At 66.2% G+C, this 57671-nt stretch carries 51 protein-coding genes (1 of these 51 running past the window's edge); 30 read left to right on the top strand and 21 right to left on the bottom strand.

The window, feature by feature from the left end; all coding sequences use genetic code 11:
* A protein-coding gene (locus KF791_11935; GenBank protein MBX3733292.1) for a protein kinase crosses the window boundary here: on the bottom strand, positions 1-1450 show its 5' portion. The gene continues 779 nt to the left of window position 1, outside the view; the window shows 1450 of its 2229 coding nt (coding positions 1-1450); the start codon lies at positions 1448-1450; its stop codon lies off the left edge, out of view.
* Positions 1451-1461: 11 nt separating this feature from the next.
* Positions 1462-2259, bottom strand: coding sequence for a sigma-70 family RNA polymerase sigma factor (locus KF791_11930; protein MBX3733291.1), 798 nt, complete (start codon positions 2257-2259; stop codon positions 1462-1464).
* 205 nt (positions 2260-2464) lie between these two features.
* Here KF791_11930 and ltrA point away from each other — a divergent pair, with 205 nt between their 5' ends.
* Positions 2465-3670: a group II intron reverse transcriptase/maturase gene (gene ltrA / locus KF791_11925; protein MBX3733290.1), complete on the top strand. Its 1206-nt coding sequence runs from the start codon at positions 2465-2467 to the stop codon at positions 3668-3670.
* Between the two features lie 112 nt (positions 3671-3782).
* Here ltrA and KF791_11920 read toward each other — a convergent pair whose 3' ends face one another.
* Both KF791_11920 and KF791_11915 read right to left on the bottom strand, forming a co-directional pair.
* Positions 3783-4205, bottom strand: coding sequence for a PIN domain-containing protein (locus KF791_11920; GenBank protein ID MBX3733289.1), 423 nt, complete (start codon positions 4203-4205; stop codon positions 3783-3785).
* Positions 4202-4432: a CopG family transcriptional regulator gene (locus KF791_11915; GenBank protein MBX3733288.1), complete on the bottom strand. Its 231-nt coding sequence runs from the start codon at positions 4430-4432 to the stop codon at positions 4202-4204. The genes KF791_11920 and KF791_11915 overlap by 4 nt, the downstream gene beginning before the upstream one ends.
* 199 nt (positions 4433-4631) lie before the next feature.
* On the opposite strand from KF791_11915, the gene KF791_11910 reads away from it, so the two are divergent.
* Together KF791_11910 and KF791_11905 are read left to right on the top strand one after the other, a co-directional pair.
* Positions 4632-5603, top strand: coding sequence for a transposase (locus KF791_11910; GenBank protein MBX3733287.1), 972 nt, complete (start codon positions 4632-4634; stop codon positions 5601-5603).
* A 317-nt stretch (positions 5604-5920) separates the two neighbouring features.
* Complete coding sequence (locus tag KF791_11905; protein MBX3733286.1) at positions 5921-6328, top strand: hypothetical protein; 408 nt, start codon at positions 5921-5923, stop codon at positions 6326-6328.
* 194 nt (positions 6329-6522) lie between these two features.
* Here KF791_11905 and KF791_11900 read toward each other — a convergent pair whose 3' ends face one another.
* The 5 genes from KF791_11900 to KF791_11880 form a co-directional block, all read right to left on the bottom strand.
* Positions 6523-7632: a Gfo/Idh/MocA family oxidoreductase gene (locus KF791_11900; GenBank protein ID MBX3733285.1), complete on the bottom strand. Its 1110-nt coding sequence runs from the start codon at positions 7630-7632 to the stop codon at positions 6523-6525.
* A 137-nt stretch (positions 7633-7769) separates the two neighbouring features.
* The gene (locus tag KF791_11895; protein ID MBX3733284.1) at positions 7770-9386 is read right to left on the bottom strand and encodes a hypothetical protein; all 1617 of its coding nucleotides are present in this window, start codon (positions 9384-9386) and stop codon (positions 7770-7772) included.
* Positions 9387-9425: 39 nt separating this feature from the next.
* Positions 9426-9881, bottom strand: a complete 456-nt coding sequence (locus KF791_11890; protein MBX3733283.1) for a hypothetical protein — start codon at positions 9879-9881, stop codon at positions 9426-9428.
* Between the two features lie 9 nt (positions 9882-9890).
* Positions 9891-10352: a thioredoxin gene (gene trxA, locus KF791_11885; protein ID MBX3733282.1), complete on the bottom strand. Its 462-nt coding sequence runs from the start codon at positions 10350-10352 to the stop codon at positions 9891-9893.
* A 19-nt stretch (positions 10353-10371) separates the two neighbouring features.
* Positions 10372-11007, bottom strand: coding sequence for a hypothetical protein (locus KF791_11880; protein ID MBX3733281.1), 636 nt, complete (start codon positions 11005-11007; stop codon positions 10372-10374).
* Between the two features lie 83 nt (positions 11008-11090).
* Here KF791_11880 and KF791_11875 point away from each other — a divergent pair, with 83 nt between their 5' ends.
* On the top strand, positions 11091-11450 hold the full coding sequence (locus tag KF791_11875) for a winged helix-turn-helix transcriptional regulator (GenBank protein MBX3733280.1): 360 nt from the start codon (positions 11091-11093) through the stop codon (positions 11448-11450).
* Between the two features lie 42 nt (positions 11451-11492).
* Here KF791_11875 and KF791_11870 read toward each other — a convergent pair whose 3' ends face one another.
* From KF791_11870 to fabD, 6 genes are all read right to left on the bottom strand, one after another.
* Complete coding sequence (locus KF791_11870; protein MBX3733279.1) at positions 11493-14465, bottom strand: hypothetical protein; 2973 nt, start codon at positions 14463-14465, stop codon at positions 11493-11495.
* Between the two features lie 240 nt (positions 14466-14705).
* A complete protein-coding gene (locus KF791_11865; GenBank protein ID MBX3733278.1) occupies positions 14706-18146 on the bottom strand; it encodes a hypothetical protein in 3441 nt (1146 codons plus the stop codon).
* 111 nt (positions 18147-18257) lie between these two features.
* Complete coding sequence (locus KF791_11860; GenBank protein ID MBX3733277.1) at positions 18258-18842, bottom strand: sigma-70 family RNA polymerase sigma factor; 585 nt, start codon at positions 18840-18842, stop codon at positions 18258-18260.
* 95 nt (positions 18843-18937) lie between these two features.
* Positions 18938-21922: a protein kinase gene (locus KF791_11855; protein ID MBX3733276.1), complete on the bottom strand. Its 2985-nt coding sequence runs from the start codon at positions 21920-21922 to the stop codon at positions 18938-18940.
* A 379-nt stretch (positions 21923-22301) separates the two neighbouring features.
* Entirely contained in the window at positions 22302-23045 is a 744-nt protein-coding gene (fabG, locus tag KF791_11850; protein ID MBX3733275.1) for a 3-oxoacyl-[acyl-carrier-protein] reductase, read from the bottom strand.
* A 158-nt stretch (positions 23046-23203) separates the two neighbouring features.
* Positions 23204-24130 carry an ACP S-malonyltransferase gene (fabD, locus tag KF791_11845; GenBank protein MBX3733274.1) on the bottom strand — a complete coding sequence of 309 codons (927 nt, stop codon included), beginning with the start codon at positions 24128-24130 and terminating at the stop codon, positions 23204-23206.
* 412 nt (positions 24131-24542) lie between these two features.
* On the opposite strand from fabD, the gene KF791_11840 reads away from it, so the two are divergent.
* The 17 genes from KF791_11840 to KF791_11760 all read left to right on the top strand — a co-directional run bounded on the left by KF791_11840 (position 24543) and on the right by KF791_11760 (position 42997).
* Positions 24543-25178, top strand: coding sequence for a cytochrome c3 family protein (locus KF791_11840; GenBank protein ID MBX3733273.1), 636 nt, complete (start codon positions 24543-24545; stop codon positions 25176-25178).
* Entirely contained in the window at positions 25178-28483 is a 3306-nt protein-coding gene (locus KF791_11835; GenBank protein MBX3733272.1) for a TAT-variant-translocated molybdopterin oxidoreductase, read from the top strand. The genes KF791_11840 and KF791_11835 overlap by 1 nt, the downstream gene beginning before the upstream one ends.
* Positions 28483-29967, top strand: a complete 1485-nt coding sequence (gene nrfD / locus KF791_11830; GenBank protein MBX3733271.1) for a polysulfide reductase NrfD — start codon at positions 28483-28485, stop codon at positions 29965-29967. The genes KF791_11835 and nrfD overlap by 1 nt, the downstream gene beginning before the upstream one ends.
* A 33-nt stretch (positions 29968-30000) precedes the next feature.
* Positions 30001-30546, top strand: coding sequence for a DUF3341 domain-containing protein (locus tag KF791_11825; GenBank protein MBX3733270.1), 546 nt, complete (start codon positions 30001-30003; stop codon positions 30544-30546).
* Positions 30547-30549: 3 nt separating this feature from the next.
* Positions 30550-31230: a cytochrome c gene (locus tag KF791_11820; GenBank protein ID MBX3733269.1), complete on the top strand. Its 681-nt coding sequence runs from the start codon at positions 30550-30552 to the stop codon at positions 31228-31230.
* A gap of 7 nt (positions 31231-31237) precedes the next feature.
* Positions 31238-32509 carry a hypothetical protein gene (locus tag KF791_11815; protein ID MBX3733268.1) on the top strand — a complete coding sequence of 424 codons (1272 nt, stop codon included), beginning with the start codon at positions 31238-31240 and terminating at the stop codon, positions 32507-32509.
* Positions 32506-32889 (top strand): hypothetical protein, encoded by a 384-nt coding sequence (locus tag KF791_11810; GenBank protein MBX3733267.1) that lies wholly within the window; start codon positions 32506-32508, stop codon positions 32887-32889. Before KF791_11815 ends, KF791_11810 begins: the two co-directional genes overlap by 4 nt.
* A 10-nt stretch (positions 32890-32899) precedes the next feature.
* Positions 32900-33121 carry a cbb3-type cytochrome oxidase assembly protein CcoS gene (gene ccoS / locus KF791_11805; GenBank protein ID MBX3733266.1) on the top strand — a complete coding sequence of 74 codons (222 nt, stop codon included), beginning with the start codon at positions 32900-32902 and terminating at the stop codon, positions 33119-33121.
* Positions 33118-34611, top strand: coding sequence for a cbb3-type cytochrome c oxidase subunit I (locus KF791_11800; GenBank protein MBX3733265.1), 1494 nt, complete (start codon positions 33118-33120; stop codon positions 34609-34611). The genes ccoS and KF791_11800 overlap by 4 nt, the downstream gene beginning before the upstream one ends.
* A gap of 4 nt (positions 34612-34615) precedes the next feature.
* Positions 34616-35245 carry a cbb3-type cytochrome c oxidase subunit II gene (locus tag KF791_11795; protein MBX3733264.1) on the top strand — a complete coding sequence of 210 codons (630 nt, stop codon included), beginning with the start codon at positions 34616-34618 and terminating at the stop codon, positions 35243-35245.
* Between the two features lie 21 nt (positions 35246-35266).
* Positions 35267-36061: a cytochrome c gene (locus KF791_11790; GenBank protein MBX3733263.1), complete on the top strand. Its 795-nt coding sequence runs from the start codon at positions 35267-35269 to the stop codon at positions 36059-36061.
* Positions 36062-36397: 336 nt separating this feature from the next.
* A complete protein-coding gene (locus KF791_11785) occupies positions 36398-37948 on the top strand; it encodes a TolC family protein (protein MBX3733262.1) in 1551 nt (516 codons plus the stop codon).
* A 12-nt stretch (positions 37949-37960) separates the two neighbouring features.
* A complete protein-coding gene (locus KF791_11780; GenBank protein MBX3733261.1) occupies positions 37961-38233 on the top strand; it encodes a hypothetical protein in 273 nt (90 codons plus the stop codon).
* A 6-nt stretch (positions 38234-38239) separates the two neighbouring features.
* Positions 38240-39298: an HlyD family secretion protein gene (locus tag KF791_11775; GenBank protein MBX3733260.1), complete on the top strand. Its 1059-nt coding sequence runs from the start codon at positions 38240-38242 to the stop codon at positions 39296-39298.
* Complete coding sequence (locus KF791_11770) at positions 39295-41559, top strand: FUSC family protein (protein ID MBX3733259.1); 2265 nt, start codon at positions 39295-39297, stop codon at positions 41557-41559. The genes KF791_11775 and KF791_11770 overlap by 4 nt, the downstream gene beginning before the upstream one ends.
* Positions 41560-41603: 44 nt before the next feature.
* Positions 41604-42050: a GntR family transcriptional regulator gene (locus tag KF791_11765; protein ID MBX3733258.1), complete on the top strand. Its 447-nt coding sequence runs from the start codon at positions 41604-41606 to the stop codon at positions 42048-42050.
* Positions 42051-42064: 14 nt separating this feature from the next.
* Complete coding sequence (locus tag KF791_11760) at positions 42065-42997, top strand: ABC transporter ATP-binding protein (protein MBX3733257.1); 933 nt, start codon at positions 42065-42067, stop codon at positions 42995-42997.
* Here KF791_11760 and mutY read toward each other — a convergent pair.
* Complete coding sequence (gene mutY, locus KF791_11755) at positions 42972-44153, bottom strand: A/G-specific adenine glycosylase (GenBank protein MBX3733256.1); 1182 nt, start codon at positions 44151-44153, stop codon at positions 42972-42974. The genes KF791_11760 and mutY overlap by 26 nt on opposite strands.
* Before the next feature lie 98 nt (positions 44154-44251).
* Here mutY and KF791_11750 point away from each other — a divergent pair, with 98 nt between their 5' ends.
* Positions 44252-45217, top strand: a complete 966-nt coding sequence (locus KF791_11750) for a ribonuclease HIII (GenBank protein MBX3733255.1) — start codon at positions 44252-44254, stop codon at positions 45215-45217.
* A 99-nt stretch (positions 45218-45316) separates the two neighbouring features.
* Positions 45317-45727 carry a fluoride efflux transporter CrcB gene (gene crcB, locus KF791_11745; protein MBX3733254.1) on the top strand — a complete coding sequence of 137 codons (411 nt, stop codon included), beginning with the start codon at positions 45317-45319 and terminating at the stop codon, positions 45725-45727.
* 17 nt (positions 45728-45744) lie between these two features.
* On the opposite strand, the gene ffh is transcribed toward crcB, so the two are convergent.
* Positions 45745-47118, bottom strand: coding sequence for a signal recognition particle protein (gene ffh, locus KF791_11740; protein ID MBX3733253.1), 1374 nt, complete (start codon positions 47116-47118; stop codon positions 45745-45747).
* A 145-nt stretch (positions 47119-47263) separates the two neighbouring features.
* On the opposite strand from ffh, the gene KF791_11735 reads away from it, so the two are divergent.
* Both KF791_11735 and KF791_11730 read left to right on the top strand, forming a co-directional pair.
* A complete protein-coding gene (locus KF791_11735; protein ID MBX3733252.1) occupies positions 47264-47899 on the top strand; it encodes a peroxiredoxin in 636 nt (211 codons plus the stop codon).
* 272 nt (positions 47900-48171) lie between these two features.
* On the top strand, positions 48172-49071 hold the full coding sequence (locus tag KF791_11730; GenBank protein MBX3733251.1) for a transglutaminase family protein: 900 nt from the start codon (positions 48172-48174) through the stop codon (positions 49069-49071).
* 1 nt (position 49072) lies between these two features.
* Here KF791_11730 and KF791_11725 read toward each other — a convergent pair whose 3' ends face one another.
* From KF791_11725 to KF791_11715, 3 genes are all read right to left on the bottom strand, one after another.
* Positions 49073-51220, bottom strand: a complete 2148-nt coding sequence (locus KF791_11725; GenBank protein ID MBX3733250.1) for an alpha-galactosidase — start codon at positions 51218-51220, stop codon at positions 49073-49075.
* 266 nt (positions 51221-51486) lie between these two features.
* A complete protein-coding gene (locus KF791_11720; protein MBX3733249.1) occupies positions 51487-51966 on the bottom strand; it encodes a hypothetical protein in 480 nt (159 codons plus the stop codon).
* 95 nt (positions 51967-52061) lie between these two features.
* Positions 52062-53468, bottom strand: a complete 1407-nt coding sequence (locus KF791_11715) for a HEAT repeat domain-containing protein (GenBank protein MBX3733248.1) — start codon at positions 53466-53468, stop codon at positions 52062-52064.
* Positions 53469-53627: 159 nt separating this feature from the next.
* Here KF791_11715 and KF791_11710 point away from each other — a divergent pair, with 159 nt between their 5' ends.
* The 5 genes from KF791_11710 (at position 53628) to KF791_11690 (ending at position 56950) form a co-directional block, all read left to right on the top strand.
* Positions 53628-53819 (top strand): hypothetical protein, encoded by a 192-nt coding sequence (locus KF791_11710; GenBank protein MBX3733247.1) that lies wholly within the window; start codon positions 53628-53630, stop codon positions 53817-53819.
* A gap of 277 nt (positions 53820-54096) precedes the next feature.
* Entirely contained in the window at positions 54097-54606 is a 510-nt protein-coding gene (locus KF791_11705) for a sigma-70 family RNA polymerase sigma factor (protein ID MBX3733246.1), read from the top strand.
* Positions 54603-55085 (top strand): hypothetical protein, encoded by a 483-nt coding sequence (locus KF791_11700; protein ID MBX3733245.1) that lies wholly within the window; start codon positions 54603-54605, stop codon positions 55083-55085. The genes KF791_11705 and KF791_11700 overlap by 4 nt, the downstream gene beginning before the upstream one ends.
* A gap of 38 nt (positions 55086-55123) precedes the next feature.
* On the top strand, positions 55124-56587 hold the full coding sequence (locus tag KF791_11695; protein ID MBX3733244.1) for a type II secretion system protein GspG: 1464 nt from the start codon (positions 55124-55126) through the stop codon (positions 56585-56587).
* 84 nt (positions 56588-56671) lie between these two features.
* On the top strand, positions 56672-56950 hold the full coding sequence (locus tag KF791_11690) for a hypothetical protein (GenBank protein MBX3733243.1): 279 nt from the start codon (positions 56672-56674) through the stop codon (positions 56948-56950).
* Between the two features lie 505 nt (positions 56951-57455).
* Here the strand turns inward: KF791_11690 and KF791_11685 are convergent.
* Positions 57456-57671 (bottom strand): hypothetical protein (locus KF791_11685; GenBank protein ID MBX3733242.1); only part of this gene is annotated, 216 nt, incomplete at its 5' end.

Genomic DNA, 57671 nt, shown 5'->3' with positions numbered 1-57671 from the left:
CCGGCCGGGCGAGCATCTCACCCATGCCCTGCTCCAGCGTCTCCAGCAGCAGGGCGTGCTGCAGGGCCGTGGCGGTGGGCTGCTCCTTCACCATCAGGCCGAAGGAAAAGCGAACTGGCAGGATCCCGCCGGCCGGGGCCGGCGGCCGGTTGGCCAGGGCGGCGATCTCCTCGGAGCGGATCACCATGCTGGCGCTCTCCGGATCCGCCCACAGCCGCTCAAAGTCATCCTGGAGAAACGAAAGGAGCCGGTGCTGCTTCACCTCGTCCTCCAGCCGCATCACGCGCAGCTCCGCCGTCAGGGCGGCCAGTCGCGCCCGCTCGCGGTTGACCGCGGAAAGGAGGACCAGCGTCACGGCAAACCCGGCCGCGAGGGAGCCGACCAAGGCGGCCCGGTAAGGATGCCGCCGGCCCCAACGCCAAGCGCGGACCGCCACACCGACCGACCTGGCGCGCACGGGCTCGCCGTCGAGGAAGCGTCCGAGGTCATCCGCCAGCGCCTGCGCGTCCGGGTAGCGTCGGTGCGGAGGCTTCTCGAGGCACTTGAGGCAGATGGTGGCCAGGTCGGCCGGGACGCTCGGGTTGAGCCGCCGGGGCGGGAGCGGTTCGCTGTGCCGCACCAGTTCGAGGGTCTCGGGGATGGTTTCCGCCAGGAACGGCGGCCGGCCGGTGAGCAGGAAGTAGAGGATCGCGCCCAGCCCGTACACGTCGCTGGCGCGGCCGGTGCGGAACTTTAGTCCAGCCTGCTCCGGGGGCAGGAAGCTCGGCGAGCCCAGCACGCGGCCATCCCCGTCCGTGGAAAGGGTTCCATCGATTTGCCGCGCGAGGCCGAAGTCCGCGAGACGTGGCCGGCCGTCCCGGTCCAGCAGCACGTTGGAGGGCTTGAGGTCGCGGTGCAGCACGCCCTGCGCGTGGGCGTGCTGTACGGCCTCCGCGAGAGTCCGGACCATGGTGGCGGCTCGCCGGGCGGCGAACGGCCGGCCGGCGACCTGGGTGGTGAGGTTGCCGCCCCGTGCGTAGTCCATGGAGAAATAGAGCCGGCCCTCGTGCTCACCGACTTCATGGATGGCGATGATGTTCGGGTGCTGAAGCCGTGCCGCAGCCTGTGCCTCCCGGAAAAACTGCGCCCGCTGATTGGCGTCGGCGAACTCCCCGGCGAGGATCACCTTCACTGCCACGAGGCGGTCGAGGCCGGTCTGCCGCGCACGGTACACCACGCCCATGCCGCCGCGGGCGATCTCCCCGAGCAGTTCATAGCCGCCCAGCCACCGCGGACCGGCCTCCGGGGGCGGGCCGGCCTGCGCCGGCTCCGCCGCCCCGGCCGGAGCCGCCTCCACCGGTTCGTCCGCTGCGGCCAGACCGAGATCGAAGAGGCAGTGTGTGCAGTACCCGTGGGGCGGGATGTAAGACAGCTCGGCCTGGCAGTGGTTGCAAATGGCGAGCGTGGGCATGATGTCACTCCCTACTGGGAGGTTTCCGGACCGGGGTTGCACTCCGTTCCGGGAGGCTTGCCCGCCGCCACCATCAAATGGCGGAGCTCCGCGTCCACCTCCGCCGGATTGGCCAACGTGGCGGCGACCTCGGCGCGGAGCCGTACTCCAAACGCCCGCCGCAGCCGGTGGACGGCCGTTTTCACGCCGCCTTCTCCCAGGCCCAGCCATCCGGCCAGTTCCGCGTAGGGCGGCAGTGGCCTGGGACTGCCGAGACAGGGCTGGAGCGCCTTGAAGACCTCCCCTTGGCCACGCTGTGTGTACTCTTCCCGGACTGCCGCCAGAGCGCGGACGATAACGGCCTGGGCCCAGTCGTGGTCATAGGCGGCTTCGCGCTGGCTGTCCGGCATGACCCCCGCCGGCTCGGCCGCCTCCGGCAGTTCCTCCAGCGACAGACGCGGCACCCGCCCCCCCCGCTTGAGGGCGAGGGCCCTCTTCCGTTCGTCCTGAAGATGATGCTTGAGCGCGCCAAGCAGGAAGGAACGGAACCGGCCGCGCGCTGGCTCTGCCGCCTGCAGGTCGCCGCCGGCGATGAGCGCGGCGAAGAAGCCCTGCACCAGATCCTGTGCATCATGGGGAGGATGCCCGGTGCGGCGGAGGTAGGCGTACAGGGGTGCCCAGTAATCGCGGCAGAGCGCGGCGAGGGCTTCCTGGGCGGTGGGGGCCGGATGCTCAGCGGCCTGATGCACCTGCGCCCATTGCGTGGTGCGGAACTCCCGTCCGCCGCCAAGCCACTCCGGCACGGAATCACCCCGGTTCATGGACAACATGATGCCAGATCCTCGTCACGGATGGAAGCCCACCGCCCGGTTCCCTGTTCGTCGTCGTCCCCGACCACCGGCAACAGCAGTGGGGAGGCAATGGGTGACCCCATTCCCTCGTGTGCTTGGCAGATGAGATAGCTAGCGGGGTGAAAGGTCCCCGACAGACGATGATGACTCGAACTGAAGCAGTAGGCGAGGTCGGCACCGCGAGGTGTCGGGGCGAAAGGGCCGAAGGCAAAGAGACGACCGCAGGAACACGATCCGCGAGCACTGGGGGACGATCCGGACCAAGCTGCTGGAGGGGGCCTTCAGGCCCAGTCCAGTACGCCGTGTGGAGATCCCCAAGCCGCAGGGAGGAGTCCGGCTGTTGGGGATACCGACGGTCGTGGATCGCTGGATACAGCAAATGCTCCTGCAGAAGCTGAGCGCGATCTTCGATCCGGGGTTTCACCCCTCCAGCTACGGCTTCCGCCCGGGGCGCAGTGCGCACGATGCGGTCCGAGCAGCCCAAGGGTACGTCCAGAGCGGATTGAACTGGGTGGTGGACATGGACATCACGCAGTTCTTCGACCGGGTGAACCACGACATCCTGATGAACCGGATCGGACAAACGGTCCGGGACAAGCGGGTGCTGGGGCTCATCGGGCGGTATCTGAGGGCGGGAGTGATGATCAATGGAGTGGTGCAGGACAGTGAGGAGGGGACGCCGCAAGGCGGCCCTTTGTCACCACTGCTGGCCAACATCTACCTGGACGCGCTGGACCGGGAACTGGAGCGGCGCGGCCTGAAGTTCAGCCGCTACGCGGACGATGCCAACGTGTACGTGGGCAGCGAGCGGGCGGCGGAGCGGGTGTTGGAGAGTCTGAAGGAGTGGATCCAGGGGCACTTGCGCCTGGAGGTGAACGCAAGCAAGAGCGGAACGGGCCGGCCCTGGGAGCGGAAGTTCCTCGGGTTCCAGATCACTCCGGAAGGAGGGATCGGGATCGCCCCCCGCAGTTTGGAAAAGTTCCGGGAGCAGGTTCGTCATCTGTGGCGACGTGGCCAAAGTCTGAGCAGCACAGAGCTGCGGGACCAATGGCGGCGGTACGTGCAGGGTTGGTGGGGATACTACCGACTGGTGACGGAGCGGCGACCGATCTACCGAACTGAAGGGTGGATTCGACGGCACATCCGCTGTTGTTTCTGGCAACGCTGGCATGACTGGCGGGGCCGCAAGCGACACCTCCGGTCGTTGGGTGTTCCGGGAGCCGCCCTGGAGACGGCCCACACTTCGGTGGGGGCGTGGCGGGTGGCCAATTCGCTGGCCCTTCAACGCGCCTTGAACAACGCGCTCCTGCGCCGCTGGAAATTCCTCATGCCCTCGGATCTTGGGGCCTCCGTGCAACATGGCCCCTGCGTTCAACCGCCGGATGCGTGAAAACCGCACGTCCGGTGGTGTGGGAGGGTGCCGGGGCGCAATCCCCGGCACCCGACCCGATCCGCCGATGCTGCAGACGTGTCGCAGGCGGCAGGCGAAGGCCTGGTGGCCATCAAATGGCGATCACGTCAACCATCCCGGTCTTCAGGGAGTGAACCGGCAGCCGGGCGTCCAAGGTTACGAGCCGCCCGGAATTGCGGCGGGCCACCTCGACCAGCCAGGCGTCATTGACCTGTTGATGTCCGAGGGCGCGGGCATAGATCACGGGATCATCCGCGGCGGGCGAGGACCAGAAATGATGACCTCTCAGGCGCGTCCACTGCCGCAACAGCGTCGCGGCTTCCCGGGGTGAAACCGCGTTGGCGGTGTAAGCGGGATTGGACGAAAGCCGGATGAAGCCCAGTTGGGTGAAGGCGCACGTGGCCCAGCCCTTCCTCGCGTGGGCGGCATACCAAGCGTGGGCTTGTGCATGATACTGATGATTGGGCCAGGCCAGCGCGAGCAGGACGTTCGTGTCCAGCAGGGCGGGTTTCACGTCGCTTCCTCCGCCAGCAAATCCCTGGCGCGGCTGCCGGGAATGATGTCGGCGTCGGGCCCGACCTTGAACACGGGCAGGCCGCCGGGGGTTGCGCCCTGCGCCGAGGCGCGCAGACCGCGCCGGGCCAGTTGCGAAAGCACTTCGCCCAGTTTCCTGCCCGAAGCCTGAGCCTGGGCCCGGGCGGCTTCGAACACGTCGTCATCCAGGGTCACGGTGGTTCTCATACGCTGATACAGTGATGCAGTGATTCCAGTGAATCAATCCGGCATTGCATCCCACGGGTCGCGCCGTTCCGTTGCGGGGGATGGTCCTGCCCCTGCCCGGTACTCTCTGCCCGGTACTCTGCCAAGTAGGGTAAAGCGTAAAGTGACAGGTTCAAAGATTGACACACTGGGGGTCGCCGAGTAGAAACGAAGCATGCGCATGGCACGGATGAAGGTGAAGGCGGAGGAGGGGCGGGTGGGGGTGTACCACTGCATCTCCCGCGTCGTTGGCGGTCAGCGACTGCTCGACGATCTGTGCAAGGAGAAGCTCGCCGAGATCCTCCTCAAACTCGCCCGGTTCTGCGGGATCGAGATCATCACCTACTGCATGATGGGCAACCACTTCCACCTGCTCCTGCGCGTCCCGGCAGCGCGGGAAATCCCGGATGCCGAACTGCTCCAACGCCTGGAGGGGTTCTACGGCAAGAGAGGGATCCTGACCGTCCTGGCCCGGGAGGGATTGGAGAAGCGTGGGGCGGTGGATCCGGATATTCGCCAGTCGCTGATGGAACGAATGGGCGATGTGTCCGCGTTCATGAAGGAGTTCAAACAGCGCTTCAGCCGCTGGTACAATCGCCAGACCGGCCGCTTCGGCACGCTGTGGGCCGAACGTTTCAAGAGCGTCTTGATCGAGGACAACCCGGGCACGGTCCGCATGTTGGCCGCGTACATTGACCTGAATCCGGTGCGGGCCGGCATCGTGCAGGATCCCAAGGACTACCGGTTCTGCGGCTATGCCGTGGCGCTGACGGGCAACCGGGTGATGCGCAAGGGGTTGATGAGCTGCCTGAAGCCGTTCGCTTGGGGGGAGGCGGCGGCGGAATACCGGCAGAGTCTGTTCGTGACGGCGGGGAGCCCGGGGCGGAGTGACAAGGTGGCGCTGGATCGGGAGACGATCCTGGAGGAGTTGCGACGCGGCGGGACGTTGAGTGTGGCTCAGGTATTGCGACTGCGCGTCCGGCACCTGACCGACGGGGTGGTCCTGGGATCCAAGGCGTTTGTGAACGAGGTGTTCGTCCAGCATCGGGAACGGTTTGGCGCCAACCGCAAGGACGGGGCGCGACGGATCCGGGGTGTCCCTCTACCCGGGATCAGCGTGCTGAGGGATCTGCAGGTGCGGGCGGTTGGGTAGCACGCTTCCATGGGACCGACGCGTCGGGCGCAATCCATCACGCACCGATCCGTCGCCGTCCATCGCCCCCAACCGCAATCTCCAGCAAAGTCGTCTCGTCCGGCGAGTTCCAGCGTGGCGATCTCATCTTCTCGTTCGCGGAGGCCCACCTGCGGGCGGTCGGCGTCGCCAAGCGTCCATGCGACTCGTGCCCCCGGCCGGACGAATTCGGAAACGTCGGCGAGGCGTGGGACCAGCGCGGCCGGCGTGTGGACGTTGCTTTCCGGCGGTTTGAACGCCCGCTGCAGATCCCTCGGGTCGCTCCGCAGGTCGCCCCGTTGTTGCCCGAAAAGTGCCCGCCGATCCAGCCGGGGGGGCGCGGCAACCAGGGCGCCTACCTCTCCGAGATTTCCCATCGGCTCGCGCGCCGCCTCCTCGACCAGCACTCCGTGTGCGAAGCCGGGTCGCTGATCGCGGACCCGTTCGCACTCGTCGCGTGGGAGCACCGGCTGCAAGACCGGATCGCCCACTGCGACAGCATCCCCGAGACCATCCGACGGGCTCTGATCCAGGCACGCCGCGGACAGGATCGTTTCAAGGAGAACGTGGCGCGTTTCGAGGCCCGGTGCCGAATCACCGGCGTGTTCAACCCGGTCCATCTCGTCGCAAGCCACATCAAGCCGTGGGGCCCGGCGCCTCTGATTTTTGGGGCGCGCGGTGACGAACAGCGCAGAGATCAAGACTGAGGCGTTCGTATTGCGTGAGAGAATATCGCTCCCGAGTCGTCAAAATTCATGACTCCAAAGCGCAAATCGCACGCAGCACGAGGCAATCATCAAGCTTCTTGAATCAGCCCGGTCATGGCTCTCAGCGCTTCCGAACGCCGCGCGTCCCTTTTCGTCAACACGAGCGCACCCCCCGACGCAGGGAACTCTGCGGCTCACGCCATCAGGACGGGCCGGCCTTCGTTTCGGCCGGACTCGAGGCAGGCATCCAGCAGGCGCTGCGTGTTCAGGGACCGCTCCGGCCACTCCGAATTCAACACTCGCGACGCCACCTGACGGGCGAACTCGCGGAACATCCGCGTCTCCTGGGCCGTCGGATGGTTGTTCCCGTATTCCGGCACGGTGATCCGGCGGACATGCGGTTCCATCGCAAAGTGGCAGCCGGACACCTCAAACGCCGCCTTGTGGATCTCGAACGACGACTCGCATCCAAAGAAGGGGAGGACGAAGTCACGGAGCAACAAGTGTCCCTGCGATCCGCTGACGCTGGCCCACTGTTGATTCCCGGTGAGGAAGGAACAGTAGAACGAGGCGCTGACGCCTCCGTCATAGAGCAGTTCCCCGGAGAACTCCGAAGGCGGCGCCGGCTGCGGATCCGCCGGCGACCCGATCCGATTCAGGACTCGTGCCGTGACCGCGCGCGGCAGACGGCTGCCAAGCACCTCCAGGGTGAACACCAGCGAGTACCAGCCGAGATCGCCCAGGCACCCCTGAGGTTCCAGGTGCCGGTCGGCCCGCATGTTTTCTGAGAAGAATGCGGCGTCACCACAGAAGCTGAATTGCGACGTCACCCGACGGAGTTCCCCCAGGGCAACCCCCTCCTTCAGCACGGCACGCAACGCGGCCATGCGCGCGCTGTGGACAAACATCACCCCGTCCATGAACTGGACCCCATGCTCCTGACAGGCGGAGGTCATGAGGTGGAGATCCGGCAACGAGGGGGCGCAGGGTTTCTCACACAACACATGCTTGCCCGCCCGGGCCGCCCGCACGACCCACTCCGTCCGGACTCCGGTCGGCAACGGCACGTACACGGCATCCACATCCGGCGTGGTCAGCAGCTCCTCGTAGCTGCCGCACGCCCTCGGAACGACCGGGAGGGGGACGGTGGACTGGCATTCGGCGATGAAATGTTCCGCGCGGGCGGCGTCACGACTGGCCACGGCCGTCAGGACGCCATTGCCGCTGAGGTGGATGGCCTGCCAGTTCTTTCGGGCGATGTTTGCGGTGCCCAGAATGCCCCAACGCAGTGGCCTCGGATTCATGGGGGGAGGCTGACGGAATCCGCCGGCCGTCAACAAGTGTGCCTTTCCCCTCCAGACGCCGAACGTGCCGTCGCAGCACCTGCGGGACACTCCATTCCCCGTCGCACCGCAATCCTCCCAGGACCGGCTGCCGGACGTCAGCGCGCCGTGCCGTCCACCTGGATTTCGAGCAGTCGCCGGAAATCACCCGGGCTGGGGTTGTCGTCGAGGTCACTGCCGACCGCAACGGGCCGCCCCGCGGCCGGTTCCGCGGCGACATGGCGAAAATAATACCGGTGACCCGCCCGGGTTTCGAAGCGCTCCCCCGTTTCCGGGTCCAGGACCTGCGTGGTTCCCGCGAGCAGCTGTCCCCGCTGCTCCGCCATGCGGGTTTGACCCGCATGGCGGTCCTCCGTGATCTGGCTGTAGATGGCGGCGACCTCCTCCCGGTGCCGGGTCAGCGCCTCGCCAGCCGCGCGGTTGCCTTGGAGTTCGCCGGCGAACCAGCGCGCATCCACGGCAAACGTTGAAAGCGCGCGCTGGAGCACCGCGGACCCCACGGCAGTCTCCTCCGGGGCGGAGACGAACCCGCACAACTCCGCGACGTTCCACGATCCGCCATCGTCAAACCCGTTCGGCAGGTAGGATACCGCGACGTTGACGATGCCGGAGCGTCCGTCGGCGAGCTGGAAATCCACGGATGCTGCGGTATTCACCTCGTTCGCCTTGCCCAGGGTGCGGCCAAGCGAATCCAGACGCTGAACGACGGCCGGCAGTGGCGTCACCCGCTCCACCCGAGCCTCGCCGAAGCGATGTCGAATGTAGCCGGCGGCAAAGGTCGGCGCGTCCTGGTAGTTCACATAGTTCGGCTGGATCGGCCCCAATCCGCGCAGGCTCGACGAGACGTGCACAAAGAGGCGCGGCAGGCTGGGATCATGAAGCCAGACCACGTGACGACCCTGCGGCGCCGTCATCGTGACGCCCGAGCGCGTGCCGAAAAGGTCCGGACGGAAGACCCCCCCTTCGACATTCCAGCCTTGCGGAGCGTCCACGGTGAATGCGCCTTCCCGCGGATCGCGCCAGGTCACGAACGGGATCGCCGGACCGGAATTCGTCGCTGTCGGCGCGGTCCGGGCGGGTCGCTCCTCGATCCGGAACGAATGGAGGATCTCCGAGAGCTGTGGCAACTCGCGGGAAAAACGGTCGGGAGGCGCGGCAGCGATCATGGCGCTGGCGCCGCCGATGCCGGCGACTGCGAAGCCGTTGGCCAGGCGTCGTGTGCCGTCGCTCCCGACGAGCTCGAACGCGGCACGGGTCAGGCCACGGGACGGTTCATCCACGGCCAGGGGCCTCCAGTTCCTCGCGATGGGTTCACCTTCGAGAACCTGGTTGGTCAACCACTGCGCGGGTTCGATGGCTCCCGCAATGCCGCGGATGAGCGCCACGCTGGCGCCATCGCCCGAAATCAGTGTCACCGACTCGAGTTTCGGAGCATGAATCCGCCAGCCTTGCGGCACCGCGACCGAAAACCCAAGCGGGTGCATCTGCCGGTTGAGTGGCACCGGATTGCCCGCGGCGGGAGCTCCAGCCACCCCGTCCTCCGCTTCGTCCTCTTCGTTGTCCTCGTCCTCCTCGTCATCATCATCGTCACGGCCATCGCCGGTCAGGATCGCGCGAGACTCCCCTGGATATCGTGACGGTTGCGTCTGGCCGAAGCCCCTTCCGGTGAGGGCCAGGATGGCAATCAGACCCCAGTAGAGGTTGGTCCACTTCATGACGCGCACCAAGGACCGTGCCCAAGCCCCGCATTTCTTTCAATGGACGATCGGAGACCCCACGGGGTGCCGCAGATTCGTGGATGCTGCAACAGGGAGACCCCGGGCGAGCTCATGGTGCAGCGCCTGGCCAACGGCATCTTCGGCCGCCGGCTGGTAGCCGGTCTGGTGGATCCATTCCTGAAGCGAGACAGCCGTCTCCACCGTCACGGGGTGGGCGAGATTGCCGGCAAACTCCAGCGCCTCGCCGCTGCTCTCGAACATTGCGCAACGGCGACGGACCATTTCCGGAAGCGTCAGGAACAGGTAGTAGTGCAGCCAGGTGCCGCGACGGGTCAGCACAAAGGAGCACTCCCGGAACTGCGGGTCGGCCGGGTCGCAACCTTCCTGCACCAGCAGGAACGGACCGCGCCCGTCCGTGCGCTTCATCAGCTTGCTGAGGTCCAGCAACCGGAAGTCCTGGTAGCGGTTGGTGATGGAGCGGGAGGCAATCATGGCGGGGGATCAGTGGCTGGCCTGGCGGAGGAATTCATGCAGGCGCGGCGCGGGGATCGCCCCGGAGGTCCGGGCCACTTCGGAGCCGCCGCGGAACACCGCGAAGGTGGGAATGGACTGGATGCCGAAGCGCCTGGCGACTTCCGGCAGCGCCTCGGTGTTGACCTTGGCGACAATGGCCTCACCGGCGGCCCGCTCGGCCAGCCGTTCCACCTCCGGTGCCACCATCCGGCAGGGTCCACACCACGGCGCCCAAAAGTCCACGAACACCGGCAGCGCAGCCTGGCCGATCAACGCGGCGAAGACCTCCGCAGTGTCCGGCTCGATCACCCCACCCGGAGACGGCAGTTCCGTTTTGCACCGGCCGCAGCGGATCTGGGCCGCGAGGCTGGCGAAGGCGAGACGATTGCCCTGGCCGCAGGACGGGCAGGTGACGATCAGACCGCGCGAATCGGAGGCGAGGTGGGCCATGGGCGCGCCGCATCGGGGTTCAGTGATCCTTGGGACCGGCGGAAGGCTGCGTTTCAATGGCACCGGCCTTTCGCGCCGGACCGCCCAATCTGCATGCGCCGCCATGCTCACAACAGCCCGGGGCGGACGTGTTCGCCGCAGTTGAAAGCTCCCCGGCGGCCGGAGCCGGTCCGGCGGCGGACGGAAGCACCGCCGCATGGTCGCGGTCGTGCGCCTCCCAGCCATTGGCAGCGAAGTCGGTGACCACAGTGGCGTGGTTTTGCGCCACCTTGACCGCCGCGGGGGTTGTGCCGGTGACCATCATTTTCAGCCCCTTTCCGGTCGGCTCCATGACATGGCGGATCTCATCGAAGTGCTCCGCGAACTCGACGAACGCCGGGTCATGGCGCCGGACCATGAGGCCGCTTTTGAGGCGCTCCTCCATCTGACGGACGTGTTCCCTAAGCGCGGCGGCCACCTTCGGGTTGTCGGATTCGGTCAGCGCCACGTAGCCGTCCCGGGTCATCGTGACCGTGCGGGTGACGGCCTCGTGCTCGTTCAAGAGCAGGTGGATGTTCCCGCGCGCCTCAGGTGGCATGCCCTGGGCGGTGGCGATGGTGGCACAGGCCGCACTCGCGGCGAGCACCCCGGCAAGGAGGAAGGATCGGGTTTGCATCAGCGTGTTGTCTCTTTTGTGACAATATGAGTATATGCGCATCTATGGACATGCAAGTGGAACTGTGGTCCGCTTCCACCTGCATGGCCAAGCGCACGAACGCGGGAAACCCGGGGGCCTTGATGACCGACGGGACGCTCGAACTCATCGCCAGCCGTTTTCGCGTGCTGGGCGAACCCAGCCGCCTGAGGCTCATCCGGGCCCTGGAGGCCGGCGGAAAGTCCGTCACGGACCTGATGGACGCCACCGGCCTGACCCAGGCCAACGCCTCCCGTCACCTCCAGACCCTGACCCACGCTGGCATTCTTGGGCGCCGCAAGGAGGCGTTGAACGTGATCTATTTCATCGCCGATCCGGGCATCTTCGAACTGTGCCGCCACGTCTGCGGCTCGTTGCAACAGCACGTTGCCCGGCACGCCAGGGCCTTCACCTCGGACCTGTGAGGACGGTTCCTCGCGAATTCTTCCCGCCCGGCGCGTGCCCGGCTACTCCGACTCCTGACTGCGGTAGTACGCGGCACCCGGGAGGGTGGCCTCCTCAAATTCGAACTCACCCGACTCATTGGCAACGATCGGCGCGGCGGTCATCACCGACCACTCTTGAGCGGCCCCCAGGCGCAAGGAACGGAGGACCTGGTACGCCATTCCCGGAGTCCCCATGAAGCGCAACCTGACCGAGCCGCCGGCCACCGCGATGCCCACCGCGCGGTTGGGGTTTGTTGCCCCCTGGCGCAACTTCGCGAGGCGGGCCGCGACCCGCCCGCCCGCCGTGGAAAACTCTCCACCGACGAACAGTTCATCCCCGATGGCCAGCAGGGCACGAACCCGCCCATTCACACCGGATCCCGCTTCCAGCCAGGTCTCGCCGTCCCAGCGCAACAGGGATGGGATGGCCGATACGTGCGGCAGGGGATTGTTGCCGCCCACAAACACCTGGTCGCCAAAACTGGCCAGTGCAGACACCGTGATACCAACGCCATCGCCCATGGCGTGCCAACCGGTTCCGTCCCATTCCGCCATGCCTCTTGCCGGAGCCCCGCCGGCGCTGGTGAAATTTCCTCCCGCGTAGAGTTTCCCGCCGGCCGGGAGCAGGGCGGTGACCGTGTTGTTGACTCCCGGTCCCAGAGCGGACAGCGCACTCCCGTCCCAGCGACCGACGTAATGGCTGGCGAAATTTGCCGATACCGCCCGGAAATCGCCGCCGATGTAAAGTGATCCGTCCATGACGGCAAGAGCGTGAACCGTGGCTCCGATCCCGGGATTGAATGGGGACCACGCGGATCCATCCCAGACGGCCAGATGGGGGATGAGCTCATTCCCGGAAAGGAAGAGGCCTCCCCCGACAAAAAGTTTTCCATCGTAACCGGTCAGGTCATTGATGACCCCGGAACGCAGGCCGTTCCCCAGGGCGGACCAGGTGACGCCATCCCATCGAGCGATGTTGGTCGCCTCCGCCTCCCCGGCGCGATCAAAAGTCCCGGCCATGTACAAGGCTCCATCCATGACGGTGAATGCCTGCACGGCGGCACCCTGGGTCGGGTTGGCGGTGTTCTGGACTCCACCCCCCACGGCATGCCATTCCGATCCATCCCACCGGGCCACATGGTTGACCAGCTTGCCTCCCGCGGTCCTGAACGAGCCGCCGACATGAAGTGCGTCGTCAAACCAGGCCAGCGCGGACACACCGCGATCCAAACCCAGTGCGGGATCGCCGAGCGTGCCCCAGCGGGTTCCATCCCACCAGGAGAACCCTGAGGACGCGAATCCATCCGCCTCTACTTGCCCCCCTCCCACATAAACGTTGGATCCAAGGGTGGCGACCACCGCCGCCGGACCTCTGAACCCGGTGCCCACCGCCGTCCAGGTCTGGTTCAACTGAGCCAGACCGCGGGTCACCTGACCTGAGACGACATTGAAGGTTCCGGCGGCGTACAGGGTGTCTCCAGCGACGGCCAGCGAATTGACGATGACAAAATCTTCGGCCATTCCGCCCAATCCCACCCAGGAGGCGCCGTCCCATCGCGCCACCCGAAGCGCGGAATTGGCCCCGGCCCGGTTGAAGGATCCTCCGGCGACAACGGACCCCCGGTAATTGACCAGGGCGTTGACATCCCCGGACAGGCCGGTTCCGAGAGGCGACCACGAGGTTCCATTCCACTTCGCCACCCGGCTGGCCGACACCCCGCCGGCCCGCAGGAACGCGCCACCCGCGTACAGCTCCCCTTCGTGGGACAGGAGGTCCCGCGTGATTCCTTCGATGCCGCTGCCCAAGGGCTGCCACTCATTCCCATCCCATCGGGCGATGTGATGAATGATCTCCTCCCCGACCTGGTTGAACCATCCGGCCACATGGAGCGCTCCGAGGTGTGGCTTCATCGCTTCGATCGTCCCATTGAATGCACCTCCCAACGGCACCCAGGCGGGTCCCTCGCGTTTCAACACCTGGTATCCTGTGCCGATCTGCCGCCCGCACGCATGGAGACTGCCCTCGAAAAACAGCAGCCGGTCCACTGAGATGGGAAGCCCCTCTCCGAGGTCGGACCAGCGGCTGCCGTCCCACATGGCGATGCGCCGGACCACGACATCGCCCACGGCCGAGATTTCGCCGCCGATGTAAATATTGCCCGAATCATCAAACACAATGGTTCTCGCCGGCGCGTCGGATCCTCCCAGCGCCCCCAATCCGGTCCAGTTCGCATCGCTGAATGTCGGATCAATGCGCACCGGATAGATGGCGGTCGCATCATCAATCACCAGGGCAAGGCGACCGGCATCCACCCGCACCATTTCCGCGGGCAGCCGGTTGCCGGCGGCATCCTCCACATGCAGCCGGCCGTAGGCCAGCCGCCGCTCCGCGTCGAGAAATTGGAGCTCGATCCGCCCGCCCCGCCGCTCCACCCGGGCACCCTCCACCAGCAGTTCCACCCGCAGCGCCCCCGGTCCCGCCGGTGGCCGTGGGATCACAAAGTCCTGTCGGACGCCATCCAGATCCACCCGGAATTCCTCAATGCAGTCCGGCCGCACCCGTCGGGCGACCGCATGCTCCACTTCCACCAGCCCGGATTCCGACAAGCCCACCATGGCTCCGCCATCGCGGCCCAGGTAATCCGCAACCACCCGGAGCGGCCCCCCCGCATCACCATCCCGTGTGGACCTGATTCTCAGGCCGCTGGAGGAGACCTCACCCTCCAGACGCTGGATCAGGCAGCGGATCCGGGCCCTACCGGCCCCGATCTGGGTGATCGAGAGCTCGGCATCCAGGCCTTGCCCGACGGGGGATCCCTGGATCGGCTGCCCTCCCTCGTCCCGGGCTTCCCGTGGCGTCGGCACCGGGTCCGCCTGTGGTTGAAGCGTCCCCGACAACAACATCCACAGGATCCAGAGCAGGACCGGCGCGTTGACCATGGGAAGGAGGCGGCAACCCGGGGTTGCGACGGGAGGTTTGCGATTGGCGCGCATGTACCTGTGGATTCCGACCTCCAAGGCTGGATCTAACAGAAAAACTGGCCCGCTTTCCGTACGGATCGGCATCAGGGCCGCGGTCCGCCCTCCCCCCGGCAGACCGCGGTCCTCGCGTGCGGTGGAGGCTCGGTTCCGCCTGCCGGTATGCCGGCAGGCCGGGAGTCCGGGGGAATGGGAAGGAGCAGCCAGTGCAGCTGCGCCAGGCCGTTCGGTTGCCGTCAGCGGCCTGCCGCCAGGTCACCGCCCGACGGCACGATAGAACCGCTGGTCGTGTCCGGGCGGTAGAGGGTCAATCAGAATGAAGGAACCGCGGTTCGTGTGGATGGGTTGGGCCGGGGTGAGCACGTCGGGCGTGGCGAAGATCACGACCTCCTGCTCCGTTGGGGCTTCAATTGACAATCGGAGTCCCTCGGAGGTGACGGCAGGCAGGGGAGTAAACCGCGGCGGCGCCGTCACGGCGGCGTCGTTCAACGCCGTCAGGCGGACTGCGCCACCCGAGGCGTCCAGGTCGTACTCAAAGCCCGGCGCCAGACCGGCGAGGGTCACCCCGGCAAACCCGCCGCTCACACCGCCCTTCGCCGTGATGAATCGCAGTTGATCCCCCTGCCGGGGCGCGTAGCCGTTGCTGAAGTTCAACTCCAACCGGCCGTTGAGTGTTGCCGTGCCCAGAACGTCCACGCGGGTTTGATTGCCGGGATCGGCGCCCCTGACTTCCACCCCGATCACCCCGGTGGGTCCCAACTGGAGGTCGCCGTCGAATCGCAGAACTCCGGGCGGGGGTGTTTCGGTCTCGTTGGCCAGTCCCGGTCGGGCAGCGGCGGCGGACACGGTCGGAAAGAACGCCGGGCTGAGATAGCCGTTGGCCACAATGGTGTGGGCGACGATGGTGCCTTGGCCGGTCAGGACGCCCTGTTCGCTGATCCAGAGCTCGCCAGGGGTTACGACGAGTCCGTCCTTCAAATGGAGCCGTCCCTCGACGCCATCGAGCGATCCCAGACCGGACACTCCGCCCACGGCAAAGCGATCTCCCGTGACCCTCAGCTCGGATGTAAATCTGCCCATGCTCCCGCCCACCTCGACCATCCCCGAGCTCCCCTCCAGACCGCCGATCAGCAGGTTGGGGCAAACGACCAGCCCGCCCTCACCAATGGTCAGCACGCCGGCACCGTGATAGCCGACGCGACAGGTGACTCCTCCCTCGGCGGCTGGATCGTCGTTCCCGACCAACATCCTTGCCCGGGCACCAAACTCGTTCACCCCGTTGACCGAGAGAAACCCATTGCTGCCCGCTTCAAAGCCGAGGTAGAGGTCCTCGGTCGCAACCACCTCGCCGCCGTCGCGAATCTGCAGGTCGGCCACTGCGTTGGCGACCATCCCGAGCATTAGTTCCTTGAGCAAAAAAAGGCGGCTTGGTTCGAGTCCGGGCGTGCTGCCGCGCACCAGAATCGAACCGTCTGCCGTGAGATCGAGACGCTCGGCTGCTGCCTCGCCCACGAAAGCCTGTTGCAGTGCCATGACCCGGCCGCCGTCAAGTATCCGTAATTCCCCTGGTGCCCCACCCCCCACGGTCAGACCGGTGGTCAACCACTGGGTTGTCTGCACCTCCGCCTGGCCGCCACCGTCAACCACCACTGTGCCACGTCCCGGACCATTGGATCCGCCCGCTCCGATGAGCGCATCACCCGAACCCAGTCTGGCTCCTTGTTCGAGGTACAAAATGCCCTCGGCGTCCTCCCCGATCCGAAGATCGCTGCTGATCATCTCCGCATGACGGATCCGCAATTCGCCAGCTCCCGCGCGGCCGATCACCACCGCTTCACTGACGACCGTGCCGCCGTCGCGAACCTCCAGGCGGCCTGGTCCGGCAAATCCCACCGCCAGACTGCCGGGATCCCACCGCCCCGTGGCTCCGCCCACCACCACGTCTCCTCCCGCCAGAGCGCCACCCCCAATTCTGGTTTCCAAGGCGGAAGCGAAGCCATGGACCACGCTGAGTTTTCCCGGGCCGGCAGCGCCCACCAGCAGGCGGCCGTTGTTTTCCCAGCGCGTGCCCTGATGGAGCACGGCCGTCTCGCCCGTTGCCGACGAAGACTCACCCAGCATGGCATGCACCGACTGGAACGTTCCCGACACGACGTTGAGGACCCCGTTCACTCCCACCAGCAATGAGGGCTCGGTGAGGGAGGAATTCAGCGCCTGGGCGTTGCCCGTCAGGTCCACGATCCCGTTCCGCACAATCATCCGTCCCGCCCGCGCGCCGGTGGCGTTGATGGGATACCGTCCGGTCAGGGAAAACACGGCCGTATCGCTGCGCTCGGGACGGTGGTCCGGGACCTCGGGTGGCTCCCAGTGCCCGGCTTCGCTCCACATGCCGCCGGCGGAATTGTTCCACACTCTGTCCCCGCTCTCCTGGGAGATTTCGGCCCGGCCGAAGGCCCTGACAAAGCTCCCATTCACCAGACTGGCACCGACGCTCATGTACCCATTCTGATGAAAGGCAGTTATTGACGTCACGTTACCATCCAGACCGAATGCACCAACGAAATCGCCGCCGAGCCGGTCCTCGGAACTCGGGCCGGTGAAGTACTCGGTCGGGCCGCCGGCCAACCGTGCCCTGTAGATGACTTGGGGGTGTCTGGTCAGCCAGATTCCGCCCATCGGCAGGGCGGTGTCTGGCATGGACGCCACCACGGCCTCCTCTGTCCCTGATCGGCGCAGCAAGAGGCGGAGAGAACTGCCATCGGGTGCGAAGCGGGTTTCCCATAGAGCGACATCGCCGTTCTCGTTGGCATCTGCGAAATCCAGTCTCGACCCTGAACTCCCGTCGCTGGTATCGGTCGTGGTGGCGGTAGCCACCACCGAGTCTTGCCCTCCGACATAATACAAGCTGGTAAAGAATTGTGGCGGATCACTTCGGATCTCCTCAACCAGAAAGCCGCCCTCCGGAGTGATTCCCGCGACGAAGCCTCGAAATACAGGGTTGCTTTCATTGATGGGCAACGGCTGGACGGACGGACCGATGACCTCCCCATCCGTGATGGAAAACTCGACAGGGAATCGGAAACGACCCTCAAAGACCCGGTACCGGACCGCGAGGAAGCGCCCTTGGCCATCATTGATGTCCAACCGATATTCCGTATTCCCGGGGGCCGGCAGATACGTGATCTGCTCGTTGTCCCATCGAAATGTTCGCGGCGCGTGGGTGTTGTCCGGCAAGCGCACGTTGACCTGAAACAGAAGGCGCTCGGCCGACACCACATGCCAACTCTGCTTGTTGATGGTGGTGTTGGAGGCTTCGGGGATGACAAATGTGCCGCCTCCCGGTGCCGGATCCCCATGAGCGAAGACCCGTCTCGCCACCCGATCGGCAACCGTCGAAATGGCATGCCCGATGTCCCCGGTTCCGGGTGGGCCGTGCCGAATGACGAGTTCCCCCTGACCGCCGATCGCGCTGATGGTGGCGTGCGGCAGGTGCGGCAGATCCGCGGGCAGCACCTCTGATTGCGGAACGAAAGTCCAAGTCACACGCTGAGCATTCGCAAGCGGCCATCCGGCGCCCTGCAATGCCAGCGCCAGCAGCCAGCACAGACCGGACGGGCCGGATCCCCGGCAACGACGGATTGGAAACGACTCCAAAGTGACCGTCCGGCGCGCGGGCAGGTTGACAACACGATTCATGCACCAGGGAATTCGTCCGACCCGGGCGCGATCTAACGGCCCGTCAACGGAGAAAATCCGCCGTCCCACCGATCCACGCCCGGATTCCCACGGCGCCGGAGGCGACCGCGGTCATCCGGAGTCGAGCTGCTGCAGCTCCGCCTTGAGCAGGCGGCCGACGCGCATTTTGGCCATGTACACCTGGGCGCGGTTGATCCCGAGGAGACTGGTGATCCGTTCGACCGGCCAGCCCTGCAGGGTCGCGAGATCAAACATCTGCCACTGACGCGGGGCGACCTTCGCCTTGACCCGTTCGCCGGCCAGCTGCAACTGGTTGTGCCGCCACTCCTGCTCCCAGACCGCGACGAGCGGGTCGGCAGCCGGATCGGGGAGCGCTTCGAGGCCCTCCGCGTAGTCGGTCTGCCGGCCCTGGTGGCGGGCGCGTTTGCGAAATTGGTCCGCGATGCGCCGGCGGGCGATCTGAAACAACCAGGCCTTGAAGCCGCCCCGGCTCCGGTCGTAGCGGAAGCCGGGCATTTCCCCGGCGACGGAAACCAGAGTCTCTTGCAGGACCTCCTCCACTTCACTGGGGGGAAGGCCGGCCTTGCGGGCAAACGCCGAGATCACCCCTCCGTAGGTGTCGAAGAAGCGCTGCCAGCCATCATGGTCCGCAGGGTCTTTGAGCCGGCCCAGCAGGCTCTCTCTCGTGGAATGCAAGGGACCCTCCGTCCATCGGGGTCGTCGGTCAGCGGGGGGGGAGGTCGGCTGCGTGCGGTTCATCTGGCTGGAGATTCGTTTCCGTGATCCGCGTTCTAACGAAAACCCGGCCCGCCGGTTGAATCGGGATGCGGGGCTGGCAGCAGTGACAGCCGCCCCGGCGGGCTGACCACCGCCAGCCATTGACCACCGGGGGAGAAGCGGAGCCGGCCCAGGCCGATGCCCCGGTCGAACTGGAGCACTCCCGCCTCGCGGCTGGTCGCCAGGTTCCAAAACTTCAGCTCGGAGCCGCCGGTTAACACGGCCAGCGTGCGGCCGTCGGGCGCAAGGGCCACCGCATGCACCCCGGTGGAATGCGCCCCGTAGACGGCGAGCGCGTCACCGGACGCGGCATCCCAGAGACGGGCCGTGTCATCCCAGCTGCCGCTCGCAAAGCGCCCGCCCGCAGGCGCAAACTCCAGGGCGCTGACCGACATCTGATGCCCTCGAAACACCCGGATCTCCCGGCCCGTGTCGAGTTCCCACAGGCGCGTCGAAAAATCCCGCGAACCGGACAGCAACCGCCGCCCGTCCGGTGAGATCGCGAGACTGAAGATGCGTCCGGTATGACCGTCCAGAGGCCGCGGCGGCCCGCCGGAACGAACATCGTAAACCCGAACCGTGCCGTCCTCGTCACCCGCCACGAGCCATCGTCCGGACGGCGCGAGGACGCGGGTCGGGGCCGGCTCCCACCCCGCATCCAGCCGGTGCGCTTCGAGCAGAGCGCCGCCCGTCGGATCGCGCCACTCGACGGTCCCCCCGGGCCGCAGCAGCGTGATCGCGCTTCCATCCTCCACGAATCCGCCCAGTTCGACGGCCGGTCCCAACGCCAGCACCTCGCGGCCGGTGGACGGATCCAGAACCCGCACGTCCCCGGTTTGCAGTCGCACCACCAGCAACCGTTCATCCGGGGAGAACGCCGGTGTCTGGCCGACCGGATCCAGTTCCAGCGCGGCGGGATCCGGCTCGCCATCCCACAACCGGATGGTGTTGTCCTTCCCGGCGGAGACCACCAGACCTCCATCCGGCGTCCACTCCACCGACCAGACCTCGCTGCCATGCCCGCGGAAGACATGCACCTCCGCGAGCGTCGCGGCGTCCCAGAGACGCACGGTCTGGTCGTTGCCCGCCGTGACCAGGCGCGCGCCATCCGGCGACCAGGCCACATCCCAGACCACGGTTTCCTGGTGCGCGCTGCTTTCGGCCAGCCGCCGTTGCGTGGCGAGGTTCCACAATTGCAGCAGGCCCTGGCGCGACACACAGGCCAGCCGGGATCCGTCCGGGGAGAACGCCACCCCCATCACCGTTCCGGCCCCGGCCAGCTCACCCATCGGCTCCCGCTCGGGCCATGACCAGAGCCGCAGGGAACGATCCCAGGGACCGGTGACCAGCAGGCGGCCGCCGGGCGCGAACCAGGCGCGCCCGCCCGACTGGTCCAGGACCTGTTCCACCTCCAGCGAACGGGCATTCACGATCTCCGTGGCCGCATTGGTCTCAAACAACACCATCCCGTTGGCCCGGAGCAGCCGGTCCGCTTCCGGACTGAACACGACGCTTGGCGAACCGGACGAGCGGTTGGTGATCCCGCCGCCGCCGCCAGTCAGGTTGAGGACAACGGTCCGCGGGGGCTGGTCCAGCTCGACGGCCAGCAGGCCACCCTCCGATACTTCGGACAACGCCCGCACGATCGAACCCGGAAATTCCCATCGCCGCAGTTCGTGCAACCCGTCCAACGACCATTCCCGCAAGGTGCCGTCATAACTTGCGGAATAGAGCCGGCGGCCATCCCGGCTCACCCGCACGGCGACGATGAGTTGATCATGGCCGCGCAACACCCCCCGGGCATCACCCGTCACCCGATCCCAGAAATGGAACCACTCGAAGCCGCGCAGGTCCTCCTGGGCATCCTGGGGCCGGTACGCGTCCAGCAATTCCTCTGCGCGACCATAGTTCCCCGCCTGGATCGCCTGCTGGGCAAGGTTCATGTCGGCTGAGTAGAGCGCCATTCGGATCAGCCGTTCCTGGTCCTCGATGCGCTCGCGCAACGCCGCCTCGGCCGTCGCGCGACGATTGGCCCGGGCCGTCTGGTCCCGCGTAAACCAGGTCGCACCCAGGCTCACCACGCCCAGCAGCACGGCCACGGTCCCCAGACGCCGCCATCGCGTCAGGATGCGCTCGTTGCGGCGCAGCCGGCGTACCGATTGTCCGGCCTGAATCAGCAGCAATTCCGTCCGCACCGCCTCCGCCGACGCATGCCGGTCCGCGGCGTCCGGAGCGCAGGCGCGCAGGATGGTTTCGTTCAGTTCGGCAAAGAGGTCTGTTTCGTCTCGGTCCTGCCAGTCGGGCGGCAACTCCGGGAAGTCCAGCCGGTTTTGGCCGGTGGCCATCTCGTACAACACCTTGCCCAGACCGTACAAATCCGACTGTGGCGATCCCGGACCCTCCGGCGGAATGTAGCCCTCCGTACCCACGAAGGATTGCGCGGCATTCAGCCCCGCGACCAGGCCGAGGTCGGCCAGCTTGGGCTGACCGCCCACAAAAATGAGGTTGGAGGGTTTGACGTCCCGGTGCACCAGGCCGCGCTGATGCAGAAAGGACAGTGCGGCCGCCACGTCCGCCCCAATCCGGGCGCACTCGACCACCGGCAACGCACCCTTGGCCTGCAACAGCGTCCCCAAAGTCAGGGGTGCATACTGCTCGACCCGCCACGCCGTCTCCTCCCCGGCATGATCGGCCAGCTCCATGACATAATAGAAGTGCCCATGGGTCTCCGACCTCCCCACCTGGAGGACATCCACCAGTCCCGGATGGGATCGCGACAGGGGCTCGAAATGTCTCAGCCCGGTGAATTCGCGCTCGTAGATCCGCTCATGCTCGAAGCGGTCACGCCAGATCACCTTCACCGCGCGGAGCATTCCCATCACACTCCGCGCCAGCCACACCTCGCCATAGGCTCCCACTCCGATCCGCCGCAGCAGTTCATGCTCCGCCACCACGGGTGGAGCATGAACTGCCGCGGTCTGATCGGCGGGATCCGACACCTTGGGAGGCTAGCAAGGACCACCATGGGTGCCACCAACTTCCTGTCGCCCCTTGCGCCGCCGGGCGTCGCGAAACCAGCCATGCGCGTCGGGAGTCGCCACCAGGTTGGGTTGCGGTTTCGCGTACGGCGCGGCGGGAGCCTTGCCCCACCGGAGCCCCTCCGGAGCGGAGGGGTCCCGACAGGGGGACAGGTCAACGGGTGTGCCGTCGCCGGGCAGCCGGTAGGGGCACGTTCCACCGTGTCCGCAACTTCTGCCGCCGGGCGTGTGAGGGCGTCGCGGGGAACGGGGGTGAACGATCGGGCTGGATCCGCGGGCGTCGGGAACGCAGGGATCGCCGGGAGGCCCCCCGGGAAACTGACGGCGGGCCGGTATCGCGTCACATCACCATGCCGCCGTCCACCGTGAGCACCTGGCCTGTCACGTAGCGGCCGCCGGGACCGGCAAGGTAAAGGGCCGCCTCGGCGATGTCCTCGGGCTTTCCGAGGGTTCCCAGGGGAATTTGCTTGAGCAGGGTCGTCCGCAACGACTCGTCCAGGACGGCGGTCATGTCGGTCTCGATGAATCCCGGGGCGATGGCATTGCAGGTCACGCCCCGGGAGCCCAGCTCCTTCGCCACGGATTTCGTGAACCCGATCAGCCCGGCCTTGCTCGCCGCGTAGTTGCATTGACCGGCATTTCCGATCAGGCCGATGACGCTGGAGATGTTGATGATCCGACCGGACCGTTGCTTGAGGAAGGTCCGGGTGAAGGCCTTCGTAACGAGGAAGGCACCCCGCAGATTCGTGTTCAGCACGGTGTCCCAGTCCGCCTCGCTCATCCGCATCAACAGGCCGTCACGCGTGACCCCGGCATTGTTGACGAGGATGTCCACCCGGCCCGCCTCCGCGAGAATGGTCTCCGCGGATGCGGTGACCGCCGCGGGATCCGCGACATCCACAGCCTGTGCCCAGGCGCGTCGTCCCAGGCCGCGCACCGCGTCGGCCACGGCCTCGGCATTGGCGGCAGTGCGCGACAGGCAGATGACGTCGGCGCCGGCGCGGGCCAGACGCAGGGCGATGGCGCGTCCGATGCCGCGTCCGGCCCCGGTGACGACGGCCACCTGCTGGGAAAGCTCGCTCATGATGTCGAGGACGCTCCGGCGGAAGGCGCGGTGCCGTCAACCGCGGATTGCCCCGGCCCGCTGCCCCCCGGGCAGGGGTACGGGAAATCGTCGGGCGCATGGGCATTGGGCGGTGTGTCCACGCTCGGGAATGCCACACCCGGCTTCCGGCACGGCGTTCACGCCGCGAGGGCTTTCGCGGTGGCCTCCAGGGTGGTGACGTCGCTCACCTGGAGCAGTTGAACGGATGGGGCGATGCGCTTCATGAACCCGCTCAACGCCGAGCCAGGGCCGAGTTCGATGAAGCGGGTGAAGCCGGCGTCCACGAGGTGGCGCATGCCCTCCTCCCACCGGACGGGGCTGGTGACCTGGTCCACGAGGGCGTCCACGATGGCAGAGGGGGATTCATGGGGGCGGGCGGTGGTGTTGGCGATCACCGGAATGCGCGGGGGATGCACGGCGATGGCCGCAAGGGCTTCGGCGAGGCGCGGACGGGCGGACGCCATGAGCGGGGAGTGGTAGGCGCCCGCGACATTCAGCGGGATCGCCTTGCGAGCGCCACGGGCGCGGGCGGCCTCAACGGCGGCGGGAATCCGTTCGAGCTCGCCTGAGATCACGATCTGGCCGGGACAGTTCAGATTGGCGAGGGTCACTCCGGCGGCCTCGCAGACCTCGCGCGTTGCCGCTGCGTCGAGTCCGATCACCGCGGCCATGCCTCCGCGGGTCGCCTGGCAGGCGTCGTGCATGAACTGGCCGCGGGCACGGACGACGCGCAGGCCGTCCTCGAATGACAGGGCCCCGGCTGCGGCGAGGGCGGTGAATTCGCCGAGGGAGAGCCCGGCGGTGGCCTCCGCGCGCAGGGTGGGTGCCTGCTCCTGCAGCAGCCGCCAGGCGATCCAGCTCACCAGATAGATGCCCGGTTGCGCATTGGCCGTGAGGGTCAGGTCCGCTTCCGGGCCGTTGAAGCACACCGAGACCAGGTCAGGGCCAAGGAGTTCCCCGGCTTGGGCGAACAAGGTCCGCGCCGTGGGAAAGGCATCGTGGAGGTCACGTCCCATGCCCACCTTCTGGGCGCCCTGGCCGGCAAACAGCAGTGCGGTCTTCATTGCCAAGCGGCCATCGTAGCCGGCCTCGACGCGACTGGCAGCCGGAAATCGGTGGGGGATTCACCTTTCGCGACGGGCCGATCGGGACTCCGATGATTCGTGGAGCACCCCCGTCCGGTGGGGCCTGCGGACTGTCTTTGGATTGCGATCGAATAATGAACGCTTGCCCTGGAGGGCACGCTTGTGATTTTTTTCACGAGTGCGACGCTGGATGTGCGATTCGGAGGGCTCCCTCGGTGGGATTTCCGCCGAATCCCTCTGAAACGCGGCCTTTCCGGACTTCGAGTTCCCTGAGGGTTCAGGGTTTTGGGGCCGGGCGGGGCGGGTTCCCCCGGAGAGCCGGGGAACCTTTCGAATGCGGGTGCTGAAGTAGAGAAGACGCCGGACCCCGGTCCGGCAACGACGCTGACCGATGGGCTTTTCATTTCCAAGGTGGGCCAACCAGTTGGGCCCCAAGCTGCTGATTGCCGGCGGCCTGGTGGCCACCCTCGCGCTGGGCGGGGTGACCTACTATTTCACCCCGAAGTACACGCGCGTGGGCTACGAGCCCATCCAGCCCGTGCCCTTTTCCCACAAGGTGCATGTCGGCCAGCTCGGCATGGACTGCCGGTACTGCCACAACGGCGTGGACCAGTCCTGGTTTTCCAACATTCCGGCCGCCAGCACCTGCATGAACTGCCACAGCCTGATCCTGAGGGAGGATCCCCGGTTGCAGTTGGTCCGCGACTCCTACCAGTCTGGCCAGCCGATCCCCTGGGTCCAGGTCCACAAGGTCCCGGACTACGTTTATTTCAACCATTCGGTCCACGTGAACCGCGGCATCAGTTGCGTTCACTGTCACGGGCAGGTCAACGAAATGGAGGAGGTCTATCACGCCAAGGCGCTTTCGATGGGTTTTTGCCTCGACTGCCATCGGAAGCCTGAGGACTACATCCGTCCCGTGGACCTGGTCACCCAGCTGGACTGGAAGGGCCAGGTGAACGGCAAGCAGCTCGTTCACGACTGGAAGGTCCAACCCGGAGAAAGTTGTTCCGTCTGCCACCGCTGATGAAGACGATCCCCCCCACCTGCCCGGAACCGGAAACGGGCCGGCGATATTGGCGCTCGCTGGAACAGCTGGAAGACCAGCCCCAGGTCCGTGAATGGATCGAGCGCGAGTTCCCGGAGGGTGCCAGCGTGGCCCCGGACGGTGAGACCCGCCGGGAATGGATGAAGCTGATGTCGGCCAGCTTTCTGCTGGCGGGACTCGGCGGCATGGCGACCGGATGCCGGCGTCCCGAGGAGGAATTCCTGCCCTTCGGACGCCAGCCCGAGAACTACCTGCATGGCGGGTGGAAGTATTTTGCGACCGCCGCACCCAGCCGCGGTGCCGCCACACCCGTGCTGGCGAAGTGGACCGATGGACGCCCCACCAAACTCGAGCCGAACGCCCTGGCTCCGGGAAGCGCGGGCACCGACGCGCAGACCCAGGCGGCGATCCTCAATCTGTACGATCCGGACCGCGCGATCCGTCACACGTTCGAGGGCAACGTCGTGGATGCCGCCCGCGTGGCGGACATGCTGACCGGGCTGTCCCAGAAATTCTCCGGCAACGGTGGCGACGGCCTGTGGATGCTTTCGGATCGCAGCAGTTCGCCGACGCGGGCCCGCCTGCAGGAGGCGCTTGCGGCCGGGTTCGCGAAATCGAACTGGGTGAATTATGAGCCGGTGGATTTCCAGGTGCACCGGACGGCGGCCTCGACGGCCTTTGGCGCGGAGGTCCAGCCCCGTTACCGGCTCGATCTGGCCAAGCGGATCCTTTCGCTCGATGCCGATCTTTTTGGTGCGGAACTGGATGCAACCGGGATGATGCGCGGCTTCTCCCGGGGGCGCCAGCCGGGCGACGGCATGAACCGGCTCTACGTGGTGGAGTCGTTGATGACGATCACCGGGGGCCAGGCGGATCACCGGCTCCGGGTGAAGCCCAGCGAGGTGGTCCAGGTGGCGGCGCAGGTTGCGGCTCAACTGGTCACCGGCGGCACGCTCGGTGCGGCGCTGCGTGAGATGGCCCAAGGGTCACCGGCCCCGGCTGGCTGGGCTGCGGAATGTGCCAAGGACCTGGCAGCCCACCGGGGTGAGGCCGTGGTGGTGGCGGGCCACGGGCAGCCGCTGGCGGTCCACCTGATTGCGGCGGCGCTCAACGAAGCCCTTGGCGCCTATGGGAAGACGGTGGACGTCCGGTTGGCCGAGACGCCCGCGGACACGACCACTCTCAAGGAACTGGTGAACGCGCTGAATGCGGGCCAGGTGGACACCCTCGTCATCCTGGGCGGCAATCCCGCATATAATGCGCCGGCCGATTTGAAGTTTGCCGAGGCGGCCAGGAAGGCGAAGACCGTGGTGCGCCTCGGGTATTACGAGGATGAGACTTCGGTGGTCGCCACGTGGAACCTGGCGGCGACCCACTTCCTTGAGGCGTGGGGAGATGCGCGCGGCACCGAGGGCACCGTGCTGCCCGTCCAGCCGCTCATCCAGCCGCTGTTTGGTGGCTTGTCGGACCTGGAGGTTCTGGCCCGCCTCCTGGGGCATCCGGTCACCTCCCCCTACGAACTGGTGCGGGAAACATTCAAGGGACTGGCCTCGGACGACGAGAATGCCTGGAACCAGTTTCTGCACGACGGATTCCTGGCGGACAGCGCCGGCAAGCCGGCCCGCCTTGCGTTGGACGCGACCCGGGTTCTGGCGGCCCTTGGAGAGTTGGTCCCGGCATCCGGCGAGGGATTGGAACTGGTGCTGTTCCGCGACGCGCGGGTGGATGACGGGCGCAACACCAACAACGGGTGGCTCCAGGAGCTTCCGGACCCGGTGACCAAGGTCACTTGGGAGAATGTGGTGCTGATTTCCCCCAAGACCGCACGGGAACTGGGGATCGAGTCCAGCGCGAGGGCCAAGGACGGGCAGTACCGGCAGTTTGTGGTCCGGGTGACCGTGGGCGACACGAGCATTGAGGGTCCGGCGTGGATCCAGCCCGGCCTGGCCGAAGGGGTCATTGGCTGCGCCTTGGGCTACGGGCGCACCCGCGTTGGCCGCGTCGGCAAGGGCAGTGGATTCAATGCCTACCCGCTGTATCGTGAGGGCTCACGCCATCTGGTCCGCGGCGCGCGGATCGAGAGGGTGATGCGCCGCCACATGGTGGCCGTCACCCAGGAGCATGGCCTCATGGAGGGGCGTCCGGTGGTGCGCGAGGCGAACCTGGAGGCGTTTCGCAAGCTGCCGGAGTTCGCCCAGGGCATGGACCTCGATGCGCACCTCGATCACGTGCCGCGCTATCCCGACGGGTCCATCAAGAACATCTATACCAGCCCGTACAAGGCCCAGCCCTGGACCAAATCGGATCTCAACCAGTGGGCGATGACCGTGGACCTCGGTTCCTGCACCGGCTGCTCGGCCTGTGTGATCGCCTGCCAGGCGGAGAACAACATCCCCATCGTCGGCAAGGACCAGGTGGCGCGCGGACGCGAGATGCAGTGGATGCGGATTGACCGGTACTACAGCTACGACCCGGATGTCCCCACGCGAAAGGAGACCCCGGCCGAGGATCCGCAGATGGTCGTCCAGCCGATGCTCTGCCAGCACTGCGAGAACGCACCCTGTGAGAGCGTGTGTCCCGTGAACGCGACGGTCCACAACAGCGAGGGCCTCAACGTGATGGCCTACAACCGCTGCATCGGCACGCGCTACTGCAGCAACAACTGCCCGTACAAGGTCCGGCGGTTCAACTTCTTCGATTTCAACAAGCGGGAGATCAGCTACGCGCAGGAGACGGGCACCCTGTTCTTCAACGTCGAATCCCCGCTGTACCACGGACCGTTTGGTCCCAACCTCTACAAGGATACCGGCTGGGAGGTCGTCAAGCTCGTCAAGAACCCGGACGTCAGCGTGCGCATGCGGGGCGTCATGGAGAAGTGCACGTTCTGCGTGCAGCGGATCGAGCAGGCCAAGATCGCGGTGAAGAACCAGGCGAAGGACAGCGGCAACGTGCGGGTGCCCGGGGACATGGTGCGCACGGCCTGCCAGGAGGCCTGTCCGGCGGATGCCATCGTCTTCGGGAACACGCTGGATCCCGAGGCCCGGGTGAACGGGACGATCAAGGATCCGCGCAACTACACCGTCCTGGGCTTTCTCGACAACCGGCCGCGCGTCACCTACCTGGCGCGGCTTCGAAACCCGAATCCGGCGATGCCAGACACCTACACGGAGCCCGACTCGCTACGCGACTACGAGCGGATCCGCGGTCAGAATCCCTTTGAACCCCACGGCCACGCCGGTCACGGGCAGGGAGCCGCCGCGGCCACGAATGGAGGGCAGGCCTGATGTCGAGCGCCGCCATCACCGCCGACGGAGCCGCCCCCGCCCAACGGGGCAAGGCGGGTCCGCAAGCCGCACCGCCCAAGCTGGTGGTCGCCGATCCCCCGCGCGAGCTGGAGCGCGAGCCGCTGGTGCTCAACGGACGCTCCCCGGCCTGGATCACCGATGCCATTGCCGGCATCTGCGAGCGGCCGATGCCCAAGTGGTGGTGGCCGGCCTTCATTCTGAGCTTCGGCGGCATGTCCACCATGTTCGCCATGGTCGCCTACCTCATCGCGACCGGCGTCGGCGTGTGGGGGCTCAACCAGCCGGCCGACTGGGCCTGGGACATCACGAACTTCGTCTTCTGGATCGGCATCGGCCACGCCGGGACCTTGATCTCGGCGGTGTTGTTCCTCCTGCGTCAGAAGTGGCGGACCTCGATCAACCGCGCCGCGGAGGCGATGACCCTCTTTGCCGTGGCGTGCGCCGGCATCTTTCCGGTGGTGCATACGGGACGCGTCTGGTTCGCGCTCATGCCCGGCTACCTCATTCCGTTCCCCAATGCCAATTACATCTGGCCGCAGTTCCGTTCCCCGCTGCTGTGGGACGTCTTTGCCGTCTCGACCTATGGCACCGTGTCCCTGCTGTTCTGGTATGTGGGCCTCATCCCCGACCTGGCGACCCTGCGCGACCGGGCCAAGACGGCGATCCGCGGGGCGCTTTACGGGCTGTTCGCCCTGGGCTGGACCAATTCGAACCGCGGTTGGAGCAATTATGAGAAGGCCTACCTCATCCTTGCCGGCCTGAGCACGCCGCTGGTGCTGTCCGTGCACTCGATCGTGTCCTTCGACTTCGCGGTCTCGCAGGTGCCCGGCTGGCATACGACCATCTTTCCGCCGTACTTTGTTGCCGGCGCCATTTTCTCGGGATTCGGCATGGTGCTCACCCTGATGATCCCCCTGCGGTCCCTGTTCCATCTCGAGGACATCATCACCACGCGGCATGTCGAGCTGATGTGCAAGGTGATCCTCGCAACCGGTTCCATGGTCGGGTACGCGTACGGCATGGAGTTCTTCATCGCCTGGTACGGCGGGAACCCCTACGAGCTGTATGCGTTCAAGAACCGGGCGTTCGGACCGTACTGGTGGGCCTACTGGAGCATGATCACCTGCAACGTGATCAGCCCGCATCTCTTCTGGTTCAAGAAGCTCCGGACCACCATGTGGTTCGTCTGGTGCGTCTCGATCGTGGTCAACATTGGCATGTGGTTCGAGCGCTTCGTGATCATCGTCACGTCGTTGCACCGCGATTACCTGCCGTCGAGCTGGGGGTACTTCACGCCCACCTGGGTGGATGTCCTGACCTTTGCGGGCAGTTTCGGACTGTTCCTGACCCTCTTCCTGTTGTTCATCCGGTTTCTGCCCGCCATCGCGATCAGCGAGGTGAAGGCGGTGACCCCGTACGCGGATCCCCACCATCCGCTGGGCGGCGCCAAGGAGCACCACTGAATGTCCCCTGGAACCCTGCATCCCCCTCACGCGATGAGCGCCCCCGTTCCCCGTCCCATCGGCCTGCTGGCGCAGTTCGAGACGGCTGCCGACATCCTGCATGCCGCGGTGGCTGTGCGCGACGCCGGCTACCGGAAGTGGGATGTCTTCACCCCGTTCCCGATCCACGGCATGGATGACGCCATGGGGCTGCGGAAGTCGAAGGTGGGCTATTTCACCTTCTGCGGCGGCATCACCGGGTTCTTCTTCGGCATGTGGATGATCTGGTTCATGAACAAGGCGGACTATCCCCTGGTGGTCGGCGGCAAGCCGCTGTTCACCCCCCTGTTCGCCTTTCCGGTGAGCTATGAGCTGACGATCCTGCTCAGTGCGTTTGGCACCCTGGGCGGCATGCTGCTGTTGAACGGGCTGCCCCGGCTGTACAACCCGTTGTTGCGCGTGGAGCGCTTCAAGAAGGCGTCGGACGACAAGTATTTTGTGTTCATCGAATCGGCGGACCCCCGGTATTCCCCGGAACAAACCCGCGAGCTGCTGGAGCACGCGGGAGCCTCGGCGGTGGAGGTCGTGGAGGAGGAGTGACCCATGTTTGAAAAGATCTTCCTGTACGTTCTGTCGCTGTTTGGGCCGCGCTTCAAGCTGGTGCTCGGGGTGGTCGCCCTCGCGGTCGTCGCGGTGGTCGCCATCGCCGGGCTCCGCGGCGGGAAGTCCCGACGCCCGCCCATCGAGGTGTTTCCGGACATGGACCGGCAGTTCAAGCTGCGTCCGCAAACCAAGGCCGGCTTCTACGCCTGGGCCAACAACATGAGCTCCCGGCCCCAGGTCGCCGGCACCGTCGCCCAGCGGCACGGCTTCCGCGACAACACCACGTGGGCGCTGGATCCGCTGAACACGGGTCGCGACGCCGACGGGTTTGTGGAGGTCAATCCGCTGCCGGTCACGCTCGAGTTCCTGAAGCGGGGGGAACAGCGGTACACGATCTACTGCCAGCCCTGCCATGGCGCCCAGGCGGACGGCAACGGCATCACCAGGAAATTGGGCATGACCACCGTCGCGAGTCTTCAGGATGCGCGGATCATCCGCATGAACGACGGCGAGATCTATCACACGATCACCGCGGGGAAGAACACCATGATGGGTTACGCCGCGCAGGTGGCCGCCGAGGATCGCTGGGCGATCGTCGCCTATCTGCGCGCCCTCCAGCTCAGCCGTCTGGGCCTGGAATCCGATGTGCCACCGCCGGTCCTGCAATCCCTGAAGCCCTGACGCCGCCATGAACGTCTTTCGAATCCTCCGCCGCCCGCTCGCGCTGTTCGCGCTGGCCGGGGCGTTGCTGCTGGCAACCGCCCGCCCCATGGAGGCCGCCACGATGGCGGCCGCCTCCCCGGCGGCTGCGGCCGCGGCGCACGGTCACGGGGCCGCGGACCACGCACGACCCGCCCCCACGATCCTCGAGCAGTTTGCCTACAGCTATCTGACGGCCTTCATGTTCTGCCTGAGCCTGGCGATGGCCGGACTGGTCTTCGTGATGATCCACCACCTGTTCGATGCCGGGTGGAGCGTCTCCGTGCTGCGCCTCGCCGAGCATCTGGCCTGCCTCACCAGGCCCCTCGCCCTCGCGCTGATTCCGCTGCTGCTGCTCCAGGGGGAGATCTGGCGCTGGCTGCACGTGGACCCGGCCACGGACCACTCCTTGCATGTGAAGGAAATCCTGTTCAACCGGGTGACCTTCAACGTGGTGGTGATCCTGCTCTTCGCGCTCTGGACCTGGATGGCCACCACCTTCCGCCGCTATTCGCTGGCCCAGGACAAGGACGGCGCGGTGGTTTGGACCCGCAAGGCGCGCTTTCTGGCGGGCTGGGGGATCTTCGCCTACGCCCTGTCCCTCACCCTCGGGGTCATCCTCCTGATGATGTCGCTGCAATGGCAGTTCTTCTCGACGATCTACGGGGTCTACTACTTTGCCGGCAGCCTCTGGGTCACCCTGGCCACCCTTTACGGCCTGGCGCGCTGGCTGGGAACCCGCGAGCTGAAGCCGGTGATCTTCCCGCGCCAGATTCATGACCTGGCCGTCTGGTTCTTCGCGTTCACCGTCTTTTACGCCTACATCGCCTTCTCGCAGTATTTCCTGATCTGGAACGCCGCGATCCCCGAGGAGACCTTCTGGTACGTGGACCGCGAGCAGGGGAGCTGGTGGCAGGTGGGCCTGCTGATCCTATTTGGACACTTCTTCATCCCCTTCCTGATCCTCCTGCGCATTGACACCAAGATGAGCGTGACGGTCATGGCGCCGATGATCGTGTGGGCCTGGCTGATGCATTACGTGGACATGACCTTCAACATCATGCCGGTGCTGTATCCCAAGGGGCTCCACGTGACGCTTTTTGACCCGCTCTGCTGGTTCGGGCTCGTGGCGTTGCTGGCCTGGGTCTTCTGGAGGGACTTCCAGAGGTATCCGAAGTGGCCCCAGAAGCATCCGCGCCTCAAGGAGGCCGTCACCCACCACGAGGTGGCCGGCGCGGGCTACGCAGTGGATGAGTTGTGACCCGAACCGAGACGATGATGAACACCCCGGATCCCCTGACCGAACGTCCGCTCGCCGTGGCGACCACCGTGGTGGGCGCCCTGGGCGCCTTCCTGATCATCGCGGCGCTGGTGATCTACATGCAGCGCGAGTTCCGTCCGGCTCCCGTCGGGGCCGCGCGCGCCGAGGAGCGGCTCCAGCTCTCCGCCGCCCTGCAGGCGGAGAACGCCGATGCGCTCGGCAACTACGGCGTGATCAAGGCCGACAACGGCATCTACCGGCTGCCGATCCGGGAGGCGGTGTCGCTCTGGGCGTCCCTGAACCGGGAGGGCAACGCCGCCGGACGCGAGCAGTTGATCCAGCGGTTGGACGAGTCGCTGAAGCAGGTTTCGTACGAGTAGGCACCGTTCCATGGGCATCATTTCCTTCATCCTGATCGGCAGTTCGCTGATGTTTCCGGCGGTGGCGCTCTGGGCGTTGTGGTGGGCCGGACGCAACGGCGAGCTGTCCCACCTCGACCGTGCGGCCCTGCTGCCCTTTGACGAGCAGGAGCCGGTCGGCCGGATGACCGATGTGGTGCTCAACCGCCCGCGCTCCGGGTCGGCGGCCCCCGGAGACCCCGTCGCGCCATGAACCCATCCGCCTCCCCCAGCGTGCTGGCGGCGCTGTCGCCGCGGGATGCCGACACCCCGGGACAGCGCCGGGCCGAGCTCGCCGAGATTGATGCCTCCACCAGCGGCACGGTGCTGCTGTTCTTCCTCGCCGGCATGGCCTGGCTGATGATCGGCACCGTCCTCGCCCTCATCGCCAGCTACAAGCTGCACGCGCCGGACTTTCTTGCCGGAACGGCGTGGTTGACCTTCGGACGCATCCGCACCGCGCACCTGAACGCGGTGATTTACGGGTTCTCGGCCGAGGTGGCCGTGGGGGTGGTGCTGTGGCTGATGTGTCGTCTGTGCCGGGTGCCGCTGATGGCCCAGAGCGTCATCAATGCCGCGGCGGTCTTCTGGAACGTGGGTCTGCTGGTGGGCATTGTGGGGATCCTGCGGGGCGACACCACCGGTGTGGAGTACCTCGAACTGCCCGGATACGCCACGCCGATCCTTTTCGTCGCCTTCGCGCTGATCGCGGTGTGGACCATCGTGATCTTCCGATTCCGGCGGGAGCGGCATTTGTACGTCTCCCAGTGGTACATCCTCGCGGCGGTGCTGTGGTTTCCCTGGCTGTACTCGACCGCGCAGCTCCTCCTCGTCCTGGAACCGGCCCGCGGCACGGTGCAGGCGGCGGTGAACTGGTGGTTCGCCCACAACGTGCTCGGACTGTGGTTCACCCCGGTCGGGCTGGCGTCCATCTACTATTTCCTGCCGAAGGTGATCGGGCGCCCGATTCACAGCTACTACCTGAGCGTGCTCGGATTCTGGACGCTGGCGCTCTTCTACAACTGGAACGGGTTCCACCATCTGGTCGGTGGTCCGTTCCCGGCGTGGATGATCACCGTCTCCATTGTGGCCAGCGTGATGATGGTGATCCCGGTCGTCGCGACGGCCATCAACCACCATTTCACGATGGTCGGGCACTTCGGGAAGCTGAAGTACAGTCCGACGCTCCGGTTCATCGTGTTTGGCGCGGTGAGCTACACAATCTCCAGCCTCCAGGGCGTGCTCAGCTCGGTGCGCTGGTTCAGCGAGGTGGCCCACTTCACCCATCACACGGTCGCGCATGCCCACTGGGGCATGTATGCCTTCTTCACCATGACGATGTTCGGGGCGATGTATTACATCCTGCCGCGCGTCACCCGCCGGGAATGGCCGAGCGAGCGGCTGATCTCCGTGCATTTCTGGTGCACCGCCCTCGGCATTCTGCTGTACGTCGCCCCGCTCAGTTACGGGGGCTGGCTTCAGGGCAAGGCCATGCTGAACGCCTCCTTGCCGTTCCTTGAGGTCGTCCAGATCACGATCCCGTGGCTGAAGCTGCGCACGTGGAGCGGGATTCTGCTCGCCGTCGGCCACGTGGCCTTCTGCGTCAATCTCGGCTGGATCCTGGCGCGGCGGTTCGGACCCTACCGCGAGCCCGAGCCCATGATCCTTGCCGGCGTGACCCCGGCGGCGCCGGTTGGAAAATGACGCCATGAACTTCGGTCCCCTCCTGTTCCTCGGCATCCTGCTCACCCTTGCGTCGAGCTGGTTCGGGCTGGTGCTCGTCCCCAACCAGCAGCTGGGCGCCCTGCAGCCCGAGGTGAACCCCGACACCGGAGTGGCCTTCCCGCAGCCCATTCCGGGCGAGGCGGCCCAGGGGCGCGAGCTGTACCGTTCCCTGGGCTGCAATTACTGTCACACCCAGCAGGTGCGTCCCGACGGCTTCGGCGCGGATGTCCAGCGTGGCTGGGGCAAGCGGCGTTCCGTGTCGCGGGACTACATCTACCAGAAGCCGGTCATGCTGGGGTCTTCGCGCACCGGGCCCGACCTGACCAACATCGGTGAGCGCCAGCCCAGCTACGACTGGCATTATACCCACCTGTACAATCCTCAGACCACCTCGAAGGGCAGCATCATGCCGCCGCATGCCTTCCTGTTCGAGACGCGTCGCATCGGATTTGAGGGTCCCTCGACGAATGCATTGAAGCTCTTCGGCGCGTTTGCCCCCGAGCCGGGCTGGGAGGTGGTCCCAAAGCCCGAGGCGACGCAGCTTGTGGAATATCTGAGGAGTCTCAAATCCTCGGTGGACCTTCCCGAGGCACCCCTTCCGAAGGTCGAATGACCGCCGCACTGCCCGGCCGCCATGCCTGACGTCCCTCCAGCCGCCTCACCGTCCGATCCCGCGACACGCCCAGACCAGGGCGAACAGCACGACGTCACCCGGATCCATGCCGCACTGCTGCGCGAGCAGCCGGAGCCCCGGGACGGCTTCGAGCCGGTGAATCTCTGGCTGGTCGCCCTGACCGGTGCGCTGCTGTTCTGGGGGGGCTATTACCTCGCCAATTTCAGCGGCCGCTTTGAAGCGGACGAGTATTCCGAGTTTCCGCGCGGCCAGGTGGCGGTCGCCGCCGCCGCGGAGACTCCCGAGCAGCAGCTCGCCCGCGTGGGCGCCCAAGTGTACAACTACTGCGCTCCGTGCCACCAGTCCGCCGGCCAGGGGGTCGCCGGGCAGTTTCCGCCCCTGGCGGGTTCCGACTGGGTGAACGTGGACGGCAATGCCCGGCTGATCCGCATCGTGTTGCACGGGCTCTCCGGCCCCATTTCGGTCAATGGCAACACGTACAACAACGCGATGAACCAGTTCGGAGACGTGTTGAGCGACGGCGAGATCGCGGCGGTGCTCACCTTTGTCCGCAACTCCTGGGGCAACCAGGGTGGTGTCGTCACCGTGGACGAAGTGCGCGCGGTGCGCGCGGAGACCAGCGCCCGCGACATCGCCTGGTCGGCGGAGGAGCTGTTGGCGATCCCGGCCACCGGGGCCGGCGGCGCGGCTCCGGTGCCGGTGGGTATTCCCGACCTGCCGCAACTCCTGGAATGGCTCAAGGCCCTTCCTCAGGAGGAACTCCAGACGTTGCTGCAGCAGCTGCCGGCGGATTGAAGTTCACCGTCGGCCCGCGCCTGGCTTCCCAAGGCGGGTCGCGAGGATCCCGCCTTGGGAGGCTGCGGCGGGTGAAGCCCCGGGGGGCGATACAGGGGCACGGTCAGATTCGGACTTCATCCGCAGGCTGGATGAGCCGGGCGGCTGCCCATCGTGGACGCGGCAGTTCGATGGAATCGAAGGACACAAGGGCCGCGAAACGGGAGACCTCGGGGAGCCGCCCGCCCGCCCTGGTGTCGTCTTCTCGTTTCGGGTGGGAACTGGACACCTGTGCGGGGCCTCTTTAGCGTCGAAGCGTCGGGCCGGGATGCAGCTGCGTGATCACCAGAATTCAACATGGCGAAATGGGTGATACGTTTCTCATGGCTGGTCCTGCCCTGCGGATTTAGTGCCTGTACGTCCCTGCAGGATTCCGCGGCGACCAACCCCTACCAGTACGCGCCGTCGCGCCCCGGGAAGCCGTGGCCAGTCACCGGCATGCCCCTCGCCCCGGGGCAGGGAAGGGACCCGGGAACCACGGGCGCGGTGCACCCGACCCACCGGCTGACGGGAAACCTGCCGGCCGACGGCGGGATCGCCGCGGCCGTTGCCCGGACCAACGATCTGGCCGACCTGATTGATCTCGCCCAGCGCAACAATCCCGCGACTCGTGTGGCCTGGGAACAGGCCCGGACCGCCGCGGCGCGTTTGGGGATTGCCGACAGCGCCTATGCGCCGGTCCTGGCGCTGCTGGCCACCGGAGGATACACCCACGAGGACTACCCGGCTCCGGGGGGAATCCTGGAGGCGGAGGGTCCCAGCATAAATCCCAGCGTGTCCCTCCAGTGGTCCCTCATTGATTTCGGCCGGCGCCGCGCCGCTTTTGAAGGGGCCGCGCAGCAGTTGCTGCAGGCCAACCTCCAATTCAATCGCGCCCACCAGCGTCTTGCCTTCGATGTGCAGCGGACCTTTTACGCGTTCGACACCAGCCGCGCCGAACAGGCCGCCGCTGAAGCGAGTCTGGAGACCGCGCGGAGCGTGGAGCGGGCCGCCGAGGTGCGTCTGGAACGCGGACTTGGGACGGAGACCGACCTGCTCCAGGCCCGCCAGGAATTGGCGCGGGCGAATTTCGATCTGCAGACCGCACGTCGGAGGGTGTCCGACTCGTGGGCGCTCCTGGCCGAGGCGGTCGGGATCTCCCCGTCCTTGGTGTTGCCGATGGGCGACCTGTCATCGCAGGCATTGCCGACCCATTTGGTGGCGTCCGTCGAATCCGCCATGGATCGGGCGATGCGGCAGCGTCCGGATTTGGCCGCGCAAGTTGCGGAGGTCCGGGCCCGGGAGGCGGAGGTGCGCCGTTCCGAGGCCGAATTCCGCCCCCGTATTGGGCTGAGCGGGACGGCCGGAGGGAATCTGGGGCGATGGTACGTGACGGCTCCGGGCAATCCGTCGTCCTCCTATTCCTACACTGAGGCCGAGTACGCTGCGTATCTGACGTTCTCGTGGAATGTCTTTGACGGGTTCGAGCGGAACAACCGGGTGCGGGAGGCGAAGAGCCGGCGTGACGAAGCCGAGTCCCGGCTCGTCGCGCTGGAACTTCAGGCGCAGCGCGAGGTGTGGCAGGCGTACGCCAACGCCAGGGCATCCTTCGTCCAATATGATTTTGCCCGGGCTTTGTTGACGGCATCGGAGAACGGCTACGAGTCCGCCCTGCGGGCGTACGACAACGGCCTGGGTACCGTCGTCCAGTTGCTGACGGCCGAACGCGATCTGGCCCAGGCACGAATGATCCTGGTGCGGGGGCGGGCGGATGTTCTGACCTCGTCCGCCGCCCTCGCCTTCGCGATCGGGGAACCACGACAGGAGACGGGGAGCCGTGACGAGGTCTCCCGGCGTACGGGGCGGTAGGAGGTCCGGTCCATGATTTTGAAGGCGATTCAATCCGGTGGATGGGGATTTCTGGCGGGGCTGTTGCTTCTGGCCACCGGGTGTGATCCAAGCATCAACGTTTTCGGTTCGCTTTTTCCGGCCTGGATCTGGTGCCTGGCGCTGGGGACCGGGCTCACGATGGCCTCGCGTTTTGCCTTTGCGGCGTTGCGTTTGGAGCGCCATCTGGGCCCCCTGATGCTCATCTACCCCGGCTTGACACTGCTCCTGTCGTGTCTCGCCTGGCTCGTGCTGTTCGGGAGGTGACGCCCCATGGAGAATCCCCAGGACCCCCGCTGGCTGCGGGCCACAGGCCGGGTGCTCGGCATGGCGATTCTTGTGTCCAGCGTCCTCGTGACGTTTTACGTGGCCCGCCGGCTCTATCATCACCCGCGCACCGATGACGCCGTCGTTCGGGCGAATGTGGTGGGAGTGGCGCCCCATGTGAGCGGCCCGATCACCCGGCTCGCCATCCAGGACAATCAGGAGGTGTTGGAGGGCGACCTTCTGTTTGTCGTGGATCCCCGCCCGTTCGAAGTGGAGCTCGAGCGGGCGGAAGCCCGCCTCTTGCTGGCGCGCAGCGAGGTCGCCGCCGTCTCGAATGCGGTGGCTGCGGCCACGACCATGGTGGGACAGCTTGAGCTGGAGAAGGCCTTCGCGGCCGATCACGTCCGACGCCTGGCGGCGCTTGTGGAGGAACGGTTTGTGACCACGGACGCCTACGAAGACGCCAGGACGAAGGCCAGGGTCGCGGAGGCGGCCCTGGCGAGGGGACTCCAGGAACTGGCGCGCCAGGAGAGCCTCCTGGCCCAGTTTGGTGAGGTGAATGCCCACCTGATGATGGCGGAGGCGGCCGTCAATGGCGCCAAACTCAATCTGGACTACTGCCGGGTGCGGGCACCGTTTCGCGGACGGGTCACCAACCTGAACATTTCCGAGGGGGAATATGCGCAGGCCGGGCAGCAGGTGTTCGCCCTGGTGGACATCCGGACGTGGTATGTCATCGCCAATTTTCAGGAGACGTACCTCAAGCACCTGAAGACCGGAATGCCCGCGGAGGTGTTTCTGTTGGGCTATCCCGGCCGCCGCTTTGCGGGAACGGTGGAGGGCATTGGCTGGGCGGTGCGCTCGTCCGATGATTCCGAGGCTGGCGTCGTTCCCAGCGTGAACCCATCGCTGAACTGGGTTCGGTTGGCGCAGCGGATTCCCGTGAGAATCCGTCTGGAGCCTCCGGATGTGGACCATCCATATCGCATGGGGATGACCGCGGTGGTCACCCTGCAGGGACGGGAAGGATCCGCTGCGGAGCCGGAAGTGTCGCCCCACCCATGAGTGGGCCCGGGAACAGCCCGGCCGCGGGCTGGGAGCATCGGATCCTGGAGTTTTTTCGCGCGGAGCTGGCACCGACTCCGGGGCGGGCCGTGGCGGCAGCCCGGATTGTGATCGCCACGGTGGCGACCACCGTGCTGGTCATGGCATTGCAGGCGCCGCACGCGTCGTATGCCATCATCACGGTCCTCATCGTCAGCCAGGCCAATGCCGGCGCCTCACTGGCCAGGGCCGTACTGCGCATCGAGGGGACGCTCCTGGGAGCCGCGACCGGAATTGTCGCCCACGTGGCGTTCGTGGACCAGCCGTGGATGCGCGTCGCACTGCTGGGTCCGCTGGCCGCGTGCTTCATGTTCCTCTCCCGGACGACGACGGCCCCCTACTTTGGATTCCTGGCTGGCGTCACTGCCATCATGGTCCTGACGGCGACCGGCAGCAGTGCCGATCAGGGACTTCAGGTGGGCCTGTGGCGGATTGCCCTCGTCCTGCTCGGGGCGGTCATCGGCATGGCGTCGCAGTTGTTCCTTTGGCCGGGTGATCCGGAGGCGATGCTCCTCGAGTCCTTGATCCGGCGGTTGAAGGCGGTCGAAGAGATCGTGCGTGCCCGCAGCCACGGATCCGTCGCTGATACCTCCGGGTCCGGCGCGCTCCTTCTGACCGGGCTTTCCAATCAACTGGACCTGCTGGACCACGCGGAGTCCCGCCATCCATCGCTGCGTCAGCGTCACGTGGAACAGGCCGCCCTCATTGGCGCGGTGGAGCATTTGCTCACGGCGGCCCTGTCCTTTGCCCACCGGTCGGACGACCCGCCGCCGGCAGTTCGCCAGCGTCTGGCCATCGTCGCCGACCAGTGCGCCCGGGTTCGAGACGCGCTGGAACGGGGGCAACCCGCCGGAGCTCTGGAACGTCCTGCCGGCCAGCCCGCTGAAGATCCGGTCGCCCACGGTGGTGGCGCGTCCCTGCTGCCCTGGCTTTTGGACCTTGAGCAGAGCGTCATGTCGCTCACCCAGGCAGCCGGATTTCTGGATCCCGACCGAAAACGCCCGGGGCCGATCCCGCAGCGGTTGTCCCTGGATTCCCCGGAACGCGGGGCGTTCTTCACCCCGGCCTTCTCGCCCGCCAATACCGATGCGATCCTGTTCTCCCTCCGCGTCGGCCTCGCGGCGACTCTGGCCTACATCGCGTACCAGGGCCTGCAATGGCCGGGGCTGTCCACTGCCGTCTGGACGACCATCATCGTGGCGCAGGCGACCCTGGGCGCGAGCCTGCAAAAGGCGGCTCTGCGACTGGCCGGCGCGGTGATCGGAGGCGGCATCGGGCTCCTGACCATCGTGGTCCTGATGCCGGTGATGACCGGCCTCGCGTCCCTGGTGGTGGTGACCGCCGCGGTGATGGCCCTCGCTGGATGGATCATTGCCGGCGGCCAGCGCACCTCCTACGCCGGGATTCAGATCGGACTCGCCTTTGCCCTGTCCGTCCTGAACGGCCTTGGTCCGACAACGGATCTGACGCAGGCACGCGACCGTGTCATGGGAGTCCTGCTCGGGATCCTGATATCATTGCTGACGTTTCAATGGACGGGGGGCTTCGCCTTCGCCGGGGCCGCCATGCGCCGTTCACTCGCCTCCGTCTTCGGTTCGATGTCCGAACTTGCGCGCGTGGGACTGAGCGCGGGACCGTCACCGATGGAGGCAAGACCGGTTCGGGGATGGCGCTGGCAGGTGTACCAGGATCTTTCGAGCACGCTGCGCCTCCACGATGAGTCAAAGTTCGAACAAGGCGCCGGACCGGCCGGTGCCGCGCCGGATCGCGCCGGTGTCGTCCGGCTTGTCGCGGACGCCCAGTCGGCGTTTCTGTCGCTGCTGGCGCTGGTGCACCATCGCCTGACTGTTGACCTGGCGGCGGTCCCGTCCGACGTCCATCAGGCGCTCCATCTCGTTGCCGGGGGTGTGGTGGACGGGTTCAAACTGCTGGGCCGGCGTGTGGCGGAGGGGACCGCGACGGTTGAGTTCAATCCCGGTCCATTGCTGGACGAAGCCCGCCAGCGGCTGGACGCGGCCGCTCCCGGAATGGAACCGGGGCTTCGGATGCAGCTGGATGGCCGGTTTGCGTTGTATGAGGAGCTGGTTTCCAGCATGGGCCGCGTTCGCGATTCCGTGAACCAGCTGGGTGTCCGGCCAACTCCTGCGTTGGAGGTCGCTACGGGACCGATGGCCGGTTTTCCCGAAGGACCCGCGCCGCACCGGCGTCCGTTCGGTGATTGACAGGCGCTGTTTGGCAGCGAACAAACACTGGTGAAAGGTGTCGCATGAACCCCAAGTTGCATCTGCACATTGACGAACGGTCCGGGGTGCCGGTGTACCGGCAGATGATGGACCAGATCAAATACTACGTGGCCGGCGCCACGTTGCGGCCGGGCGATCAGATCCCGTCCATCCGCGAGCTCGCCGCCGCCTTGGCGGTCAACCCCACCACCGTGGTGAAGGCCTACACCGAGCTGGAGCGGGAGGGCGTGATCGAGAAGCGTCACGGGAAGGGGGCCTTTATTGCGCCGGCCGCCCCGTTGCTGACCCAATCGGAGCAGGAAGGCGCGCTCCGCCGGTCTGCCAAACAACTGGCCGTGGAGGCGACGCAGTTGCAGGTGCCGACGCCCAAGGTGATCACGGTGGTGCGGGAGGAGATGAGTGCGTTGGGACCGGCACGTGGGGATGAGTCCGAGCCGGTGAAGTTCGCCGTGATGGCGGGCGGCCACTGACCGCGGTGCGCCCGATGGAGCCCGTGATCCATGCGCGGGGTCTGGCCAAGTCCTTTCGCAACGGGGCCATTGCGCTCAACGGATTCCATCTGCACGTCGGCACCGGGGAGGTGTTCGGGCTCATTGGCCGCAACGGCGCCGGCAAGACCACCGCGCTGCGCCTGTTGATGGGGCTGCTGCGTCCGGACCGCGGGGAGGCGCGGATTCTCGGGCGAAGCCTTTGGGAGGCGGGTCGGGACCACCGGCAGCGCATCGCCTACCTGTCGCAGAGCCAGCAGTTGCCGGACTGGATGTCGCTGGAGGACCTCAACCGGTTCACCAGCCGGCTCTACGACCGTTGGGATGCCAATCTGCTGCGCGACCTGACCCGTCGCTGGGACCTGCCGCGGACAACGGCGATTGCCCGGCTTTCCGGGGGCAATCAACGCCTCGCCGCGCTGGCCCTCGCTCTCGCTTCGCGCCCTGAGGTGATCCTGCTCGATGAGCCCGCCGCCGGGCTCGATCCGATTGCCCGGCGCGAGCTCAACCAGTGTCTGATTGAGGCGCTGCTCCATGGAGACGGCTGCACGATCCTGCTTTCCACCCACCTGCTGGGGGACCTGGAGCGTCTGGCCACACGGGTGGGGATCATGGACCACGGACGCGTCGTCGCCGACGGGGTGGTGGAAGACTGGCAGCGTACCATGCGACGGGTGCAGGTCGTATTTCCGGGCGATGCGCCGCCCCCCAATTTTGCGATTCCGGGTGCCCTGCGGTCCACGTCACTGGGACCGGTGGTGACGGCCCTGGCGCGGGTGACGGACGAGGGGCAGCTCGCCGGGGTGCGGGGCCTGCCGGGTGCCCGGGTGTACGTGTTTCCGCTCACCCTCGAGGAGCTGTTTGTGGACTGGTTCCGGGACCCGCAGGCTGCGGACGATCCGGTCACGGATTCCGGCGACGCCGGATAGGCTGCCCCTGCTTCGGGAGAGGTTCCTGGCCGTGGGACTGGCCGCCGGGTGACAGGAACTGCCGTTCAATCCGCCGATGCGCCCCGGTCAGTGGCAGTGTTTGCAGGGTGTTCCAGGTGACCCAACGGCCTAGATCTCCGAGCCCGGGCGATTCCCGGCGCAGCGGGCATCGAACCACCTCCAGCGTCAACCGGTGCTTCGTGATTGCGTGACGGACCGTCCCGACGGAGACCGCATCGGCAACCGGAATCCCGGCCCAGGCGGCCGCAGTCCGGACCGCGGCCGACGCGTCGTCGAGCGCCTCCTCCGGGAACTCCCAGAACCCGGCGTTGATGCCGCGCGCCGGGCGTTGCCGGACCAGCCACCGCCCCAACCGTTCGACCAACAGGACAACCCGGAGGCGGCGAACCGGGGAAACTTTGGGACGGGCTTGCGGATACCGCTGGACCCGACCGGCGATGTGCGCACGGCAGGAGGCGGCGAGGGGACATGCGGCGCAGTTGGGATTCCGGGGGGTGCAAATCAGGGCGCCCAGTTCCATGAGCGCCTGGTTGAATGCGGAACACGTTCGCGTGCCCTTCGGGAGGTCCGCGGCGTTTTTGGAGACCGTTGCGGCACAGGCAACGAGGGCGCCGGCGGTGGCCCAGAGGCGCTTGTTGAGCCGCGACGATTTTGGGTCGCCACCCAGCGCATGCAGGCGCGTCAGCACCCGGATCACGTTGCCGTCGAGAATCGGTGCGGGCTGGTTGAAGGCGATGCTGGCGATGGCACCCGCGGTGTAGCGTCCGATGCCCGGGAGTGCCAGCAGTCCGGCCACCGTTTCAGGGAAGGCACCCCCACGTTCCAGGAGCGTCCGTGCCGCCCTCTGAAGGTTGCGTGCCCTGGAGTAGTAGCCGAGTCCTTCCCAGAGTTTCAGCACTTGGTGTTCGGGTGCGGATGCCAGTGCGGCGACATCGGGCAGCTCACGCATCCAGCGCTCCCAGTAGGGAACCACGGTCCGAACCTGGGTCTGTTGCAGCATGATCTCCGACACCCAGACGGCGTACGGGTCCCGGGTCCGGCGCCACGGGAGGTCCCGCGCATGCGTCTGAAACCAGTGCAGGAGGTCGCGTACGACGTTCTCCGGGGCAGGGTGGGGCGGGGCGCGTTGCGGCACGGCGGACGCTCGGGTGTTCCACCCTGGTTTTCCAAGCCCGGAACTCGTTTCCGGCGCCGGCAAGTTTTTGGGCGTTGAGCTTCCGCCCACCGCATCCGATGGTGGGGCTGGTGACCAGTTACACGGCGACCCTGACCCCGGAGCAGGCGGCATCGCTGGAGGCCATCGTTCGGGACGGCACGTTCCGGTTGCGCGAGGTGCCGCACGCGAGATACAGCGGCGCGAAGAAGGACCTGAACGTCACCTGCTATCAGTCCGGAAAGCTCCTGGTGCAGGGCAGGGGCACCCGCGAGTTCGTGGAATTCGTTCTGGAGCCCCAGGTCCTCGGGGCCGCCCAACTGGGTTACGAAAGCGTCCTGAACCCCGAGCGGCTGCATCCGCGTCTGGGCGTGGATGAGTCCGGCAAGGGCGACTTCTTCGGCCCCCTGTGCATCGCCGGAGTTTACGTGAACGCGGCGATCCTGGCCGCGTGGAAGGACGCCGGCATCCGCGACTCCAAGCACATCACCAGCGATGCGCAGGTTGCCCGGCTCGCGGGGGTGATCCGGGACACGCCGGGTTGCGTCCACAGCGTGGTTGCCGTGGGCAACGAGGCCTACAATCGCATGCATGCCTCCACGGGTTCGGTGAACCGGGTTCTGGCCTGGGGCCATGCCCGGGTGATCGAGAACCTCATGGAGCAGCGTCACCGCATGATCCCGGCGCCTGTGCGGGCCATCAGCGACCAGTTCGCGCGCGACAAGTCCACCGTGGCCCGCGCGCTGCTGCCCCTTGGACGCACCCTGGAGCTCGTGCAGCGGCACCGGGCCGAGGAGGATCCGGCGGTGGCGGCGGCCTCCATTCTGGCGAGGGACGAATTCGTCCGGCGCCTCCGCACCCTGGAGAAGGAGTTTGGCATGCCACTGCCCAAGGGGGCCTCGGCGGCTGTGGACGCCGCGGGACGCGCGTTTGTGGAGCGGCACGGGGCCGGACGGTTGCCGAAGGTCGCGAAGATGCACTTCCGCACCGCCTGTCGCGTGCAGGGGCTTCCGGAACCACCCCGGACGGAATGGCGCCGAACCTGATGGGTTTGTGCGCAACGGCGGGGGCGCGCCTCAGTGCCTCAGGTTTGGTCCGATTGGGGCTTTCGTTCGCCGGGGGAATTGTCGTTTGCTGACGCCGTGATGTGGCGGGACTTCCTGTGGGTGGGTTTTGGGGGCGCGCTGGGATCCATGGCGCGGTTTGGCGCCGCGCTGCTGACGGTCCGGTATCTGGGGGAGCGATTGGGGGAGACCCTTCCGTGGGGCACTCTGGCGGTGAACATCGCCGGTTCCCTGGCGATTGGATTCCTGTCCGGACTCGCGACCCCCGACTACGGGTGGTTGGGCCAGCCGTCAGGACGCCACTTCCTGCTGATGGGCGTCTGTGGTGGGTTCACGACGTTCTCGTCCTTCAGCGTGCAAACCCTGCGTCTGATCCAGAATCGCGCCTGGGTGCTGGCCGGGATCAACGTCGTGGGATCCGTCGTGGTGTGCCTGGCCGCCGTTTGGGCCGGGCATCTGCTGGCCGTTGCCGTGGATGCGCGGCGGGGATGAACCGCGACGGGACGGGATTAGCGGCGGAAGGGCGGTCCGCCAATGCCGGGCATTCCCGGCATTCCCGGGAGCTTGCCGCCCATGCGGCCCATCATCTTCTGGAACTTGCCGAGCTTCTTCATCATGTCGCGCATCTCGTCAAAGCGGCGGAGCACGTTGTTGACCTCCGCCACCTGCACCCCGCTGCCGCGGGCGATCCGCTGACGCCGCCGGGCATTGAGGATCTGCGGGGTATGCCGTTCCTTGGGGGTCATCGCGCAGAGGATGCCCTCCATGCGCCGGAATTCCTTCTCGCCGCGGCTCAAGTCCGCACCCTTCAACATTTCGCCGCCGCCGGGCAACATGCCCACCAGGTTCTCCAGCGGCCCCATCTTGCGCATCTCGCGGAGCTGGGAGAGGAAGTCGTCCAGGGTGAACTGTCCCTTGCGCATCTTCTCCTCAAGGGCGAGGGCCTTTTCCTGGTCCAGGGTCTCGGCCGCGCGCTCGACCAGGGAGACGACGTCGCCCATGCCGAGGATCCGTTGGGCCATCCGCTCCGGATGGAAGGGCTCGAAATCCTCCGGCTTCTCGCCGACCCCCATGAACTTGATCGGACGGCCGACGACCGACTTGAACGACAGCGCCGCGCCGCCCCGGGCATCGCCATCCAGCTTGGTCAGCACCGCCCCGGTGACCGACAGGGCGCGATCGAAGTGCGTCGCCACGTTCACCGCCTCCTGTCCGGTGGCGGCGTCGAGAACGAGCAACGTCTCCTGGGGCCGCACCAGGTCGCGGAGCCGGACGAGTTCCTGGATCAGCGGCTCGTCAATTTGCAGCCGGCCGGCGGTGTCGAAGATCAGCGTATTGCGCTGGAAATGGGCGGCGTGGTCGAGCGCCTCGCGGGCGATCTGGAGGACGTCGGTCTCGCCGGGCTTGACGAACACCGGGATGTCGAGGGATTTGCCGAGGACGGCGAGCTGGTCCATCGCCGCGGGACGGTACACGTCGGCGGCGACGAGCAGGACGCTCCGGCCCTGCCGGGTGAGCCAGCGGGCGAGCTTGGCCGAGGTGGTGGTCTTGCCGGACCCGTGCAGGCCGCACATCAGCACGCAGGCCGGGTTGCCATTGAGCTGCAGGGCGGCGTTTTCGGAGCCGAGGAGCGTGACCAGTTCGTCGTGGATGATCTTGATCATCTGCTGGCCGGGCTGGACCGACTGGAGGACCCTCTCCCCGAGGGCCTTGACCTTGACCGCCTCGACGAAATCGCGGGCGACCTGGAAATTGACGTCGGCATCCAGCAGCGCCATCCGCACGTCGCGGAGGGTGTCGCTGACATTGGCCTCCGAGATCCTGCCCAGGCCCCGCAGGTCGCGGAACACGCCCTGCAGGCGGCCGCTCAACGAATCAAACATGGTGGCAGGCTAGGGAACCCCGGGCCTGCTGCAAGCATCGCGGATGCGCCGCCGTTGAATGATTCGGAATCGTTGCCATACCGGCCGGAATTCGATATTTCCCTGCCGGCTCCTGATTCACGAAAACTTCAGCTTCCATCCTATCATGGCACTCCGACTGGGCGACATCGCACCTGACTTCACCGCCGAAACCACCGAGGGCGTGATCCGCTTCCACGAGTGGCTTGGCGATTCGTGGGGCATCCTGTTCTCGCATCCCGCCGACTACACGCCGGTGTGCACCACCGAGCTGGGGGCGACGGCCAGGCTCCGGGAGGAGTTCGCCCGCCGGAATGTGAAGGTGGCCGCGGTCAGTGTGGATCCGCTGGAGGCCCACCAGGGCTGGATTCGCGACATCAACGAAACGCAGGGCACGACGGTGAACTTCCCGATCATCGCCGATCCCGCGCGCACCGTGGCGACCCTGTACGACATGATCCATCCCAACGCCGACGACAAGGCGACGGTTCGCTCGGTCTTCGTCATCGGACCCGACCGGAAGATCAAGCTGACGCTGACCTACCCGGCGTCCACAGGACGGAATTTCCTGGAACTCCTGCGGGTGGTGGACTCGCTGCAACTGACCTCCAAGTATCGGGTGGCCACGCCGGCGGACTGGAAGGACGGCGAGGATTGCATCATCACGCCTGCGGTTCCCGATGCGGAGGCCGAGACCCTGTTTCCCAGGGGAATCCGACGCGTTAAGCCCTATTTGCGCTACACGCCCCAACCGAACCGCTGATCCAGGGTCTGGCCGATGGGAGTGGGGGATGGCCGGGCCGGGTGGGGACCCGCCGCCGGGCACCCCTCCCGTTGTGGTTTGGTCAATCGTTGGCCCCGATCAAGGCTCCCGGATTTCCCCGCCCGCCAGGTCACACACTCCCCGCGAGGTCGTAAAACTTCGCCAGGGTTTCTCATGGCGCGCGTTCGGTGCGCGCGCGACGGTGTGGCCATGGAAAAGCCGGTTCCCCGCCACCTCCCCCTTTCAGCCCCTCGCCGGGCGGAGGCCGCCCTGTGAACTTCGTCCCCCTGAATCTCACCGTGCGCATCGGCTGCCGGATCGTGTATGAGACCACGGTGCCAACCCCGATCCTGTTTGTCCTGCGACCGCGGTTTGATGAACGCCAGATGGTGTGCTCCGAAAAGCTGAGCTTCGGTTACGGCCTGCCCGCCTATGAGTTTCAGGATGCGCTCGGCAACCTGATCCACCGTGCGATGTTGGTGCCGGGCTCGAATGAGATCTGCCACGATGCGCTGGTCGCGGTGTCGTCCCTGCCGGATGCGCAGGGTCAGGGGCGGACGCCCACACCGCTGAACTGGCTGCCGACGGATCTCCTGCGGTACACGCTGCCGAGCCGGTACTGCGACTCCGACAAGCTGCGGGACTTCGCCTGGCGGCAGTTCGGGAACACCCTCCACGGCGCGGAGCGCGTTCAGGCCATTTGTGACTGGCTGCACCGCAACATTGAGTACCGTTTCGCCTCCGGGCGGCCGGACCTTTCGGCGTCCGAGGTGCTGGAACGGCGCTACGGGGTGTGTCGTGACTTTGCCCACTGCGCCATTGCGCTGTGCCGCGCGTTCAACCTGCCTGCGCGTTACGTGACCGGGCACCTGCCGGACATCGGCTTCACCGACCCGGGCACGCCGATGGATTTCCACGCCTATTTCGAGGTCTATCTCGATGGCTCGTGGTTCAATTTCGATGCGCGTTTCAATGTGCCCCGGATCGGCCGGATCAAGGTCGCCCATGGTCTGGATGCCGTGGACGGCGCGCTCTCCACCATCTATGGCGAAGCCAAGCTCGCGTACTTCGAGGTCTGGGCCTACCAGGTGAACCCGATGGAAGTTTCCGTGGGGGATCCGGTGGATCTTTCCAAGCGCCTCGATGGCACCACGGCCGTCCGAATGAACTGAGCTACGGACCTCCGTTGGAATCCTTGATGACCAACCAGGTGGCGCTTCGGGGGGCCATTTCCAGCGGAATCGTCGCGACGCCCCTCGCATCCAGGGAGTACAGTGCCGGAGCATCCTCCTCCCGGCGGATGGATGCCTTCCCGGTGAGACCGGTGTAGTAGAGCGGCAGATCGAGGGTCCGGGTCACCGGGGTGTCGAGCGGATTGTACACCATCGCCAGACCGCGCTCGGCGAGGCCGGGATTGACGTGCAGCATGCAGTCAATGTCCCGGCCGTCGGGACGTCGGACGTGGATGATGTCGGAATTGAGAATGTCACGGTGCCGCTTGTAGAAGGCGGTCCAATGACGCACGAGGTCGCGTGTTTCCCCGGTGTCAAAAAGCCGCGGCCCCCGGTAGCACGCGATCACCCCGCTGCCGAAATTCTGGGCCAGGTGGGCGCCATAGGCGTCCAGATGCCGGGACAGCGGCTCGATCGTCGCCGCCGGACCCCCGCCATGATATTCGGTCAGCGGCAGCATCATCCAGCCCATGCTCGGGGTCTTGTGCCAGGTGCCGTCGTAGATGTTCTGCCGGCCGATGACAATCTGCAGTTCGCGGGGCAGGCTCCAGTTTTCCTCCCGGTATCCCATCGGACACTTGTTGCTGCCCTCAAAAAAATACCATTCGGGTGAATTGATGTAGATCCTCCGCTCCAGGCAGGCCCTGTAGAATTCGCGTTGCCGTGCCCACTGCACCCAGATCGAGTCCTCCACGCCGCGATGATGGCGGTGGGACCTCGATTCGCAGGCATAGCCGTGATACGGACCATCCGTTTCGATGACGTCCATTCCCGTGGCGTCCATGAATCGGTACAGCTTCTCGAAATAGGCGTCGGTGTAGCCCGAGCCCAGGCAGAGGCTGCCATCCGGCTTGTGGGTCGCCGGGTCAATGGCGTCGTGATCCGGGCCCTTGGAGGCGGTGGTGCACAGCAGGACGTAACCTCCGATCTTGATGCCGCGGCTGTGGGCGTAGTCGAAATCGGCCCGGATGCGGGCGATGTATTCCGGGTCCTCGCTCTCCATGTCGAATCCGCTCCAGAACGTGAGAATGACCATTTCGAATCCGACCGCGACACATTGATCCACGCCGCGCCGGATGGACTCGGAATCGGAGTTGCGCAGATGCAGGAAGATCGGGTTCTCGGTGACCTGGGGCGTCAGGGTCCGGTACATCCGCCGGTGGGCCAGTCCGGTGCGTTCCCGGTCGTCGTCTTCGAGGAGGAGTTCATGAACGCGGAAGGACTGAAAGTGGCCGCCAGGCGGGACCCACGCGGACGGGCCGAGGAGGTAGCTGCAGCGCAGCAGATACTCTCTGGAGCGCGGCAGGAAGCGGGCGTCCCCGGGATTGGTGGCCACGAAGGTGGGCCAGTCCGGATCCGCGACCCAGTCCACCCTGGAGGGCAGGCTTTCGTCGCAGTCCACCAGCAGGCGGTCCCGCTGGTCGGGCGTCACGGCGAGCACCTCCGCCTCCAGGGCGTTCACGGTCACCGCATCAGGGCCGGCGTTCGACACGGTCACCCATTTGGCGAGAAGGGGCAGTCCGTCGTACATCTCGTAGTGGACGGCGACGGTGACGCCCTGCAATTCCCCCACATCCTCTGGAGCCTGAAAGTCGAGCGTCAGGCGCGTTCCCTTCGGCGGCCAGGCTGCAGGGGTGGCACCATAGCGTGGCTCCCATGGATAGCGCGCCTCGATGGCGCCAAGGCGATGTCCGGAAAACCGGAAGGCGTTGGTGCCGGCGGTCAGCGAGGGGAGCCAGGCGGGCGAAAGATAGCTGTGGTCGGGCTGCCCCTCGAGCCCACCGACTGCCCATCGGCGGCCGTTCAAGGTCACGATGGCCTCCGGGCGGATCGCGCGCACGTACTCCGCTCCGGAGGTCAGGTTGCGAAGGCTGATGGTTGCCAGGTTGGGGGCGGTCTTGAAAGTCCGTTGGATCAGCCCGTTGGCCAGGGTGAGCTGTCCGCCGTCCGCGCTCCGGGTCACCGCGGACGGGGTGGTCACCGGATGCACCAGCCAGTCAGCGGCCCGGACGGCTTCGGGCATCCAGGCGGGCAGGAACAGGAGCGGCGTGAAGCGGAGGCTTCTTGGGATGCAGTGAACGAGGCGCATTTCAGGAGCAAGCCGGCGGAACGCCAGCGTCCGCAGCGGACTGGGAGCGGGAGACCGCTATTCACGTGACGGACTTCCAAGGCTAACGAGCCAAAGAGCCTGGCAGTTTGTCCATCCCCGGGAGATCTTGATCGGGGCCTTCCCGATGCCGAACCCAACCCGCCGCGGCCTTGGCGAATGAGGAATGCGAAACGACCTCGCCAACTCACCCCCGCTCCAGCCGATGATCATCAGTCTGCGTCCGCCACGCTGAAATCGGGTCGTCGTCAGGCTTCCCCGCCTGCGTTGGGTCCGTTCGACAGCCAATCCCGCCGATTTCGCATCAGCGATGCTCCACTAAACATTTGGTTCGCGGCAGAGGCGCGGCGGCAGCCAATGTGAGGGAATACCTCCTCAATGCTCTCGAACGCGTTTCTGGTGGAAAATTCATGCCGACCGACGATCGAACCGAGTCGTTCTGGGTTTTGAATCTCAGGAACAATTCGACCAAACGGGTTGGAGCGGTGTCGCAGCTCGCCGGGACAGGCAGCCGGTGGTACACTTCGCCGAATTTGCCCTACGGCTGCACGTCGCCCACCACGGAGCATGAGGCCGCATTCGTCCTCTTCTACTTTGACAACGAGCGATTTGCCCGACTGGGAAGAACCATTGTCGTTGAACACAAATTCCCCCACCACGTTCACCGGGTCCGCGATCGGGCTGAAACCACTTCCCAGAATCAGCCCACTTCCGGTTCGAAAGGGCATCGCTTCTGGATGAGTTGGGCGGAGACGAAGGGGTCAGGGATGGACGCACGGAGAGTGAGTAAATTGCTGCGGGGTGACGTTGGAATTGTCGCGACTTAATTCCACGGATTCTCGAGAATATCCGGCGCTACGGACTCCAGGGCCTCCCGTGCATAGTCGTGCATCATGATTCCGCGGCTGTAGAGCAGGCGCCGCAGGGCGGGAGCCGCGGGCCGGCCGGCCGGCCCCAGCTCGCCCAGTAAACGAACGATTTCGTAACGTCCGAAAACGGAGGTCGGGGATAAATAATTGCTCAGGAGGCTGAAGGGCTCCGGCGAGGCGGGATCGATGCGCCATGCGGAGGTGGCCGCCATGGTTTGCAGACGGGCGTTGTTGGTCATTGTTGCCAGCCTCCCCAAGGCGGGCAGGGCGTCGCGGGCGAATTCTCCGCGTCGACCCAGTTCCCAGGCCACGCCGAAGGGATCCCCCGTGCTGGACAGTTCCAAACGCAGCACCAGTTCTTCAGTCCAGCGCGGATCAGCCGGTTCGAGGCGCCCCAGCCCGATGAGTGCGTAGTCTCCGGAGGCGTCGTTGGTTTGGCTTAGGCGGAGCAGGAGGGGTTTCGCCGAACGGGCGTCCGGTCCTAAGTCGCTTAGCGCACCGATCAGGATGAGAATGTCGAGGTCATTGCTCCTTGACGATAATTTGGTCTCCAAGGCGAACCGCAAGGCGTCCGCTGAGCCGGTGCGGTCGCCCGGGAGCCGGGCAAGGCTGCGGGCGGCGCGCATCCGCACTGCCAGGCTGGAGTCGTGGAGGGCGTTGGTGAGCAGCGGGAAATTCAGGTGCGCCGAGGTGATGTCCCTCCCGAGCGCCTCGGCCGCGATGGCGCGAAAGTTGGAATCGGGATCCACCATGATTCCGCGCAGGGCCTCGGCCGCCTTGGGATGCCCTGGCAGGCAATGCTTCAATGCCCAAAGACAAGCCAGGCGGTGATGGGGATCGGGGTCCGCCAAACCGGCGACCAACAGTTCGGTCACCCCCGAAGTCCCACGCGTAATCCGTCCCAGGGCGCCAAGGCTCGCCCTGCGAACCTCCGGATTCGGGTCTCGAAGCGCTACCTTCAGGTTTGGCACCGCAGCAGAGGCCGGAGGCCCGATCAGTCCCAGGCCACGGGCGCAATTGGCCCGGTAGCCCGCCCGGTTAACCGGCAAGGAGAAATAGCGCTGCCATTGCCCCAGTTTGAAGTAGAGGGCGTGCCACTGGTCGTAGATCCAATGGTCATGCTTCTGCAGCCCGCTGGTCAAAACGGGAACCACCTCCGGGCCTGCCGAAAACAGGAACTCTTCTGCCGATACTTCGGCACCTTCGAGGTCGTGGTAACTCAAACGTCCGATCCAATATTCGGCCGACTGACCGTTCCAGCGGAGAACCGAAGGTCGGCTCTGATGGCGCGCCAGGAGCCACCAGCCTAGAGTGCCCAACATGGCCAGGAGGAGGAACAGGGACCATCGCCTATGGTTCATGTTTCTTAGAATTTGGTGTTGGCGTTTTTGCTCCGCCCGGACAATTGGGAATTCCCCAGCCAACTGCGGCGCGCTTGGCAACAAAAGTTTAAAACAAAGCAGAGGTAAAGCCGGTTCTTCCCCGGCTCGCTCCGACCCAGAACCTAGCCGGGGTGCAGCATGCTGGAAGCCCTGAAGAACTGGGTGAAAGGAGGACGCTGGTATAGCCTGATGGACAAGGTGAGTGATCCCACTCACCCGCAACTGGGAGCCTGGCAAGTGATCCGCAATGACGGAGCGCCGGGTGTGGACCAGCGAAGCTGCAAGCAACTGGAAGAGGAGCTGCATGCGGAGATGACCCTGCTGGTGTGACGGCTGCGCGAGGGAATCTGCCAGCCCCAGGCGGTGAAGCGCGTTTGGATTGAGAAGCCCGGAAGGCCTGAGAAGCGCCCGTTGGGGATCCCGACGGTGCGGGACCGGGCGGTCCAGGCGACTCTGAGTAACGTGCTGGAACCGATCTTTGATGCGCGGTTTGCGGAGCACTCCGATCGGTTTCGGCCCGGACGGGGAGCCCCCAGGCCCGGACCGTCTTTTCGAGGCAATCCTAGACAAGGGAACGGTCGGGATGCGTCCTTACCGGGACCTGCCGATGCCTGAGGAAAAACTTGAACCGCTCTACGACGCGCACGCCGCAGCGCTGTTCGCGTATGCGCTTCAGTTGACCCGCTCGGAGACCGAGGCGCGGGACGTGCTGCAGGAGGTCTTCATGCGGCTGGCCCGGCGGGAGATCCTGCCTGCGGATCTCCGCGACGCCCGGGCCTTTCTCCTTCGCATGACGCACCATGTGGTGGTGGACACCGTGCGGCGGCGGGACTCCCGCCGCCGGACGGAGGACGCCATGGCCACGGAGCCAGTTGCGCTGTTTGCTCCGACCATTGATCCGGACGAAGCCGCCTTCCGCGAGGCGCTCGCCAACGCCCTGCGGGAGCTGCCGCCCGACCAGCGGGCCGTGGTGCACCTCAAGCTCTGGGAGGGCCTGACTTTCGAGCAGATCGCCACCCTGCTGGATCTGTCCCCCAATACGGCGGCGAGCCGCTTCCGCTACGGAATAGACAAACTGCGGACGCTGCTGCGTCCTCTTTACCAGGAAATCCGATGAACCGTCCCTCCTCCGCCGATCCTGCTGCCGACCGCCTGGAGGAGCGGATGGCGGCCCAGCCCTGGCGGACTCCACCAGCGGAACTGAAGGCTCGGATCCTTGGCGCCGTCTCCACGCCGGCTTCCGCGCCAGCCCGAACGACGCTCCGGTCCTGGCGATGGTCGGAATTGTTCTGGCCTGGTCCCTGGGCCTGGGGTGCGGTGGTGGTACTCTGGGTTGCCGTCATGGCCTTTGGATTCGGCGCCGAGCGAACCGCCCGGCGGGGAACCTCCCTGGCGAAACGGGACATCCGGTCGCACGCACCGGCGTGGATGGACTGGCGCGAGCAGCAGGCGCTGATCACCGCACTTCTGGAGGAGGAGCCCGCAACCCAGCGGCCGCCCGCAGCGCTCCGCCCCCGCAGCGCCCTCCCGGCGCCGCGTCTGGGCGGGCGACGTCCAGGCGTTTCTTCGCGATCCCACGCGCTGATTCTCTCATGAAGCCAGACTCACCTCTCCTCCGGCCCCTTTGGTTCCGCATGCTGCGTGGCCTGTTCTTCACAGGAATCCTGGTCGTCACGCTCGGTGCACTGGCCTGGGCCTTCGAGAACTGGCGCGGCGAACGTGCCTGGCAGGCCAAGGTCCGCGAGTACGCCGCCAAGGGCGATCCCCTTGATGCCCCCCTCGGCGGAACCGCAAGCGTGCCGGCGGACCAGGATGTGTTCGCGACGCCGCTCCTGCGCCCGTTGCGGGAGTACGACGTGGTGGGCCAGGAGATTCGTTGGCGCGACACAAACGGGGTGGCCCGCGTGGACGCCATGACGCTGCCCCGGTTGAACACGGACAATATGGAGTTGACCGATGGTCGAACGCCGCTCGCCTCGTGGCAGGAGGCTCTTCGCGAAACGGGACAGTTTCCACTGCCCGCAACGCCGGGCACTCCGGCATCCGATGTCCTCATCGCACTGGATCGTTGGAAGGCGGAACTGGAGGAGCTCGAAGCCGCCTCGCACCGTCCGATGGCACGCTTCCGAACGGGGTCCGAGGGGGATCTCGAGGCCTACCTCAAGTTTCTGGGGCGCGCAAAGTCCTTCAGCGGTCTCCTGCAGCTCCGAAGTGCCGCACGACTGAGCGCCGGGGATTCCAACAGGGCGTTGGCCGACATCGAGTTCAACGAGCGCTGGGCACGCCTCATGGATTCCGAGCCCCTCATGATCAGCCACCTGGTGGCCATTGCCATCGAAACCATCGGGACACGAATGGCCTGGGAGGGCCTGGCGGACCATCGTTGGAATGACGAACAGCTCCAGCGCCTTCAGGCCTTGTTTGCCGCGCGACGTCCGCGGGAGAATCTGGCTCGCGTGCTCCGGGGCGAACTCCGATTTGGATTGAGCTACATGGAATCGTGGTTGGGTGCGGCACCGTCCACCGCCGGTTCCCCGGACACCGATGCAACCCCCGGGCCGGCTCACCCAGCCACGCGGCTTCCCAGGGGCTGGGTTCGTCAAAACCAAATTTCCCTCGTTCGCTACCACGAACTGCTGGCCGCGCGCTGCGCCCGGTGGATTGCCGGAGACCTGCCCGACGCACAGATCGGCGAAGGCCCGGTGGAACAATTGAAGCGGGAGGGTCCGGCGATCTACACCACGCTGACTCTCATGCTGGCACCCGCCCTGGAGAGGACCATGGAAAAGGCTGACCGCCTGCTCACCATCTCCCGAATGGCCGAGATTGCCTGCGCCCTGGAGCGCTACCGCCTGGCGAACGGAGGCTATCCCGAAACTCTGGAAGCTCTGAAGCCTACGCTGATGTCCGAGGTGCCGTCCGACCCGTGCACCGGGAAGCCCTTCCAGTACCGCCGCACCGGGGACGCCACTTTCCAATTGTACTCGCTGGGCCTGAACGGCCGCGATGACGGAGGCCGGTTCGTCCGCGACGACACCAGCAACGACTGGGTGTGGCCGGTGGCCGTGCCCATGGACCGCAAGGAGCGGATGTTCTGAACCGGTTTCGGACGAAGGACACACGGCAACCCGCATCTTCCCGCGACACTCGTTGCCGCGGTCTGGGGTGCGGCCTATTTCCCAATGGCGGTCATCGCCGTCACCGCCACGGATCAGCTGGCAGCCGCCTTGCCTTACATCGTCCTGCCCGCGGTGGCCCGGGCACTTCCGGGCTACGGACTCGATGTCGCCGGTTTGGCCCTGGTCTGGGGTGCCCTGTACGCGGTGGAGACATTCACGTCGCGGGTCCCGCTCCTGGGCTGGATTCTGGCCGGCCCCAGCACGCTGTATGGCCTCATACTTCTGGCCCGCTGGATCGGCCTCAGCTACTGCGCCCGGCGCCACCGCATCGGATGGGAGTAACCGGGTTCGTTGACCAAGGTGTTCCGGGTCTCGTCGGTGTCACAGGGCGGATCGGTGATCACCAAATTTTGGGGATACGCGAAACTCCAAGGCGGGTAACCATCGCGGCTTCTTCCTGGCCTCTTGGACAAGGGGATGAGGGGGAGCATCGAGCATGTCAAGACGCGGAAAGAAAAGTCCGGCCGAGGACCTCATGGAAATCGTGGCGATGCTGCCTTGGTGGGCTGGCGTCGCGCTGGCGCTGTTGAGCTACCTCTTGATGCACCGTATCGCCAACCGGGAGTTGATCGCCACTCCGCAACTGGGGGAGGTGGGGACGATTGTCTCACATCAGGTGCCGCCATCACAGTGCCGGACGGATGCCATGGTTGTGCGCACCCGTAAGGCGCGCAAAGCTCGGCGCCCACGGCGCGGATCCGGGTGAGGGTGAACCGGCCTTGGGGCCAGGGGGCCGCGCGGTCGGCAACGATCAGCGGGGCGTGACTGTTTCCTTGCTACCTGCCCATCATTTGGGCGTGTCGGATGGATCTCCTGAAGCCCTTTCCTTGTTTTCCAACCTGAGTGACAGGCCAAACAAAACACCGCCAAGGCCAATCGCCGACCCACCCGCGCCGATTGTTTGAATGACGGACTTCCCCCCTTCCATAACCTGGAGGATGATTTGTACTGCACCCACAACGAGTAACACCATGGCGATGATTCTGATGACTTTGTATCTTTT

Source organism: Verrucomicrobiia bacterium, assembly GCA_019634635.1.
GTDB lineage: Bacteria > Verrucomicrobiota > Verrucomicrobiia > Limisphaerales > UBA9464 > UBA9464.
This window is presented reverse-complemented; position numbering and strand designations above follow the sequence as displayed.

Coding starts and splice junctions, on each gene's coding strand:
- KF791_11785 (MBX3733262.1), top strand. CDS start 36,398: ATGGCGAAATGGGTGATACGTTTCTCATGGCTGGTCCTGCCCTGCGGA.
- nrfD (MBX3733271.1), top strand. CDS start 28,483: ATGTCGAGCGCCGCCATCACCGCCGACGGAGCCGCCCCCGCCCAACGG.
- KF791_11890 (MBX3733283.1), bottom strand. CDS start 9,881: ATGATTGCCTCCCGCTCCATCACCAACCGCTACCAGGACTTCCGGTTG.
- trxA (MBX3733282.1), bottom strand. CDS start 10,352: ATGGCCCACCTCGCCTCCGATTCGCGCGGTCTGATCGTCACCTGCCCG.
- KF791_11800 (MBX3733265.1), top strand. CDS start 33,118: ATGAACCCATCCGCCTCCCCCAGCGTGCTGGCGGCGCTGTCGCCGCGG.
- KF791_11705 (MBX3733246.1), top strand. CDS start 54,097: ATGCCTGAGGAAAAACTTGAACCGCTCTACGACGCGCACGCCGCAGCG.
- KF791_11715 (MBX3733248.1), bottom strand. CDS start 53,468: ATGAACCATAGGCGATGGTCCCTGTTCCTCCTCCTGGCCATGTTGGGC.
- KF791_11835 (MBX3733272.1), top strand. CDS start 25,178: ATGAAGACGATCCCCCCCACCTGCCCGGAACCGGAAACGGGCCGGCGA.
- KF791_11880 (MBX3733281.1), bottom strand. CDS start 11,007: ATGCAAACCCGATCCTTCCTCCTTGCCGGGGTGCTCGCCGCGAGTGCG.
- KF791_11895 (MBX3733284.1), bottom strand. CDS start 9,386: ATGAAGTGGACCAACCTCTACTGGGGTCTGATTGCCATCCTGGCCCTC.
- KF791_11910 (MBX3733287.1), top strand. CDS start 4,632: ATGGCACGGATGAAGGTGAAGGCGGAGGAGGGGCGGGTGGGGGTGTAC.
- KF791_11820 (MBX3733269.1), top strand. CDS start 30,550: ATGTTTGAAAAGATCTTCCTGTACGTTCTGTCGCTGTTTGGGCCGCGC.
- KF791_11815 (MBX3733268.1), top strand. CDS start 31,238: ATGAACGTCTTTCGAATCCTCCGCCGCCCGCTCGCGCTGTTCGCGCTG.
- KF791_11775 (MBX3733260.1), top strand. CDS start 38,240: ATGGAGAATCCCCAGGACCCCCGCTGGCTGCGGGCCACAGGCCGGGTG.
- KF791_11695 (MBX3733244.1), top strand. CDS start 55,124: ATGCTGCGTGGCCTGTTCTTCACAGGAATCCTGGTCGTCACGCTCGGT.
- KF791_11700 (MBX3733245.1), top strand. CDS start 54,603: ATGAACCGTCCCTCCTCCGCCGATCCTGCTGCCGACCGCCTGGAGGAG.
- KF791_11930 (MBX3733291.1), bottom strand. CDS start 2,259: ATGTTGTCCATGAACCGGGGTGATTCCGTGCCGGAGTGGCTTGGCGGC.
- KF791_11720 (MBX3733249.1), bottom strand. CDS start 51,966: ATGCCCTTTCGAACCGGAAGTGGGCTGATTCTGGGAAGTGGTTTCAGC.
- KF791_11865 (MBX3733278.1), bottom strand. CDS start 18,146: ATGAATCGTGTTGTCAACCTGCCCGCGCGCCGGACGGTCACTTTGGAG.
- KF791_11825 (MBX3733270.1), top strand. CDS start 30,001: ATGAGCGCCCCCGTTCCCCGTCCCATCGGCCTGCTGGCGCAGTTCGAG.
- KF791_11790 (MBX3733263.1), top strand. CDS start 35,267: ATGCCTGACGTCCCTCCAGCCGCCTCACCGTCCGATCCCGCGACACGC.
- KF791_11875 (MBX3733280.1), top strand. CDS start 11,091: ATGGCCAAGCGCACGAACGCGGGAAACCCGGGGGCCTTGATGACCGAC.
- crcB (MBX3733254.1), top strand. CDS start 45,317: ATGTGGCGGGACTTCCTGTGGGTGGGTTTTGGGGGCGCGCTGGGATCC.
- KF791_11735 (MBX3733252.1), top strand. CDS start 47,264: ATGGCACTCCGACTGGGCGACATCGCACCTGACTTCACCGCCGAAACC.
- KF791_11840 (MBX3733273.1), top strand. CDS start 24,543: ATGGGCTTTTCATTTCCAAGGTGGGCCAACCAGTTGGGCCCCAAGCTG.
- KF791_11725 (MBX3733250.1), bottom strand. CDS start 51,220: ATGCGCCTCGTTCACTGCATCCCAAGAAGCCTCCGCTTCACGCCGCTC.
- KF791_11760 (MBX3733257.1), top strand. CDS start 42,065: ATGGAGCCCGTGATCCATGCGCGGGGTCTGGCCAAGTCCTTTCGCAAC.
- ffh (MBX3733253.1), bottom strand. CDS start 47,118: ATGTTTGATTCGTTGAGCGGCCGCCTGCAGGGCGTGTTCCGCGACCTG.
- KF791_11750 (MBX3733255.1), top strand. CDS start 44,252: ATGGTGGGGCTGGTGACCAGTTACACGGCGACCCTGACCCCGGAGCAG.
- KF791_11690 (MBX3733243.1), top strand. CDS start 56,672: ATGGCGGTCATCGCCGTCACCGCCACGGATCAGCTGGCAGCCGCCTTG.
- KF791_11915 (MBX3733288.1), bottom strand. CDS start 4,432: ATGAGAACCACCGTGACCCTGGATGACGACGTGTTCGAAGCCGCCCGG.
- KF791_11795 (MBX3733264.1), top strand. CDS start 34,616: ATGAACTTCGGTCCCCTCCTGTTCCTCGGCATCCTGCTCACCCTTGCG.
- KF791_11765 (MBX3733258.1), top strand. CDS start 41,604: ATGAACCCCAAGTTGCATCTGCACATTGACGAACGGTCCGGGGTGCCG.
- KF791_11780 (MBX3733261.1), top strand. CDS start 37,961: ATGATTTTGAAGGCGATTCAATCCGGTGGATGGGGATTTCTGGCGGGG.
- fabD (MBX3733274.1), bottom strand. CDS start 24,130: ATGAAGACCGCACTGCTGTTTGCCGGCCAGGGCGCCCAGAAGGTGGGC.
- KF791_11900 (MBX3733285.1), bottom strand. CDS start 7,632: ATGAATCCGAGGCCACTGCGTTGGGGCATTCTGGGCACCGCAAACATC.
- KF791_11870 (MBX3733279.1), bottom strand. CDS start 14,465: ATGCGCGCCAATCGCAAACCTCCCGTCGCAACCCCGGGTTGCCGCCTC.
- KF791_11770 (MBX3733259.1), top strand. CDS start 39,295: ATGAGTGGGCCCGGGAACAGCCCGGCCGCGGGCTGGGAGCATCGGATC.
- fabG (MBX3733275.1), bottom strand. CDS start 23,045: ATGAGCGAGCTTTCCCAGCAGGTGGCCGTCGTCACCGGGGCCGGACGC.
- KF791_11710 (MBX3733247.1), top strand. CDS start 53,628: ATGCTGGAAGCCCTGAAGAACTGGGTGAAAGGAGGACGCTGGTATAGC.
- ccoS (MBX3733266.1), top strand. CDS start 32,900: ATGGGCATCATTTCCTTCATCCTGATCGGCAGTTCGCTGATGTTTCCG.